A 55,964-nucleotide genomic window follows, 5' to 3' on the forward strand; every position below is an offset into this window, starting at 1 on the left:
ACCGACGAAGCCCAGCCGGGCGCCGCTCTCGCGGTCGGTCAGCGAGCCGAGGTAGCGCGTGGCCGGGGCGTCGCCGGCCTGCTCGGGCACCGGGCCGCTCACGTCGATCCGGCCGGGGAGCAGCCCTTCGAGCATCGCCTTCATCTGGACGTCGGTGGCGGTGGTGCTGAGCGTGTCGGACACCTGCACGTAGACGCCCGTGGCGGAGTCGGGCTCGTCGGTGATGATCGGCACCACGTTCGTCCAGTCGGCTCCGGCGCCCGAGACGAACAGCGACTCGAAGTCCGCGGCCCGCGGCGAGGCCAGCGCGAACAGGTCCTCGTGGGTGCGCACGGTCCAGCCGGCCGGGTGCTCGAAGCTGAGCGGCGCCGCCGGGGTGCTCTGGTAGCGGGTCCACGACTCGCCGCGCTGGCTGACCACCACCAGGACCACCAGGACGAGCGCCGCGAGGGCGGCGGTGATCGTGGCGGCGATGGCCGCCGGCCGGCCGGTGCGGCGCGCGCGGCCGGCGCGGCGGGCCGGGAAGGCCGCCGCTACGGGGACGTCCTCGGGCAGCCCGCCGCCGATCGCCTCGCGCAGCGCGGCGACGAACGCCGAGCAGCTCGGGTAGCGCCGCTCGGGCGACTTGGCCAGCGCCCTGGCCATGACGTCGTCGACCTCGGGCGGCAGCTCCGGCCGCATCTGCGACAGCGGCGTGGGCTGCTCGGCCAGGTGCGCCCAGAGCAGCGCGATGTCGTTGTCGCGCTGGAAGGGCAGCCTCCCGGCCAGCGCCTCGTAGACGACGCAGGCCAGGGCGTACTGGTCGGCCCGGCCGTCGATGTGCTCCTTGTTGATCTGCTCGGGCGACATGTAGCGGGGCGTGCCGATGAACTGGTCGGTCTGCGTCAGCCCCGAGATGGACGTGCGGTGCTTGGTGATGCCGAAGTCGGTGAGGTAGACGTGGTCGCCGGCCAGCAGGATGTTGGCCGGTTTGACGTCGCGGTGGATCAGGTCGTGCGCGTGGGCGGCGTCGAGCGCGGCGGCCACCTGGGCGAAGATCTGGTTGGCCTGGCCGAGCGGCAGCGGGCCGCGGTCGTAGATGAGACGGCGCAGGTCGAGCCCGTCGACGTAGCGCATCGCGATGTAGAGGACGCCGTCGGCGTCGGTGTTGGCCTCGTAGATGGGGATGATGTTGGGGTGCTCGATGCTGGCGACCGTCCTGGACTCCAGGATGAACCGCTGCCGGAAGCGGTCGTCGACGCTGAGCACCGGGTTGAGGATCTTCAGGGCGACGCGGCGGCTGAGCCGGGGGTCGAGCGCCAGGTAGACGACGGCCATGCCGCCCTTGCCGACGATGTCCTCGATGAAGTAACCGGCCACCTCCTGGCCGACGAGCGATCTGTCGTTCGCGTGCATCACGTCTCGCTGGGGTGACCGCAGTAGCCGCAGAACCGGTGGGCCGGGCCCAGCCGCATCCCGCACGCGGTGCAGTACGCGACCGAGCCCACCGGGGGCGCGCCGGGGGCGGCCGGCGCCGCGTCGGCGGCGGTGGGCGCCGGCTTCTGCTGCGGGATCACCGCGAACGGGTGGGAGCGGCGCACGACCACCGTCTGGCCGGCGTCCTCGTCGAGCGGCACGCCGACCGGCGACGGTTGCGTGGCAGGCGGTGGCGGCGCTGCCGGTTCCGGCTCCGCCGCGCGGCCCCGCCGCCAGAGCAGGAACGCCCCGAGAGCCGCCGCCACGAACAGCACCGCGGCGGCCACGATGAACGGCCACAGCGACGTCGACCCGCCGGCCGGCGCGACGGCCCGCCGGGCGCCCAGGTCCGCGGGGCCGCCGCGCTTGGCCAGCGACTCCTTCAGCAGCGCGGCGGCGACCACGTTGCCCGGGTAGAGCTCCAGGACCCGCTGGAAGCCGGGCGCGGCCTCGGTGTAGTACTTGGTGTGGTAGCGGGTCAGCGCGGCCTCGAACGCCGCGTCGATAGCCCCCCGGCGGGGGGCGATCCCGGCCTTGGCCAGGGCGCCGGTGACCTCACGGATGCCGATCATCCTGGCGTCCTTGCCGCCGCCGATGAGCATGCCGACGACGTGGCCGTCCTTGTCGCCGATGACAGGAGCGCCGCGCATGCCGCGGTCGGCCAGCCCGCCCAGCTTGACGGGCTCGTCCACCTTCTTCTCGGGGTCGGCGAACGGCCTGCCGGTCTCGCCCGACCCGCCGCCCCTGCCCAGGTGGGCGATCTCCACCGTGTAGGGCACGTCGGGTCCGGGCCGGCCGAGGAACCCGGCCACTCCGGCCGGCGCGCCCTCCGCCTCGGGCACCTTGTCGGCGAGCGGCGCGGTGGGCAGCCCGACGCTGCCGACGACGCGGCTCGACGTCATGAGCACGGCCGGGCTGTCGGGCCGCGGCCCCGCTCTGACCAGGTCGGCCTTGAGCCCCTTGGGGTCGGCGGGCGAGACGTTGGGGAACACCGTGATGTCGGTGGTGACGTCGATGATGCAGGTGGCCCGCGACGACAGGGGCGGATAGCACTGCTTGAGGTGCCGGTCGAGCACGTCGTCCTTGAGCGAGTGGCGCTCGAAGTCGGCCGGGATCTTCACGTCGTGGTGCTCGGCGAAGATCCTGTTGGCGGCGTGGACCGCGACGTCCCGCTCGCTCCTGACGACCCCGGTGAGGGTGACGATCGCGCCTTCGGGGCTCACCACGGTGCCCGTGCCGACGCCGATGGGCACGTCGTAGGAGCGCTCCACGTGGACCAGGTCGCCGATGTGGTCGAGGAGGGTGATGTCGACGCGCGCCTTGGCCTCGACGCGCACCACGGCGGGGGTCACCAGGTCGGTGATGCCGCTCGGGTGCTCGTGCGCCACCACGGGCAGGGCGACCAGGGTCAGGGCGAGCGCCGCTCCGCCGGCCAGAGCTGTGAGACGCGCCATCGCCGCTCCCGGTTTCGCAAGGGATATCACAAGGGTCCCAATCACGTGGCGTAAGTCAAGAGACGGTAATGTAGACAAGCGCTTGCTCAACTGCCTAACGTACGCAGATGGGGTACGCGATCGGCGTCGACGTCGGCGGCACCTTCACGGACGTGGTCCTGCGCCACCCTTCGGGCGCGGTCACCGTGGCCAAGTGTCTGAGCACCCACGACGACCCCATCGCGGGGATCGTGGCGGGCGTTACGCGGGTGCTCGGCGGCCTCGACCCGGCACTCGTCACCCGGGTCGTGCACGCGACCACGCTGGCCACCAACGCGGTGCTCGAACGCCGCGGCGTGCGGGTCGCCTTCGTCACCACCCGCGGGTTCCGGTCGATCGTCCCGCTGGGCCGCCACGCCCGGGTCGAGGAGGAGCGCTACGACCTGCGCTTCACGCCGCCGCCCCCGCCGGTGGACCCCGCCGACTGCTTCGAGGTGGTCGAACGGGTCTCGGCGCGCGGCGAGGTCCTGACCCCCCTCGACCTGCCGTCGGTACGGCGGGCGGCCCGCGAGATCGCCCGGCGCGGCATCACCTCGGCGGCCGTCTGCCTGCTGCACTCCTACGCCAACCCCGCGCACGAACGCCGGGTGGCGGCGGTCCTGCGCGCGTCGGTGCCGGACGTCGTCGTCTCGTCGGAGGTGTGGCCGGAGATCCGCGAGTACGAGCGGGCCACCACGACCATCATGTCCGCCTACGTCGGACCGCTCATGGCCGCGTACCTGTCACGGCTGCGCGACCGGCTCGCCGAGCTGGGGGTGCGGGCTCCGGTGCACGTCATGGAGTCCGGCGGCGGCGTCGTCTCGGCCGAGCTGGCCGCCCGCCGGGCGGTGGCGACGATCGAGTCGGGGCCCGCCGCGGGGGTGCTGGCGGCGGCGGGCATCGGCCTGCCGGACGTGATCTCGTTCGACATGGGCGGCACCACGGCCAAGGCGTGCGTGGTGCGCGGCGGCCGGCCGGAGATCACCCACGAGTTCCACGTGGGCGGCAAGGGCAGCTTCGGCGGCCGCCGGGCCGGGACGGGGGTGCCGATCAGGACGCCCGCCATCGACCTGGCGGAGGTGGGCGCGGGCGGCGGCAGCATCGCCTGGCTGGACGCGGCCGGGACGCTGCGGGTGGGCCCGCGCTCGGCCGGCTCCTCCCCCGGGCCGGCCTGCTACGGCCTCGGCGGCGCCGAGCCGACCGTCACCGACGCGAACCTCGTGCTCGGCTACCTCGGCTCGGCGTCCCTGCCGCTGTCGCCGCCGCTCGCCGAGAAGGCCCTGGACCGGCTGGCCGGGCCGCTCGGCGTCCCACGGGCGGAGGCGGCGCTCGCCGTGCACACGATCGTCAGCGCCGCGATGGCCTCTGCCGTGCACGTGGTGACGGTGCAGCGCGGGATCGACCCGCGGGGGTTCGCGCTGGTGGCGTTCGGCGGGGCGGGACCGATGCACGCGGCGCGGGTGGCCGGACGGTTCGGCATCGGGCGGGTCGTGGTGCCGGCGTACTGCGGAGTCGCGTCGGCGGCGGGGCTGCTGACGGGGGCGCTGTCGGCCGACCGGGTGCTGTCACGGCTCGGCGCCGCCGACCCGGCCGGGCTCCTGGACGCGCTGGCGCGGGAGGCGGCCGGCGACCTGGGGGTGTCACCGGACGACACCGGGGTGCGGGTGGAGCGGTCGGTGGACGTCCGGTTCCGCGGGCAGGCGCACGAGCTGACCGTGCCGTGGAGCGCCTCCCCGGACGTCCTGCGGGGGCGGTTCTTCGCCCGGTACGCCCAGGTGTACGGGATCGAGCAGCGGGGCGAGGTGGAGCTCGTCGGCTACCGCGTCCGCGTCACCCTGCCACCACCCGCGAGCCCCCCGGAACCACCGGCGGCCCGGCAGCCGGGCACCGCGGGACCGGACCCGCGCGCGGCGGACCCGCGCGCGGCGGGCACCCGAGCGGACCCACGGACGGACACACGGACGGGCACGCGGGCGGACACGCGGACCGGCACACGGACGGGCACACGGACCGGCACGCGGGCGGCGTACTTCCCGGAGCTGGGCGGCTACACCGACGTCCCGCTGCACACGCGCGCCACCCTGGCGGCCCTGCCCGGCGTCCTGCCCGGCCCGGCCGTCGTCGAGGACCCGGAGTCCACGATCGTCGTGCCGCCCGGCTGGACCGCCGCGCCCGGCCCGGCGGGCGCCGTCCACCTGCTGCGCGAGGAGGCCGCCGGTGCGTGACCCGCTGACCGCCGAGGTGCTGCGCAACGCGCTCCTGGTCGCCGCGGAGGAGGCCGGCATCGTCGTGGTCCGCTCGGCCTACTCCACGTTCATCGTCGAGGGCTCCGACGCCTCCGCCGCCATCCTGGACGCGCGCGGGCGGCTGGTCGCGCAGTCCGTGGCGACCACGCTCATGAACAGCATGGCGCTGCGCGCCGCCCTGCCCGAGCTGCTGGCGGACGTGCCGCCCGGCACGATGCGGCCCGGCGAGGTGTACGTGCTCAACGACGCCTACCGCGGCGGCGTGCACACCAACGACCTGCTGGTCTACCGGCCCGTGTTCGTCGGCGGCGCCCCGGCGTACTTCACCGCCACCATGATCCACGTATCGGATCTGGGCGGGCTGTCCGCGGGCGGCATGGCGCCGCTGGCCACGGATGTCTTCCTCGAAGGGCTCCAGCTCCCGCCGGTCCGCCTGGCCACCGCCGCCGGGCTGGAACCCGCCGTCGAGGCGATCCTGCGCGCCAACAGCCGCACCCCGGACAAGGTCATGGGCGACGTGCGGGCGCTGGTCGCCGGGACGGCCGTGGCCGCCGCCCGGCTGGGCGCGCTCCTCGGCGAGTACGGCGAGGCGGGCCTGGCCGCCGGGATCGAGGACTACCTCGACCACACCGAGGCGATGACCCGGGCCGCGCTGGCCGAGCTGCCCCGGGGCCGGTTCGAGGCGGCGTACCCGATCGACGACGACGGCATCACGCCGGGCGTCGCGCACCACGTGCGGGTCGCGGTGACGGTCGGCGACGGCGGCGTGGTGGTGGACTTCGCCGGGACCGGCCCGCAGGTGCCGGCGGCGATCAACGCCTCGGCGTCCCAGTCGCTGGCGGCGGCCGTGTTCGCGGTGCGCTGCTTCCTCGACCCGGCGCTGCCCATGAACGACGGCTGCCTGCGCGCCCTCGACGTGCGACTGCCGGAGGGGTCGCTGCTCGACGCCCGCTCCCCCCACCCGTGCGGCGGCCGGTACGTGCCCATCTACGCGGCCATGGAGGCCGTCTTCCAGGCGTTGTCGGACGCCGTGCCGGAGCGGGCCATCGCGGCCAGCGGCATCCTGCAGCCGTTCTCGATCGCCGCCGTGGGCGCGCCGTACTGGATCCACCTGGCCTACGACTTCGGCGGCGTGGGGGCGCGGCGCGGGCTCGACGGGCCGGACGCGACGGGCGTGCACTTCGGCGTCGGCCGCAACTCGGTCCCGCAGGCCGAGCCGGTGGAGAGCCGATGCCCGCTCGTGGTGGAGTCGGTCGGGACGATCCCCGACTCTGGCGGCCCCGGCCGGTGGCGGGGCGGGCTCGGCTCGCGCACGGTCTACCGGTTCCTGGCCGACTGCCACGTCACCACGCGGGGCGACCGGCTGCGCCTGGCTCCGCCGGGCCGCGACGGCGGGCTGCCGGGGCGGGTGGGCGGCTTCCTGCGACGTGACCGGGACGGGCGGCTGGAACGGCTCGCGTCCAAGGTGAACAACGTCCGCTTCGCGGCGGGTGAGGGGTTCGTGGTGGAGACGACGGGCGGCGGCGGCATCGGCCCGCCCGGGGAGCGCGATCTCGGGGCGGTGGCGGCCGACCTCGCGGCGGGCCGCGTCACCCGGCGAGGCGCGGAGGAGGACTACGGCGTCCGGGTGGCAGAGGACGGCTCGCTCAGCCGCGACGGCTGAGCAGGACGGCCGGGTCGAAGCTGACGGGATATGGCTTCTGGAGAGCCGCGACGGTGCCGGCCTTGTGCGCGACCGGCGGCCCGTAGGCCTTGCCGTCGAGCTCGTAGACGTAGACGGTGGGGCCTTCGTCCATCTCGACCCGCCAGTACACAGGGATGCCCGCCTCCGCATAGGCTCCTGTCTTGAAGCCTCGGTCACGCCCCTGAGTGCTGGGGCTGACCACCTCCACAGCGAGGTGGACATCGCGAGGCGCGAACATCAGGGGCACCGCCTCCGTTCGCTCAGCCGGCACGACGACCAGGTCGGGGATGTAGTAGTCCACATCGCTCACCCGCAGGTTGACGGTCCCCAAAGGCTCCAGCTCCAGCGGAGCCGCGTCTTCCAGAATGCGCTCAAGCCGGCGGATCGCACGCTGGTGCAGGGGGGCGGGGGAAGGGCTCACCAGAAGGCTCCCGTTGAAGAGCTCATAGCGGTTCCCGTCGTCCGGGAACTTGAGCAGGTCGTCGACAGTGAAGGGTGGCACGCCGGGAAGGACCGTGCGCCCGGTGGTCGGTTCGGTCGTCGCCATCGCGGTCACCTGCTCATTGTCGCGGATCTCGCCTTCGCCCACATGCTACTTCCCCGTTCTCCATGACCGTCAGTCACGGACTAGCCACTCCTCGGCGCCACGGCGCACGGCCGCGTGGACGGCGCGGGCGAGACGGGCGCCCCACGTCGAGCGGGGCCCGGCGAACGGCTCCTGGGGCCCGTCCGCGCGCACCGCGACGCAGACGGCGTCCGAGGCGGTGCCCGTGCCCGGATAGCCGACCTCCATCAGCGCCTGGGTCTTGGCCTCCGTCACCGTCATGACGGCGTTGACGAGGGCCGCGTCGGTCATCGCGACCGGTAAGGCGGCGACGATGTTGATGGTGCCGGGCCGGGGCGGCGCCGACAGCATGGGGTGGAGCTCCGGGTCGGCGGCGCCCTCGGGGGCGGCGGCCCAGGTGGGGACGCGCAGGCCGACCGTCGCCACCGCCCTCGCCCCGTGGTCCTCCGCCGTGACATGGCGGCCGACCTCGGCGGCCGTCATCATGCCCACGCCCGGCCCGGCGGGCGCCAGGGACGCGAGGTGGTCGGCCGGGTCCATCCGCGCGTAGCCGGCCACGACCTGGGCGTTCAGCACCCAGGCGCGCGGCCCGATGCCGCCGCCGAGGATCGCCGAGGAGATCATCCGCCAGCCGGGCCCGAACTCCCACAGCAGCGCCCCGAGCCGCGCGCCGTCCTCGACGCGATGGGTGAGCTTCACGGTCCTCCCCTGACGAGCTGGACGACGGGCCGTCCGCCGGGCCCCGGCTCGATCGTGACATGGGCGCCGAAGTGGGCGCCGACGAGGGACTCGGTGAGCACCTGGCCGGGTTCGCCGGCGGCCACGGCCCGGCCTCCGGCGAGCAGGAGCAGCCGGTCGGCGTACAGGCCGGCGACGGTCAGGTCGTGCAGGGTGGTGACGACGGTGAGCCCGTCGGCGAGCCGCAGCCGGTCGACGAGTTCGAGCACCTGCTGCTGGTGGCCGAGGTCGAGGGCGGTGGTCGGCTCGTCGAGGAGCAGCACGGGCGCCTGCTGGGTCAGCGCCCTGGCCAGCACGGCCCGCTGGCGCTCGCCGCCGGACAGCTCGCCGGCGCGGCGCGCCGCCAGGCCGGTCAGGTCGAGCCGGTCGAGCACGGAGGCGGTGATCTCCTTGTCGCGGCGGCTCTCCCGGCCGAGATAGGGGATGTACGGCGTGCGGCCCAGCAGGGCGTACTCGAAGACGGTCATGTCGGGCGGCAGGGCGGGGGTCTGCGGAGCGTACGCCACGAGACGGGCCCGCTCGCGCGGCCGGAGGGCGGCGCCCGGCCGGCCGTCGAGCGTGATCTCGCCCCGGTGGGCGACGAGGCCCATGAGGGCCTTGACGAGGGTGGACTTGCCGGCGCCGTTCGGGCCGATGACGGCCAGCCACTCGCCGCGCGGCACCCGCAGCCCGACCTCGGTGAGCACCTCGCGCCCGCCCAGGCGCACCGACAGGGCGGTGATCTCGATCATGTGGCGGCCTGCCGGGTCATCCGCAGCACGGCGACGAAGAACGGCGCGCCCACGAACATCGTCACGACGCCGATGGGCAGCTCGGCCGGGGCGATGACGGTGCGCGCGATGAGGTCGGCGACGACGAGGAACGCCGCGCCGGCGACCAGCGACAGCGGCAGCACCCGCCGGTACGAGCCACCGGCCAGCCGCCTGACCACGTGCGGCACGACGATGCCGACGAACCCGATCAGGCCGCTCACCGCGACGGCCGCGGCCGTCGCCAGCGACGCGGCGAGCAGGACGGCGAACCGCACCCGGCCGGCACGCACGCCGAGGCTGGTGGCCTCCTCGTCGCCCACGGACAGCACGTCGAGCATCCGCCCGTGCAGGAGCAGCAGGACGGAGGAGACGGCGGCGTACGGCAGGACGAGCCAGAACTGGGCCCAGCCGCCGCCCACGTCGCCGAGGATCCAGGCGTAGATGCGCTGCAGTTCCTCGACCTTGAACTGCTGCACGAACGTCTGGATCGCGGTCAGGAACGAGGTCACGGCCACCCCTGCGAGGACGAGCGTCGCCGTGCCGCCCGCCCGGCCGGCGGTGTTGCCCAGCGCGTACGCCAGGAGCACCCCGCCGACGGCCCCGGCGAACGCGGCCACCGGGATGGTGGCGGCCGGAGCCGGCAGCAGCACGATCGTCACCGTGGCCGCCAGGCCGGCACCGGCGGCGGCGCCCAGCAGGTAGGGGTCGGCCAGCGGGTTGCGGAACACCCCCTGGTAGCCGGCCCCCGCCACGGCCAGCAGCCCGCCGACCACGGCCGCCACCAGCACCCGGGGCAGCCGGATCTCGTACAGCAGGCCCTGCTCGACCGGAGCCAGGCCCGAGTCGGCGTGCACGAGCGGCAGCCAGTCGACGACCTGGAGCACCACCTGCCGGGGCGAGATGTCCGCGGCGCCGCCGAGCAGGCCGGCCACCATGGAGACGGCCAGCAGCGCCAGCGCCCCGGCCACCCACAGCGGCCCGGCCACCGACCGCCGCGTGAGCGGGTCCGGGACGCCCCTGGACGGTTGCCGGTCCACCGGCCGGGGCGCCACCTCGGGCACGGGGTCGGGCACTAGGAGCCGGACGCCTTGGCGACGGCCGCGCCGATCGACTCGGCGAGGTCCACGACGCGCGGCCCCCAGCGGGAGGCGACGTCGTCGTCGAGCTGCACCACCTGGTCGTTCTTGATGGCCGACAGGTTCTTCCACCCGGGCCGCTTGACCAGGGTGTCCTTGCTCTGCCCGCAGCACTTGACGTCGGCCAGGAAGATCAGGTCGGGGTCGGCCTGGGCGACGAACTCCGCCGACAGCTTGGGGTAGCCGCCGGCCGCGTCGGGCGCCTTGTCGGCGATGTTGGTCAGCCCGAACAGGCCGTAGACCTGGCCGATGAACGTGCCGGACGTCGCCGCGTACGGCGTCTGGTCCAGCTCGTGGTAGTAGGTGAGCTTGCCGTCCTTGGGCGCGGCGGCGGCCAGCTCGGCCAGCTTCGCCTTCATCCCGGCCACGAGCTCGTCGGCCTTGGCCCGGTTGCCGGTGGCCGCCCCGAGGTCGGCGATCTCGTCGTAGGCGTCCTCCAGCTTGGCCGGGGCCGGCTCCTGCAGGACGGGCACGTTGAGCTTGCCCAGCTCTCCGACGACCTTGTCGATGTCGTCGGAGACGATGACCAGGTCGGGCTTGTGGGCGACGATGGCCTCGACGTTCGGCTTGAAGCCGGACAGGGCGGTCTTGGGGGCCTGCGGCGGGTGGTTGGACTGGTCGTCCACGGCGATGACCTGCGGGCCGGCGCCGATCGCGAACAGGGTCTCGGTGTGGGTGGCCGAGAGCGAGACGATCCGCTCGGGCTTCTTGGTCAGGGTGACCTTGCCGTTGGCGGCCTCGACGGTGACCGGGAACCCGGCCTGCGAGGCGGCGGAAGCGGCGGGGGCGGGGGACGAGGGCGCCGAGGAGGAGCCGCTCTGGCCGCAACCGGCCAGCACGGCGAGCGTTCCCAGCAGCGCGCCCGCGAAGGCCATGCGTACGGGCCTCACGAGAAGTCCTTTCACACTGTCGGAACCGAGAGACCCGCATGTCGTGACGGATCACCCTTTTCCACGAGGGTTGACGTCGGCGCAGCGGCAGGCGACCTGGCTATGACAGTTGCGGGACAGCGCCGGATTCGCACCGGACTTCGCTGCAGCACTGCGCGTCGGACAAACGCTATCAATGCCCCGAACGCGCCCGGCGTCAAGGGGCGGCTCATCCGGAACGCAGCTGGTTCTCCGCGTCGGCGATGATCCGCTGCAGCCGCAGGCCGCGGGCGGCGTCGAGGGGGTGGCCGCCGCCCTGCCTGACGGTGCGGGCGAACTCCTCGGCGACGGTGGCCAGCGCGTCGTCGCCGGACGGCCGGAGCACGGCGCTGCCGCCGCGGCCGTAGACCGCGAACGACGACGGCGGCGTGTCGCCCGGGACGGTCATGCACAGCGACGCCTCGCTGACGGCTCCACCCTCGTGGTCGAGCAGCAGCCCGGTCCAGCCGAGCGGGTGGCCGTGCGCGCGCACCCCGGTGACGGGGCCGAGTGCGGCGTCGAGCAGGTCGACCACGTGCGGTCCCACGTCGAGCAGCGCGCCGCGCTCCAGCCGCCACGGCGTGGCGAACGGGTGGTCGCCCAGCAGCACGCCCGAGATGTTGGCGGCGTGGCCGCCGAACGGCTCGATCTCGGCGCAGCGGGCCAGGAACTCCCGGGTGCCGGCGGCGTAACGCAGGGTCAGCACCATCTGCGAGGCCACCCCGGCCTCGGCGACGGCGGCGGCCAGCCGCTCGGCGTTCGCCAGGGAGTCGGCGAGCGGCTTCTCCAGCAGCAGCGCCTTGCCCGCCCGCGCCGCGCGGACGCCGATCTCCGCCTGTACGGCGGGCGGCACGCAGAACGCCACGGCCTCGCAGGCGTCGAACAGCTCCTCGACCCGCTCGAAGACGGGCGCGCCGAGCCGGGCGGCGGCCTCGGGGCGGCGGGCCCAGACCCCGGCCAGCCGGGTGTGCGGGCCGGCGGCCAGCATGGGGGCGTGCGCCAGCTCCGCCCACGGTCCCGCTCCAACCAGTCCCACCGCCACAGGCTCCACGTGCCCCCCTTGGTTCGTCACCGTCAGGGAAAGCTTGCGGCTTGTGGGACGAATGACGCAAATGTGGCGCTACCCGGCCGGGTCACGCCACCGCGTGCCGGTCACCACTCCACCGGCAACCCGGCCAGGCCGCGGCCGACGATCGAGCGGCGGAAGGCGATCGGCGCGCCCGGCGTCAGCCGCAGGCCGGGCAGGCGGCGGCCGAGCACCTCGAGGGCGGTGCGCAGTTGCAGCCGGCCGAGCGCAGCGCCGACGCAGAAGTGGATGCCGTAACCGAACACCAGGTGCGCGTCGGCGTTCGGCCGGTCGATCACGAACCGCTCCGGGTCGGGGAAGACGCTCTCGTCATGGGCGGCGGAGTCGGTGGACAGCAGCACCAGCGAGCCCGCCGGGATCGTCACGCCGTGCAGGGTGACGTCGGTGACGGCGTACCGGAAGGAGCCGAGGGAGGCCCCGTCGATCCGCATGCACTCCTCGGCCGCGTTCGCGACGAGGGCGGGCTCGACCGGCCACGCCCGCTCGCGCAGCAGCCGCAGGACGGCGTTGCCGAGCTGGTTGGGCACGGTGTCGTTGCCGCCGAGCAGGATCGTGGAGATCAGCTCCACCACCTCGCGATGGGTCAGCTCGGCGCCGATGAGCGAGGTCATCAGCGAGACGAAGTCGTCACGCGGCTCCTTGGCGCGGGCGGCGACCAGCCGGTCCACGTAGTCGAGGTAGCCGAGGAAGCCGTCGGCCAGTTCCCGCTGCCGCTCGGGCGGCTGCGGCGCCAGGAAGAGCTGGAACCACTCCTTGACGCGCGCCTGCACGAACTCCTCGTCCGCCTCGGGCACGCCGATGAAGCGGGCGGTCAGCTTGATCGACGGCTCGTGCCCGATGTCGCGGACGAAGTCGGCCGCGCCGCGCGGCTCGATCCGGTCGAGCAGGTCCTCGTTGAGCCGCCGGAAGCGCCCCTCCATCGCCGCGACGGCCCGCGGCGTGAAGGCCCGGGACACCGAGCGCCGCAGCCGGGTGTGGTCGGGCGGGTCCACGTTGGCGACGAAGCTCGACAGGAACGAGCCGTGCTCGCCCAGCCTGTCGCGCGTCTCCCGGCTGAGACTGCGGGAGACCGTGAGCGACCCCTTCGAGGAGAAGCGCCGCGGGTCGCCGTAGGCCGCGCGCACGTCGGCGTAGCGGGTCAGCACGTACGCGCCGAGATGCTCGCTGCGGAAGACCGGCCGCTCCCTGCGCAGCCGGGCCAGGAAGGGGTACGGGGCGGCGACGTGCCAGTCGGCGCCGACGTCGAAGTCCTCGGTCATGACAGGACCCTCCGGGGGTTGGCCACGAGCATCTGGTGGATCTGCTCCTCGGTGACGCCGCGCCTGCGCAGCTCGGGCAGCACGTCGCGGGAGACGTGCAGCAGGTGGTAGCGGGGGTGGCGGCGGCGCACCACCTCGGCGTCGAACCGGTCGTTGAAGCAGTAGGAGTCGTGTCCCAGCACCATCCGGCCGGCGTGCCCGCGCGCGCACATCTCGGCCACGACCGCCACCCGGTCCTCGAACGGGCTGATCGTGTCGATGCCGAAGCGGTCCATGCCGAGGTAGGAGCCGCCCGCCACGAGCTCCTCCAGGTAGGCGACGTCGGTGGAGTCGCCCGCGTGCCCGATGACGACCCTGGTCAGGTCCACGCCGAGCGAGGCGAGCAGCCGCTGCTGCTCCAGGCCGCCCCGGGTGCCGCTGTGCGAGTGGGTGGTGATGGGCGCGCCGGTCTCCAGGTGGGCCTCGGCGACGGCCCGGAAGACGCGCTCGCAGCCCGGCGTCATGCCCGCGCGGTCGGTGGCGCACTTGAGCATGGCGGCCTTCACCCCGGTCCGGCCGATGCCCTCGGCGATGTCGCGGACGAAGAACTCCGCGAGCCTGTCGGGCCCGCCGAACAGCGAGCCGGGGCCCCGGTTGGCGAAGTACGGCGGGAGCGCGTCGTAGGTGTACAGACCGGTGGCGGCCACGATGTTCACGCTGGTCAGCTCGGCCACCCGCTGCACCGCCGGCACGTACCTGCCGAGCCCGACGACGGTGAGGTCCACGATGGTGTCGACGCCCTCGGCCTTCAGCGCCTCCAGCTTGGCCGCGGCCTCCCTGGCCCTGGCCTCCGGGTCCCAGCCCTCCGGGATGTCGGGCCAGTTCCACAGGATCTCCGGGCTCAGGCCGAAGACGTGCTCGTGCATGAGCGTCGCGCCCAGGTCGGCGACGTGCCCTCTCACGGTCTCGGGCACGGGAACCTCGGGTGCTCGAACGGCTCGTTGACCCGCAGGCCGAGCCCGTCGGTCTGCCGGTACGGGGCGCCGGTGTAGAGGGCGTCGGCGTCGAAGTAGGTCACGGTGAACGACAGGCGCGGCGTGTCGCGGCGGTTGGCGGGCGCGCCGTGCACGGTCAGCGCGTGGTGCGCGGTGGCGTCCCCGGCCTCGAGGTCGAGCGGCGGCGACAGTTCCAGCTCCGTCAGCCACGGGTGCTGGCTGAGCTGGCCGTCGCCGGCTCGGGTGAAGCTGCGCCCGAGCAGCCCGTGGCGGTGCGAGCCGCTGTAGAAGCGCAGCGCGCCCATGTCCGCCGGCACGCGGGCCAGCGCCAGCCAGACCGTCAGCATGGCCGAGCGGTCCATCGGCATCCACGGGAAGTCCTGGTGGAACTCCGTCGCGCCGTGCTCTCCGGGCTCCTTCACCAGCAGGTTCGTCACCTGGACGCGCACCGCCCGGACGCCGCCCAGCAGCCGGGCGGCGTTGCCGCCCATGCGGGGGTGCAGGGCGAGCGCGCGGAACGCCGCGTCGGTCTCGGCGACGTCGCGTGACTGGCCGAACGCCTGGTCGACCAGCGTGGCACGGGCCCGTTCGCGCGCGCTCAGATGCCCGGCCGCCCGCTCGCGCAGCGCGGTCACGGCCTCGGGCGCGACCAGCGCGGGCAGGCGGGCCCAGCCGTGGTCGTGGAAGAAGGCCGCCTCGTCGTCGGTGACCTCGCGCACCGGGATGTCCATGGCGCCAGTGTGGCATCTCAACCAAGCGCTTGGTAAGCCTACCGGCGTACACTTCGCCCAGACGCCTGGTCGAGCGAGGAGGTCCGCGGTGCGGCGGTTCAGGTTCGGCGCGGTGGTGCGGCACGCGGAGTCCGGCAAGGAGTGGGCCGAGAAGGCCCGGCGGCTGGAGGCCACCGGCTTCGACGTGCTGCTGGTGCCCGACCACCTCGTCGGCGCCCGGTTCGCGCCCGTGGCGGCGCTGACCGCGGCGGCCTGCGCGACGAGCCGGCTACGGGTGGGGACGCTGGTGTTCGCCAACGACTTCCGGCACCCGGCCGTGCTCGCCAAGGAGGCGGCCACGCTCGACCTGCTGTCCGGCGGCCGGCTGGAGGTCGGCATCGGCACCGGCTGGATGGCCGCCGACTACGCCGCGGCGGGGCTGCGGCTGGACCCGCCGGGGGCTCGGGTGGCCCGGCTGGCCGAGGCGCTGGCCGTGCTGAAGGGACTCTGGGGCGACGGGCCGTTCACCTTCGACGGCGACCACTACCGCGTCCGCGACCTGGCCCAGCGCCCCAGGCCGGCGCAGCGGCCGCATCCCCCGCTGCTGCTGGGGGCGGGCGGGCCCCGGCTGCTGCGCCTGGCGGCGCGCGAGGCGGACATCGTGCACCTGACGCTGCGCACGAGGCCGGACGGGAGCGGCCCCGACGAGCGCGACGGCGGCGAGGAGGCGTTCCTCGGCAAGCTGCGCACGGTGAGGGAGGCGGCCGGCGACCGCCACGGCGGGCCGGAGCTGGGGACGAGCGTCATGCAGGCCGGCGAGCCGAAGGCCGGCGCGACGTGGAGCGCCGCCGACGTCTCCCGCCTGGCGGGCACCCCGCAGGTGCTGCCGGGCACCCGCCGCGACATGCTGGACCGGCTGCGCCACTGGCGCGACGAGCACGGCGTCTCCTACTTCGTCCTGCACGACGAACGCGACCTCGACACCTTCACCCCGCTCGTCGAGGAGCTCGCCACCCCCTGATCCGCCCGCCCGTCGAGGAGCTCGCCACCCTCTGATCCGCCCGCCCGTCGAGGAGCTCGCCACCCCTGATCCGCCACCCCTGATCCGCCACGCCGGCCGGGCGTGCCGGATGATATGGGGATGGATGAGATGTTGCTCCTCAGGCACGGCGAGACCGAATGGAGCCGTACCGGCCGGCACACCGGGCGCACCGACGTCCCGCTGACCGCCCGCGGCGAGGAGCAGGCGCGCGCCTTGGCGCCGCTCGTCAAGGGCGTCGCGTTCGACCTGGTGCTCACCTCGCCCGCGCAGCGCGCCCGCCGCACGGCGGAGCTGGCCGGGATACCGGAGCCCGAGGTGGACGCCGACCTGTGGGAATGGGACTACGGCGGCTACGAGGGCGTCACCACGCCCGACATCCGCCGGACCCGTCCCGGCTGGTACCTGTGGCGCGACGGTGTGACGCCGGGCGACGAGCAGCACCCCGGCGAGTCGGCGGCCCAGGTGGGGGCGCGCGCCGACCGGGTGATCGCCCGCGCCCGCGCGGCCGGCGGGCGGGTCGTCCTGGTCGCGCACGGCCACCTGCTGCGCGTCGTCGCGGCCCGCTGGCTCGGGCTCGCGCCGGTGGACGGGCGGTTGTTCAAGCTGGAGACGGGCACCTACTCGCGGCTCGGCTTCGAGCACGGCGAGCCGGTCATCCTCACCTGGAACGCCCCCGTCAACGACTCCTGACGTCCGCCTCGACGTCGCGCGGGGCCATGCGGCTGCCGGGAAAGGGGGCGAGCAGGGTCTCGCGCCACGGCCCGTCGAGGAAGTCGCGGGCCCTGACGTCCCAGGCGAGCAGCCGGTCGTCGGGCTCGACCTCGTCGTCCAGCCCGAGCGCGGCGTCACGGGCGCGCCGGGTGGCCAGGTGGTCGTCCAGGGAGACCGCCCACAGGGTGACCGCCTCGGTGTCGCAGTACAGCACCTCGTACAGCCCGGCCAGCCGGTGGCCGTGCCCGGCGAGGACGGGCGCGCGCTCGGCGCGCACCGCCTCCAGGTAGGCCGCGGCGGCGCCGGGCCGCACCCGCGCGCTCTCGAAGACGTAGAACTCGGCCGGCGCCACCTCGGCCGGCGCCGGGGTGCCGCGCACGGCGCCGAGCGGCCGGGAGAACGCCGAGAAGCGCAGGTCGTCGATGTCCGACAGGAAGAGCCGGTCGTCCACGCCCCGGTAGATGTCCATCATCTGCCGCCAGCCCCCGTCCCAGCCGCCGTGGCACTCCCACAGGGTGACGACCTTGAACTGCGGGTGGCCGGTGATGCCGACGGCGTAGAACGCGCCGGCCAGGTCGATGTCGCGGGACCGGATCGACATGCCGGAGGTCAGCGCGGGCGTCTCGCGGGTCTCGTCCTCGCGCTTGTAGCGGGTCAGCCAGGTCAGGTACTCCAGGGGGCGCCGGGAGTTCATCGGCCGGAAGTCGACCTCTTCGAGAAGGAATATCCCGCGCCGCACCGCGCCTCCCTCAACCAAGCGATTGCTCGGATTGGCAGCGTAGCACAGCGGTCAGCAGAGCGACTCGGCCGGCTGCGGCCCCCGTCCGGTCAGCCATTCCAGCACGCGGCGGTGCCCGGAGGCGGCGTCCTCGAAGTGGCCCCAGTGCCAGTAGCGCGGCTGGTCGCGCACGCCCGTCACCCAGGTGCGGTAGGAGACCGACCCGCTGGAGCCGCCCGCGCCCGCGGGGGCGACGCCGTAGGTGCGGATCACGACCTTGCCGCCCGGCGCGAACAGCACGTCGTCGGCGATCGGATAGAGAGTCATCTGGTCGAGCATGAGCCGATCATGCCGACCCGGCGATGCGGGGCGATTACGCCTCCGGCGCGCCCCCGTTAAGGGGACGCGCCGGAGGTTAACGCGCTGTTACACCATCAGGCCGTCGAACTCCCCGTCCTTGACCCCGAGCACCAGGGCCCGGATCTCGTCGCGGGTGTAGATCAGGGCGGGACCGTCGGGGAAGCGGGAGTTGCGCACCGCCACCCCGCCGTCAGGAAGCTCGGCGAGCTCCACGCAGTTGCCCTGCGAGTTGCTGTAGCGGCTCTTGCGCCAGGCGACCTGCTTGAGGTCGGTCGCGGGCATGCCGTTGTAGGTCTGCTTCATCTACATCTTTCTGAGAAGACCGCCGATGAGCTCGACGGTGCCCCCGGGCGTGGTGCTCTCCACGCATAACTGCTCCATGGCCGTGAGGTATGGATCGACGTCCTCACGCTTGTCCAGGTACAGGGCACCCCAGAGCTGCTCGACATAGACAACGTCCGACAGGTCGGACTCCGGAAACCGCAAGATGCTGAACGCGCCCCCTTCAGCGGCGTGCATGCCGAACCTGAAGGGCATCACCTGCAGGGTGATGTTGGGCAGGGCAGCGACTTCCAGCAGGTGCTGGAGCTGCCGGTACATGACCTCTCGCCCGCCGATGGTCCGCTTGAGCGTCGCCTCGTCGATGACCGCCCACAGGCGCGGGCCGTCCTTCTGGGTGAGGCGCTCCTGACGCTGCATGCGCAGATGCACGCGGCGCTCGATCTCCTCGGGAGCGTCATCGGGATTGCCGAGCTGGAACACCGCTCGCGCGTAGTCCGCCGTCTGCAGCAGGCCGGGCACGAACTGCACCTCATAGGTGCGGATCAGGCTCGCGGCCTCCTCCAACCCCACGTACGTGCTGAACCACGACGGCAGCACGGCGGAATACTTGTGCCACCACCCGGGGGTGTTGGCCTCGCGGACCATCTCCAGGAGGGCTCGGCGCTCGGCGTCGTCACTGACGCCGTACAGGGTGAGCAGGTCCTCCACGTCGCGTGTCTTGAACCCGACACGACCGAGCTCCATACGACTGATCTTGGACTCGGACGCCCGGATGTGGAATCCGGCCTGGTCGCGGGTGAGACGCTTGGCCTCACGCAGACGCCTGAGACTGGCGCCGAGCATGATGCGCCGAACGGTCGAACCAGAACCGGGCGGATCGAGGGACACGCGCTGCTCCTTGGTTGTTTCCTTAACTCATAGTCTGTCACTTCACGGCCGAAAGATCATGGGCCGCGGCCAAGATCCCCTTTCCCGCCACTTTTGACCTTTTGAGGAGAACCGTAGCGCCTGCACGCATCCTCTGCACGTGCATTCGCTCTTGCACCTGCACGAGAGTGTGCCGCAGAATGATCTAGTGCAATCCACCCTGGCGCCCGGCCAATGGACCACGTTCGACTGGTGGCCCCCTCTCGGCTGGTGGCCGGAGGCGGCACGAGACCTGCTGGTCCCGGGCCCGTCCGCGAGCGCCACGTTCGCCCTCCCCCCGACGCCCGCGTCCGTGCACGCCGCCCGCAGCTTCACCGCCGGCGCCCTGACCGCCTGGAAGCTGGCGGAGCTGGCCGAGAACATGGAGCTCGTGATCTCCGAGCTCGCCACCAACGCCCTGCGGCACGGCCTGCACGCGGCCGAGCCGGGCTGGCGGCCCTCCGTGCACCTGTCGCTCGTGCGCCGGGGCTCCCTGGTCACCTGCGCCTTCACCGACCCCGCCTCGGCGGTCCCGGCACTGCGCTATCCGGGGCCGCTCGACCCCGGCGGGCTCGGCCTGCACATCGTCGACTCGCTCAGCCTCCGCTGGGGCTGGTCGGCGCTCGCTCCCCGGGGGAAGATCGTCTGGGCAGTCCTCTCCTGAGGGTCGGTGATCTGCACTACCGTGGATGGTCATGGCTCACGGTGAGTCCCCCGCGCGACCCCATGAGAGTGCTGACCGATGGATGATCACCTGCTCGGCTGGCTGCGGACACTTGACGAAGACAGGCTCGGACGGATCCTCGCCAACCGGCCTGACGCCATCGCGGCGCCGTGGCCGCGGCGGCTCGACACGCTCGCCCAGCGGCTGAGCAGCGGTTTCGCCGTGACCGAAGCGCTGCGCGGACTCCCGTTGCCCTGTCTGGAGCTGGCGCAGGCGTGCCTGGTCGTGCGGCCCGCCACCCCCGAACGGGTGGCGGGGCTGCTCGGTGCGTCGCTCGACGAGGTGACCCCGTGGCTGGACCGGCTCTGCGACCACGCGCTGGCCTGGCCGGACGCCCACGGCGTGATCCATCTGGCGGAGGCCGTGTCGCGCTGCTGGTCGGCGCCGCTCGGCCTCGGCGAGCCGCTCGACCGCCATCTCAACTCCTGGACGGTCAGCGACGACATGGTGCGCACGCTGGCCCGGGGGCTCGGCATCCCGTCGCAGGGCAACAAGCGCCGCGTCATCGCCCGGGCCGGCGAGGTGCTCGCCGACCCCGCCCACCTGGCCGCGCTGCTGCGCCACGCCCCGGAGGGCACGCGCGAGCTGCTCGACCTGTTCGCCTGGGACGGCCCCGTCCGCGACGTCGACGGCGGCAGGTTCGTCATCGCCGGCACCCCCGAGCGGTGGAGCGCCGACCACGGGCTGCTCTACCGGCCGAGCTGGCACGTCGCCGAGATGCCCCGCGAGGTCGCCCTGGCGCTGCGCGGGCCCGGCTACCACGCGCCCTTCACGCCGGAGCCGCCCGAGGTCGCGACGATCCCGGTCGACCCCGAGGAGGTCGACCACCTGATGACGCTGGCGGCCCCGCACGCGGTCGAACGGTGCGCGGCGCTGCTCGACAACACCTCCAAGACGCCGCTGCCCCTGCTCAAGACCGGCGGCGTGGGCGTGCGCGAGGTGCGCCGCGTGGCCAAGGAGACCGGCTGCGACGAGGACGAGACGCGGCTGCTGCTGGAGATCTGCGCGGTGGCCCGCCTGCTCGCCTGGGACGAGGAGTCGGGCGGCATGGTGCCGACCGAGCGCTTCGACCGGTGGCGGCTCGACGAGGGCTCGGCCCGGCTGCGCGTGCTGCTGTCGGCGTGGTGGCGGATGGAGCGTTCGTCGCTGCGCCGCGTCGACGGCAGGTACGGCACGGTGCTCGGCGACGACCGGGGCGGCGCCGACGTGGCCCGCGTCCGCCGGGCCGTGCTGACAGTACTCGCGCACCTGCCGTCCGGCACGGCGCTGTCCAGCGACGGCGCCGACCGCGACAGCCTGGTGCGCCACGTCCACTGGCACGCCCCGATGCTGGACCCGGCCCTGCTCGCCGAGTGCGCACCGGCCGTGCTGGAGGAGGCGCGGCTGCTGGGGCTGCTCGCCAACGACGCGCTCACCGATCTCGGCCGGGCGCTGGCCGATCTGGCCGACCGGGCGGGCGACGAGAGCGACGACTCCGTGCCGGTGGTGGAGCACGACCCGATGCTGACGGAGGCGTCCACCCGGGCGCTGGCCAGCGTCAGGCGCAGCGCGCTGTTCGGCCCCGACCTGACCGCCGTGGTGACCGGGCCGCCGTCGGCCGAGCTGGCGGCGCTGCTCGACCGGGTGGCCGAGCGCGAGTCACGGGGCGCGGCGTCGGTGTGGCGGTTCACCCCCGAGAGCGTGCGCGGCGCCCTCGACCTCGGCCACGAGGCGGGCGAGCTGCTGAAGGAGCTGGCCGCGGTCGGCACGATCCCGCAGGCCCTCGACTACCTCGTCCGTGACGTGGCCCGGCGGCACGGCGAGGTGACCGTGCGCACCGTCGGCTGCGTCGTACAGGCGTCCGACCCGGGGCTGCTCGCCGAGATCGCCGGGCACCGGCGGCTGGCCCGGCTGGGCCTGCGGCTGCTCGCGCCCACGGTGCTGGTCAGCGCGGCGGGCGCCGAGCGCACGCTGGCCGCGCTGCGCGAGAACGGCTTCTCCCCGGTGGCCGTGGCCGACACCGGGGAGATCGCGATCCGGCGCACCCGGTCCGAGGAGCCGCGCGGCGGCGCGGGCGGCAGGCTCGTGCTGCTGCCGGGGGGCCAGGTGGCCGAGCTGGCCGAGACCGGGAACGTTCTGCCGCACCTGGTGGCCGAGCCGGCGCCCGACCCCTACGAGCACGCCCGCCGCCTGGTCGCCGCCGGTCAGGCAGCCGAGCAGGGCGGGCGCACCTGGGCCGTCATCGGGCGGATGGCCACCCGGCTGCCCACGGCCCAGCAGTCGCTGCTGGGCTTCGTCGTCGACCGCGGCGTGCGCGCCGGGATCACCCTGACGGGCGGTCTGACCGCCACCATCAGTCACGGCGAGCTGCGCGGCGGCGCGCTCGACGCGTGGTGCGAGGAGGCGGGCGACTACCTGGAGTTCCCGCTGGCGGAGATCGTCGAGGTCAGGGGAGCTTACTAGCCTTCTTCAGGTTGGCCACCAGCTCCTCCAGGGAGGCCGCGTAGCCCTGGTAGCTGAACGGCGCCTCGGCGCGCCACGGGTAGAGCTGTCCGGCCTTGACCGCCGGCAGCTTGGCGAAGGTCGGCTTCTTCATCATCTCCTCGGGGGTGAGCGACTGGGTCCGCGTGTCGTAGAGGATGACGTCGGCCTCGTAGGTGTCGGCGTTCTCCCAGCTCAGCGACTGGAAGAAGCCGCCCTCGTCCACCTTGGAGGGCTTGATGACGTTCAGGCCGTTCTGGGTGAAGTGGGTGATGTCGGGGTACTCGGGCGGGTTGACCACCCACATCGTGTCGGGGCCTCCCGACATCATGAGGATCCTGAGGTCCTTGAACGACGCGAGCTCCTTGGTCGCGGCCTCGAACCTCGCCTTGGCCTCCGGCACGCCCTGCAGGCCGGCGCCGAGCGACCTGGCCAGCTCCTCGTACCTGCCGATCACGTCGGTGGCGCTCTTGCCGGTGAGCATGATGCCCACGGTCGGGGCGACCTGCTCGATCGTGGCCTTCGACTTCTCCGGGACGTACCAGAGCGTGTCCTTCACGTACATGTTGCTCACCAGCAGGTCGGGCTGGAGGGAGATGTACTTCTCCACGTTGAACTCGTCCCACACGTTGCCGAGGCCCTCGACCTTGGTGATGTCGACGTTGCCGACCTGGGGGTCCCTGCTGCCGTCCTTCAGCTTGTGCGGGCCGAACACCCCGATCGGGCGCACGCCGAAGTCCCACAGCGCGGCGGCGGAGCCGACCTGGGCCACCACCCTGGAGGGGGCCTTGGGCTGCTCCAGCTTCTTGCCGCGGTCGTCGGTGAACGTCCACGCCGTCCCGGCCGCCGCGCTCTGCGACGAGGTGGCGGCCGTGGTGGCGTCACCGCCGGTCCCGGATCCCGACCCGCACGCCGCCAGGGTGAGCGCCGCCGCCAGGCCCGCCGCCGCGCCGAGGAAGCCCCTGCGAGCCAGTACCGGTGCCGCCATGTCGATCTCCTAAGGTTAGGCTTGCCTTTATTGGTCTCGCATGAGATTAGCCTTACCTTACTTTGATGCTGACGAGAGGGGCCCAGGTGAGAGCGGACGCACAGGCCGTCGGCCGGCCGCCCGAGGTCGCCGGTGGGCCGGCTGCGCCGCGGCGCACCCGTCAGGCCGTGCTGGCCGCGGGGCTCGTCGCGGCGCTCGGCCTGCTCGTGCTGGCGGGACTGGCCAGCGTGGCGCTGGGCGCGCGGGCCGTGCCGCCGGCGACCGTCCTGGACGCCTTCCTCGCCCCCGACGGCTCCAACGACCACACCGTGGTCCGCCAGCTGCGGGTCCCGCGCACCCTGCTCGGCATCGGCGTGGGCGCGGCGCTGGGCCTGGCGGGTGCGCTCATGCAGAGCCTGACCCGCAACCCGCTGGCCGACCCGGGCCTGCTCGGCATCAACCAGGGGGCCGCGCTCGGCGTCACCGTGGCGCTCGGCCTGCTCGGGGTCTCCGACCCGGCCGGCTACGTGTGGTTCGCGTTCGCCGGTGCCGCGCTCACCTCCGTCGTCGTCTTCTCCCTGGGATCGGCGGGCCGGTCCGGCGCCGGGCCGGTCCGGCTGGCGCTCGCGGGTGTCGCCGTCGGCATGGCGCTCACCGCGGCGTCGTCGGCGATCCTGCGGATGGACGCGCAGACGTTCGACCGGATGCGGTTCTGGCTCACCGGGTCGCTGGCCGGGCAGGACGCGGGCACGCTGGTGCGGCTGGCGCCGTTCATGGCCGCCGGCCTCGCCGTGGGGCTGCTGCTCGGCAGGCCGCTCAACACGCTGTCGCTCGGCGACGACGCCGGCCGGGCGCTCGGGGTGGCGGTCACCCGGACCCGGGTGCTCGCCGCCGTCGCGGTGACCCTGCTGTGCGGGTCCGCCACGGCCGCCGCCGGGCCGCTGTGGTTCGTCGGGCTGGCCGTGCCGCACGCCGTACGGGCCGTGGTCGGGCCGGACCAGCGGTGGGTGCTGCCCTACTCCGCGCTCGTCGCGCCCGTGCTGCTGCTGACGGCCGACGTGGCCGGGCGGCTCGTGGCCCGGCCCGGCGAGGTGCAGGTGGGCATCATGTGCGCGCTGCTCGGCGCGCCCGTCTTCATCCTCATGGCCCGCCGCAGGAGGATCGCCGCGCTATGACCCGTCCCACCACCCGGCCGGGCGCCGGACCCGGCGCCGTCCGGCGGCGCGGCGCCGTCCGCGTCGGCCCCTGGTCCCTGCGCCCGGCGCCGCGCGCCCTGGTCGCCGGCCCGGCGCTCGTGCTCGTCGCCTTCGCCGTCGCCGTCGCCGCGATCTCGACCGGCGAGTTCACCGTGCCGGTGCCGGACGTCCTGGCGGCGCTGTTCGGCCAGGGCACGCCGGTGGCCGAGCTGATCGTCGGCAAGCTGCGCGCGCCGCGCGTGGTCACCGGCCTGCTGGTGGGCGCCGCGTTCGGGCTCAGCGGCGCGCTCTTCCAGAGCCTGACCCGCAACCCGCTCGGCAGTCCCGACTTCATCGGTTTCACCGCCGGCGCCTCCACCGGCGGCATCCTCGCCGTGGTGACCGGCGGCACCGCCGCGCAGATCGCCGGCGGCTCGATGGCCGGCTGCGTGGTGACGGCCGCCCTGGTGTACGGGCTGGCGTTCCGGCGGGGCGTGCAGGGCTACCGGCTGGTGCTCGTCGGCATCGGCGCCAACGCGCTGCTGAACTCCGTCAGCTTCTACCTGCTGACCCGGGCCAACATCAACGACGCCGCGACCGCCGGCGCGTGGCTGACCGGCAGCCTCGGCGGGCGCGGCTGGGACCACGCGGTCCCCGTGGCGCTGGCGCTGGCCGTCCTGCTGCCGATCTGCCTGTACGTGTCCCGGCCGATGCGCATGATCGAGATGGGCGACGACGCCGCCCGGTCGATGGGCATCAACGTCGAGGCGGTGCGGGCCGCCGCCATCACGGCCGGGGTGCTGCTGTGCGGCGTGGCCACGGCCGCCGCCGGGCCGGTGGTCTTCGTCGCGCTCGCCGCGCCGCAGCTCGCCCGACGGCTCACCCGCTCGCCCGGCGTCACGCTGACGGCGTCGGCCCTCGTCGGCGCCGTGCTGCTGACCCTGTCCGACCTGGTCGCCCAGCGGCTGATCGCGCCCCAGCAGCTTCCCGTCGGCGTGGTCACCGCCGCGATCGGCGGCGTCTACCTGGCCCTGCTCCTGCGAAAGGACCGCCACTGATGTCCCGTCCCGATCCCCGCGGGAGCCGCCTGTCAGGCAGCGGCCTGACCCTCGCCTACGACCAGCGCGTCGTGGCCGAGGACCTCGACGTGGTGATCCCCGACGAGTCGTTCACCGTGATCATCGGCCCGAACGCGTGCGGCAAGTCCACCCTCCTGCGCGCGCTGGCCCGCATGCTCAAGCCGAAGAAGGGCGCCGTGCACCTCGACGGCAGCGTCATCACCTCGCTGCCGTCGAAGGAGGTGGCGCGACGGCTCGGCCTGCTGCCCCAGTCCTCGATCGTGCCCGACGGCATCACCGTGACCGACCTGGTGGCCCGCGGCCGCTACCCGCACCAGCGGCTGATGCGGCAGTGGTCGCGCGCCGACGAGGCGGCGGTGGCGGAGGCGATGCGCGCCACCGACGTGGCCGGGCTGGGCGACCGGATCGTGGACGAACTGTCGGGCGGGCAGCGGCAGCGCGTCTGGCTGGCCATGGCGCTGGCCCAGGAGACCCCGATCCTGCTGCTGGACGAGCCGACGACGTTCCTCGACATCTCGCACCAGATCGAGGTGCTCGACCTGTGCGCCGACCTGCACGAGGCCGGCCGGACGATGGTGGCGGTGCTGCACGACCTCAACCAGGCGTGCCGCTACGCCACGCACCTCGTCGTCATGCGCCACGGGCGGATCGTCGCCGAGGGCGAGCCGTCCGCCGTCGTCACGCCGGAGCTGGTGGAGCACGTGTTCGAGCTGCGCTGCGAGATCATCCCCGACCCGCAGACGGGCACTCCGCTCATCGTCCCGGAGGCCCGCCGCCGCGTCTCAGCCGACGCCTGACACCCCTCCCCCACCTGCCCGCCCGCGACTGCCCGCACGAGCCCGACCCGCGCAGGTCCGGCTCGCGTGGATGCGAGTCGATTCGGGGCCGCTCCACCCGGGACCGGCCGTTCGGGGCCGGCCCGCGCGGGACCGGCCGATCGGGACTGGTCCGCCCGGGGCCGACCGTTCGTGCGCTGGTCCACGCGGGACCGGCGTTCGGGGCCGGTTCGCGCGGGCTGGTCAGAGGGTGCCGCAGCGGCGCACCGCGAGGAGGGCCAGGGCGCGGGTGGTCTCGCGCAGCTCGCGGAGATCCACCTGCTCGCGCGGCGCGTGCGCGAAGCGGACGTCGCCCGGCCCGTAGTGCAGCGTCGGGATGCCGCCCGCCGCGTACAGCCGCAGGTCGCTCCCGTACGGCGCGGCGGCCTCGCGCGGCGAGGTGCCGCAGACGTCGGCGACCGCCCGGTTCATCTCCCCCAGCAGCGGATGCCCCGCGGGCAGCCGGCCGCTGGCGAACTGCCCGCCCGGCCATGTCACGACGGGCGGATGGTCGCGCAGCCACGGGCTGGCCACGCCCAGCACCGCCTCCTCGAAGGCGGCCCGCGCCTCGGCCGGGTCCTCGTCCAGCCGGACCCCCATCCGCCCCTCGGCCACGAGCAGGTCGGGGACGCTGCTCGCCCAGTCGCCCGCCCGCACGGTGCCGATCTCGATCGGGTACGGCAGCACGTTGTCGCCGAACACGGTCGGCACGTCGCGGTTGCGCTCCTCCTCCAGCCGCCTGATCTCCTCGAAGACCGGCCAGAACACCTCGACGGCGTTGACCCCTTCCAGGCGGGCGCCGCCGTGCGCGGCCAGCCCCTCGATCTCCAGCCGGAACGTCAGCGCGCCCGCGTTGGCGGTGATGACGGCGCCGCTGGTCGGCTCGGTGATCACGGCCGCCTCCGCGGTGTGCCCCCGGGCCAGCGTGGCGAACGCGCCCAGCCCGCCGTCCTCCTCGCTGACCACGCAGTGCACGGCGAGCGGCCGGGCCAGCCGTACCCCGGAGCGCTTGATCGCGCGTGCCACGGCGAGGTTGGCGGCGAGGCCGGCCTTCATGTCGCAGGCGCCCCTGCCGTGCAGGATGTCGCCGGTGATCCGGGCGGCGAACGGGTCGCCGCCCGCCCATTTGGCCAGGTCGCCGACCGGCACGACGTCCACGTGGCCCTGCAGCGCCAGCGCGGGCACGCCCGCTCCCCCGGTCACCCCGACGACGCCGTAGGCCTCGGTGCGGGGCGCCTCGGTGGCGGGACAGTCGTCACGCCGGCGGAGGCCGTCAAGGTCGATCTTCCAGAGGTCCACGTCCAGGTCGGCCTCGGTGAGCAGGCGGGCCACGCGGTGCTGCAGCTCCGACTCGGCGTCGGTGCCGGTGACGCTGGGCACCCGCACCGTCTCGGCCAGCAGGGCAACGGTCTCGGCGTCGTCGACGGCGTCGAGGACCCTGGCTTCCACGTCGTGCATGAGGCAAGCCTCTCACGACGCGAACCTCTGCGGTGATCGGTGGTGATACCGGCCGGGAGTGGACAGGGCGAGCGTGTCCGGCAGGGCGACGGCGTCCCGGCGGATCGTAAACTTGACCCGTGGAACAGCCCAAGTTCGAGATTCAGATGCTGCACGACCGCGTGATGATCCGCCTGGAGCAGAAGGCCGAGGAGCGCCGCAGCGGCTCGGGGATCGTCATCCCGGCGACGGTCAAGCTGGCCAACCGGCTGGCGTGGGGCGAGGTCTGCGGCGTCGGCTCCAACGTGCGCTCGGTCAAGGTGGGCGACAAGGTGCTGCTCAACCCGGAGGACCAGTTCGAGGTGGAGCTGCACGCGCAGACCTATCTCGTCATGCGCGAGCGCGACCTGCACGCCGTGGCCACCCAGGAGACCGACCACGGCACCGGCCTCTACCTGTGATCAGACGAACCGCTGGGCGTACATGAGCAGGTCGATGCCGAGCGTCCGCATCCCGAAGTAGACGATCGCGGTCGCCGCGCACACCGTCACGACGAGCACGATGATCCGCACCGTCCAGCCCTGCCGCTTGTACCACTCGGTCCAGGCGTGCAGCATGCGCTTGCCGAACTCCAGCACCCGGTGCGCCCAGTGGAACTCGGTGGCCAGCACGGCGAGGCCGGCGAAGACCACGAGCCAGCCCGGCCCGGGGAACGGCACCATGATGAGCCCGCCGACCACCATGACGGCGCCGATGACGCCGATCACGATCTTGAGGGTGAGAGCCCCGGTGCGGGTGGATCGGATGCCGTCGAGCCAGCCGTGCAGGCCGCTGCGGCGCTGTGGCATGCCGGACCGCCCCGCGGCCTCGTCCTTGACCACGTCGGCGTCCCCGGTGTCGGAATCTTGGATCGGCACGGTACCCCCGGACGTTCGATGTGCCTCCCAAGGATAAGGCCCTTCCGCCCGACGCAGGCGGACAGAAGGGTCATGACTGCCAAACCCCGTCATAAGTAAAATCTGCCGCCCGGATCTGCAGGTACCTCCAGCGATCGGTTAATGTCTCCTATGCCCGAGGTCATGCTTCGCACCGTCACCGGCCCCGTCCGCGCCGCCTCCATCGACGGTGCCGTCCTCCCCCACGAGCACCTGCGCACCGACATGCGCTGGGCGGTCGGCATCGACTCCGACCCGCACCGCTGGCTCGACGAGGAGCACACCGTCACCGCAGAGCTGCACGAGGTGCGCCAGTCCGACCGGCTCAACCTGGTCGTCGACCTGACCTCCGTCGGCATGGGCCGCGACGCCGCCACCCTCGCCCGCGTCGCCGCGGCGAGCCGCGTACCGGTGATCGCCGGAACCGGACTGTTCGCCGAGCCGTTCACCGAGATCCGCGACGCGGACGTGGACGCGCTCACCGGGACGCTCATGCGGGAGATCACCGACGGCCTCGACGGCACCGGGGTGTTCCCCGGCGTGATCGGCGAGGTCGGCTGCTGGGGCGCCGTGCCGACGCCCGCGGAGGAGCGCGCGCTCGTCGCCGCGGCCCGCGCGTCGGTGGCCACCCGCCTGCCGGTCGCCACCTACGGCCGTGACGGCCTCGGCATGCTGGAGCTCCTGCTGGGCAGCGGCGTGCCGGGCGCGCGGGTGAGCGTCGGCTACGCGGGCTCGGACGTGCCCACCGCGCGGAAGATCGCCGAAGCGGGCGCGTACGTGAGCGTGACCGCGCTCGGCGCGGGCGTGGAACGGGCGGCCCGGATCGCGCTCGACCTCGTCGAGGAGGGCCATGCCGAGCGGCTGCTGCTCAGCACCGGCCTCAGCCGGATCGCCCAGACGGCCAAGTACGGCGGTCCCGGCTACGGGCTGCTGTTCCGCGAGCTGCTGCCCCGCCTGCGCGAGGCCGGCGCCGGCGAGGACGTCGTCCGGCTGATCACCCACGACAACCCGCTGCGCTGGCTGACCAGCGGCTACGCCTGACGCGTGCGGACCCCGTGAACGCGCGCATCGGCACGGTGTGGGTGGTCAGCGGGCCGCCGGGCGCGGGCAAGTCGACGGTCGCGGCCGAGCTGCTCGCCCGCCTGTCGCCGGTGCCCGCCCTGCTCGACAAGGACACCGTCTACGGCGACTTCGTCGCCGCGGTCCTCTCCGGGTACGGCAGGCCGTACGGCGAGCGTGAGGGCCCCTGGTACGACCGGCATGTCAAGCGTCACGAGTACGCCGGGCTGACCCGGCTGGCCCGGCAGATCCGCGGCCACGGGTGCCCCGTGCTGCTCGACGGGCCGTTCACCGGGCAGGTCCACTCGGCGGAGCGGTGGGCCGGGTGGGTGACGGAGCTCGGCGGCCCGCCGGTGCGCCTGCTGTGGGTGCGCTCGGACGGCGAGACGCTGCGCGAGCGGCTGCTGGCCCGCGGGCTCGGCAGGGACGCGGGCAAGCTGGCGGACTTCGACGCGTTCCTGCAGGCGGTCAAGGTGGACGAGCCGCCGGCCGTGCCCCACCTCGAGATCGACAACCGGCGCGGCGCCCCGCCACCGGACGCCCAGCTCACCGCGGCCGGCATCCTCCCGCACCCGGACGGCGGGTAGGCCCACCCGCACCCACGCCGGCGGATGGACCACGGCACGCCCACGGCGGCGGGCAGACCACCGCACGCTCACGGGGATCTGCCCATCACCGCATGCTCACGGCGATGGGCAGATCGCCGCGCGCTCACGGCGGCGGGTAGATCGCCGCGCGCTCACGGCGGCGGGTAGATCGCCGCGAACATGGCGGGCAGGCGCGGGACCAGGCGGGTGAAGCGCCCCTCCTCGTACGTCGCGCCCGGCTCGTTGGCGAGCTGCTGGGAGATGGGCCCCGCGATGAGGCTCGCCGCCAGGGCGAGCCCCTCTTCCCCCGCCGCGTCCGGATGCAGCTCCCCACGCGCGACCGCCGCCCGGATCAGGGCGGCGAAGTGCTCGTGGACGGCCAGCGCCGGCGCGTACGCCTCCGGCGAGGGCCGGTAGCCCGGCACCGGGCGCCAGAACAGGAGCTGGGCCGTCACCTGGTTGGCCATGATCCAGCGCGCCCCCGCCTCCAGGGAGGCGCCCATCGCGGCAAGGCCCGGCTCGTGCGGGGCCGCCGCCTGCCGTACCGCGTCGAGGTAGCCCTCCTGGCCGCGCCGGAACAGCGCGTCGTACACCGCGTGCCGCGAGGCCACGTACTTGTACAGCGACGGCGGCCGGACGCCGAGCCGCCGCGCGACGGCGGCCAGGCTCAGCCCGGCGACGCCCTCCTCCGCCATCACCTCCAGCGCGATGTCGAGGATCTCGGCGATCGTCTCGGCCCGGCGGCGTGCTCGGCGATCCGGAATGTCGGCCACGCCCTGTAGCTTAGGCTAAAAGCATTAGCCAAAGCTAGGGGAGGACAGGCGTGTCACGCGACATCATGCTCACCGGCCTGCGGCAGAACAACCTCAAGGGCATCTCGCTGCGGCTGCCCAAGGAGCGGCTCACCGTGTTCACCGGCGTGTCCGGATCCGGCAAGTCGTCGGTGGTGTTCGGCACGATCGCCGCCGAGTCGCAGCGGCAGCTCGCCGAGACGTTCGGCACGTTCGCCCGGCACCGGCTGACCAAGCACGAGCGGCCCCGCGCCGACCGGCTGACCGGCCTGACGGCCGCCGTCGTGGTGGACCAGCGGCAGGTCACCGGCAACGCCCGTTCCATCGTCGGCACGATGACCGAGATCCATCCCGTGCTGCGGGTGCTGTTCTCGCGCCGGGGCGAGCCGTCGGCGGGTCCGGCCACGGCCTACTCCTTCAACGACCCGCAGGGCATGTGCCCCGAGTGCGACGGCCTCGGCAAGAAGATCCAGGTGGACCTCGACCGCCTCCTCGACCGCGACCTGTCGCTCGCCCAGGGGGCGATCCGCATGTTCGCCGTAGGGGGCTACGCCCACCGGCTCTACGCCGACTCGGGGCTGTTCGACCCCCGCAAGCCGCTGCGCGACTTCACCGAGGAGGAGCTCCACCTGCTGCTGCACGGCGGCGGCTTCAAGATCGACCGAGGTGACCGGGTCAACGAGTACGAGGGCGTCGTCACCCGCTTCCACCGCCTCCACCTCAACCGTGACCTCGACCGGCTCGACAGGGCCGCCCGCGCCATGGTGCGCGAGGGCCCGTGCCCCGCCTGCCGCGGCCGCCGGCTGAACGCCGCCGCGCTGGCCTCGCGGATCGACGGGTTGAGCATCGCCGACCACTGCGCGATGGAGACGGCCGACCTCATCGGCGTGCTCGACCGGCTCGACGACCCGGTGGCCGAGGCGGCCGTGGCGTCGCTGCGCCGGATCGACGCGGTCGGGCTCGGCTACCTCAGCCTCGACCGGGAGACGCCGACGCTGTCCGGCGGCGAGGCCCAGCGGCTCAAGACCGTGCGCCACCTGGGCAGCGGCCTGACCGGCATGACGTACATCTTCGACGAGCCCAGCGTCGGCCTGCACCCCCGCGACGTGCACCGCCTCGGCGACCTGCTGCTGGAGCTGCGCGACGCGGGCAACACGGTGCTCGTCGTGGAGCACGACCGCGACGTGATCGCGATGGCCGACCATGTGGTCGACATGGGCCCGGGCGCGGGCGCGGACGGCGGGCGGGTGGTGTACGAGGGGAGCGTCGCCGGGCTGCGGCGGAGCGGCACCCGCACCGGCCGCATGCTCGCCCGGGCCACCCCGCTCGAGGACGTCGTACGAGCCCCCAGCGGGTGGCTGACCATCGCCGGGGCGTCGTCCTGCAACCTGAAGAACGTGACGGTCGGCGTCCCGCTCGGCGTGCTGACAGCCGTCACCGGTGTGGCCGGGTCCGGCAAGAGCACGCTGATGCGGCACGAACTGCCCGCCCGGCATCCCGCCACGGTCGTCGTCGACCAGTCGCCGATCGCCGCCTCGCCGCGCTCCACCCCCGCCACCTACCTCGACGTCATGGAGCCGCTGCGCCGGATGTTCGCCGAGGCGTCGGGCACCACGCCGGGCCTGTTCAGCTTCAACTCGGCCGGCGCCTGCCCGGCCTGCAAGGGGCGCGGCGAGATCAGGACCGACCTGGCGTTCATGGATCCCGTCACCCGGGTCTGCGACGTGTGCGGCGGCTCCCGCTACAGCGCCGAGGCGCTCTCCCACACCGTGGCCGGACGCACCATCGCCGACGTGCTCGCGATGACGGCCGACGAGGCCGCGGCCGCGTTCGACCTGCCGGGATTCGACCTGGCGGGCATCGCGCGGCTGGGCGAGCTGGGGCTCGGCCACCTGACCCTCGGCCGGTCGCTCAGCACGCTGTCGGGCGGCGAGCGCCAGCGGCTCAAGCTGGCCCACCGGCTGGGCGAGACCGGCACCGTGTACGTCTTCGACGAGCCGACCACCGGGCTGCACCCCGCCGACGTCGGCACGCTGCTGGCGCTGCTCGACCGGCTGGTGGACGCCGGCAACACGGTCATCGTGATCGCGCACGACCTCGACGTCGTCAAACACGCCGACTGGGTGATCGACCTCGGGCCGGAGGCGGGCCGGCACGGCGGCGAGGTCGTCTTCGAGGGCACGCCTGCCGAGCTGGCCCACGCCTCCACCTCTACGGCGACATACCTGGCCAGGTCGCTCACGCCCTGACGATCTCTAGTACTCCAGGCCGAAGGTGTGCGGTCCCAGGCCGAACCCGTCGCCCTTCGGCACCACGTATCCCTGCTCGATGAGCGTGGTCAGGCTGTGCCGTACGTCGTCCTCCCCCATCCCCGTCGCCCGGGCCAGCTCGCCGAGCTCCACGGGGTCACCGCCCACCGCCTGCGAGGCGACCGCCTCGTACACGTGGACGTCGACGTCCGACAGGGCCTGCACGTCGTGGTCGCGAGCCATCAGCGCTGCCTCGCTCCCTCGCGCAGCCGGCCCGGGTCCACGTCACGCTCGGGGTAGCGGCGCAGATACTCGCTCTCCAGCTCGTTCGTCCGCGACGTGTGCCGCGCCAGCGCGTCATCCGAGCCGTGCAGCAGGGTGTCGGTCCGGGTCGTGTGCAGTTGCCGCAGCTCACGCAGCAGGTCGTCGTCGTCCAGGTCTCTCGGATCAATGCCCATCGTCGTCATGGGAACCCCCCTACCCCGGAAGGAGCTCGACAATATCAGTCACATTTCCTGACATAAGGCATTGTCGGCCGAGGGAGACCGCCTTACCTTCCCGTTTATGGACCTCGAGCTCAGGCACCTCAGAATCGTCCGCGCGATCGCGGACGCGGGAAGTGTGAGCAAGGCCGCCGCTCTGCTGGGCCTGGCACAGCCGGCCCTGACCGCCCAGCTCAAGCGCATCGAGAGGGCCCTTGGCGGCACCCTGTTCGAGCGCGACCGGCACGGCGCCCGTCCGACCCGCCTCGGCGAGCTGGTCATCGCCAGGGCCCGGGTGCTCCTGCCCGCCGCACAGGAACTCCAGGACGAGGCCGCCCGCTTCGTCCACGCCCCCTCGCCGGGGTTCCGGATAGGCGCCACCCACGGGCCCATCCTCGGCAGCCTCGTCGACCGGCTCGCCACCGAACGCTCCGTCACCACGTACACGAGCTGGTCGGCGCACGAACTGATCACCCGGGTGGAGCTCGGCCGCCTCGACTTCGCGCTCATCGGCGCCTGCGGCGACAGCGGCGCCCCCGCCGGAACGCTGCCCTGGGAGACCGTCAGCGTCGACCCCGTGTTCGTGCTGGTCAGCGAGCAGCACCCGGCCGCCGCGGAGAAGGAGGTCGAACTCGCCGACCTCGCGCACGAACAGTGGGCGGTCACCCCCTGCGACGGCTGCTTCGCCGACTGCTTCGCCATCGCCTGCGCACGCGCCGGGTTCACGCCGGGCACCATCTACGAGACCGACGTGTCCACCTGCATCCACCTCGTCCAGGTCGGCCGGGCCGTCGCGCTCTGCCAGGCCACCCACCAGCCCGCGGCGGGACTCGTCATGCTGCCGCTGGCGGGCACGCCACTGCGCTGGCGGCACCTCCTCGGCCGCCACCCCACCGCCGCCGACGCCGCCTGGGTGCTCTCCCAGGCCCGCCAGGCCCACGCCGAAGCGGTACGGCGCAGCCTCCTCTACAGCGACTGGCTGGTCAGGAACACCGGCTTCGGCACCGTGTCATGACGCCCTTCCCCCACCACTTCCTCCACCCTTTCCCCGGCCACTCACCCCAGCACGAACTCCCACCCCGGCCGCCACCCGAACGGCGCGTCCACCAGCTCCTCCAGCGGCACCCCGTCGAGCAGGTGCTGCAACGCCCATCGATTGGCCGAGTGCGCGATCACCAGCACGGAACACCCCTCCCACTCCCACCGCACCTCCTCCAGGAACGCCGCCGTCGCACCCACCACGTCCCGGTAGCTCTGCCCGCCCGGCCACGGCGTGTCGATGTACCGGCGCCGCAGCTCAGCCACCTCACGCACCGGCCCCCGTTGTGAACCCCGTAGTCGCACTCCCTCAACCGCGCGTCGAGCCTGACCTCCTTGCCACCGCCGAACGCGATCTCCGCCGTCTGCACCGCACGCCGCAGATCCGAGGCGTACACCACGTCCACGTCGCGCCGCCGCCTTCCCAACTCGGCGGCCAACTCCCGCCCCCGCGGCGACAACTCCCCCGGCAGCCACCCCGTCGCGATCCCCGCCTCGTTGTCCACGGTGACGGAATGGGTCTCGTACACCAGCCGTACGCTCACCCCGGCGACGCTACCCCGCCATCCCGCGGCCGTAGGCGTCGAAGACCGGCTCGATCAACTCCCGCCGCCGTGGAATGATGTGCGAGGCAGCACGGCGGGACCCCATGCTCTAGCCTAGGCATGCGCGTGGGCATCGCCTCGCCCGTACAACTGAATCCAGGGGCGGTAGCTCAGCCGGTCAGAGCATCGGACTCATAATCCGTGGGTCGTGGGTTCAAGTCCCACCCGCCCTACTCTCTTCACCACCGCATCCCTCGCTTGAGCAGGGGTTTCGCGGGGCCGCGGGTTACGCGAACAGGCAGCCGGAAGCAGCGGAAAGCAGCCGTATGCCGCCGGTCGCGGTACATACGCGGAATGGATCTTGGGGCGTTTGCCCAGGTCGCACATAGCAAAAGACCCCGGGATGGCGTCCGGGGTCCGTTGCGTTCCGCGCGATCACTGCGACAGGGCTTCCAAGATCCGGCCGTTGGCGACGTCGCGCTGTCCGTCGATGCACTTGGCGTAGACCTTGAGCAGCACGTCCACCCCCGTGGCCGGCGCGCCCTGCGGCTTCCGGGGCATGGACGCCGGCGTTGAGCCAGAGCGACACGGCCGCGTGCCGCAGGTCGTACGGCCGGGCAGCCAGCGGAGATGCGACCTGGTCGGGGGTGAGCGCGAAGGTCCGTGCCTCCTTCCAGACCTTGGAGATGGTCGAGCCCGAGAAGACGGCACCGGTTCGCGTGCGGAACAGCCGGCCGTCTTCGGCCACGCCGTGCTGCTCGATGTGATGTCGGAGGATGGCCACCAGCTCCGGAGGGATCGGCACAACGCGGGTCGTCTTCACATCGCGGTGCTTCAGGCCCCGTTCGTCGTGCCTCTTGTCCCGCGTCATGATTTCTGGCAGAGGTCCATGCTTGTCCTCTGACCAAGGAGTCCGTGATGCCCCAACCCCCTGCGATCCCGGTTGATGAGAAGGTCCGGATCGTGCTGAGCATTCTGGCCGGAGAGATGACGGTGGCCCAGGCCGCCCGCCGTGCCAGAGTCTCGAACAGTCGATCGGCACCTGGAAGCGTCAGTTCATCGAGAACGGCCGCGCCGGCCTCGTAGCAAAGAACTCACGCACCCCCAACCACGAGGCCCAGCTCGAAGCCGAGATCGAGAAGCTGAAGACCACCCTCGGCGAAGCCCACGTCGAGCTGCGGGTGTGGAAGAAGTCGGCCGAGCACCGCCTGGCCCCTTCCAAAAGACCTCGAGGTGATCCGCACCGAAGCGGGGAGGCCGACCTCGAGGTTCTGCCGCCTGACCGGCATCGCCGAGGTCCAGGACTGGGCGGCGGAGCGGCGCGCAGCGTTCGCTCAGATCCCGACAGATCCGAACCAGGTCTGGCAGCTGGACTCCATCGAGTTCGAGACCAGCTCGGGCGGGACCTGGCGGGTCGCCGCTGCGCCGACTACCACGCGAAATGCGAGTTCGGCTGGCATCTGGCCACCACCCAGAACGCCGGTGACGCCATCGCTGCCCTCCGGCTGGCCCTCGATGAGGTCACCGCGTTGCTGGGCCGTCCGCTGAGCGATGTAGTGACCGATCCGGCCACCGGACAGATCCGGCCGGTCATGGTGGTCACCGACAACGGACCCGCGTTCAAGTCGATCGCATTCGCCCGCTTCTTCGCCGCCCATCCCGAGCTCAAACACGTCCGGACCCGCAAGAAGTCGCCCCACACCTACGGCGTACGGGCACGCGCCTTCGGCTCGCTCAAATACGAGCGGCTCTACCGCGAGGAGATCCCCGACGGTCCCACCCTCGCCCTGCACGCCCATGCCTACCGCGCCGAGTTCAATACCCAGCGCCCGCACGAGGGCATCGCCATGAACCGGCCGATCGAGGTCTACCTCGGTCAGGCCGACCCGACGACCCCCAGCTTTCCCCGCCCAGAAACCCTGCCACCTTCTTGATGCGGGACAGTTCAGCTTCGCTGACGCGCCGACGACGGCCGGAAAGCACACGTACGTCATCCAGCTGGTGGGGAACTCGACGATCGAGCCAGCGAAGACCACCCACGTGGTCGTCGTCTCCCAGCCCCTCGCGTAACCTCCCGACGGGGTGACGGCGATCCGAATCGCCGTCACCCCGTCGTCGGGCACGCCGAACCACGGACTCAGCCCGCTTGGGTCTTCCCGCCACGACGTGCACTTCGTAGTAGTCGCCGGGCGCGCGCCCTCCGGTCGGTGGTTAGTTCCCGGGGCGTCGTTGGGGACGGCCCAGCAGTCGGACACCGTGACGCCAGCCCGTTCGAGGGCGTCGCCCTGGACGCCTTCTCAGAGCGCGGCGGCGCGGGCCAGGGTGCCGGCGACCGATGCGGACAGCATGTCCTGCAAGGTTGAAGCGAGGTCCACGCGCGTCATGAAGGGGCTGGCGCGACCGTCCGCCACCGCAGCCCGCCGTGCCGTCAGCGCTGGCCATCATGCCTTACGCGCCTGGGCAAGATCATCTCGCGACGCGGTCCCGCAGGACGCCCCATCATCGCGCTGGATCATCGGGTTCGGCGGATGAGGTAGCGGACGTGGGGCGTTTCCAGCCACTCCTCGTCGAGTTCCCTGCCGGTGAGCCGGCCGATGGCCGTGAGGGCCGCCGTGATCATCTCCTCGGTGGGCGATCCCACGTCCACGGGAACGTCCCAATCGGTGGGCATCCGCAGACCCTCGGCGTACTCGTGCAGCAGGTCCAGGATCTCCTCCAACGGCGCGGAGAAGGTGAGCCGGCCATCGATCGCGTATTCCACGCGGTGCGCGCCATCACCGTGCCAGCCGATCGCGATGGCCCTGCCGCCGTCGCGTGAGAGTTCCGACAACCGAGGTTCTTCTGTGACGTCCATCCACTGGACCTGCACCGCCAGGGTCCAGGCGTCACAGGGGCCGACGAGGATGATCCCATCCTCGTCACCGGGCATCTCATCACCCTCGAAGCCAAGTCCGATGTCCTCCAGCGTGAGCTCCGTCGCGCCGGCTGGGTCGCCGCCGAGCCGCCGGGCGGTCTCCTCGACCGTCAGTCCTTCGGCCCAGACAGCGGCGAAGCCGTCCGCGATGTTCTCCCAGCGGGACTCGAGCAGGTCGTACAGGTGGGTGGGGTTCGACATGTCCCTCCGATCGAACGTGGTGTGCCGCTCCCCAGTCGCGGGGAGCGGCACACCAGACGGGCTGTCTCAGATCACGCTTACCCGGAAGGCGTCCTTGTGGAAGACGCGGTTCTGGGCTTCGAAGAGCTGTTTATGGTTTCCGGCGTTCTTGTTGTGCTCGATCAGCACGGGCCTGATGGAGAAGTTCCAGCTCTGCGAGTGGGGATCGTGGTCGTCCGCACGATATCCCGGCCCCTCCTTGGTGTTGTTGAACGGATACTCGTCACATTCCTTGCCCACCCTTTCGGCGGCGGTGTAGACGCGGTTGCAGATTTTGGTCTTCATGGTCTTGCTGCGGCCCCTCACGTACCCGCCGTCGGCCGCCGTCGCTGACGATCCGGCGTACGTAAGGGGGCGCGGGCTGAGGTGGCTGTTCTGGTCAGTGCTCGGTGAGGGTCGCGTAGGCGGTGGAGCGACGCAATTTCCACGGAAGCGGTGAACGAGTTCGACTCCTCGGCAGGTGTGGCGTCGTGAGACGAGAACGGCCATTCCTGCGTGTCGGGTCGAGGTGGTCGCCCGCGCGTGGTCGTAGGTCTCCGCATCGGCGGGGACGCCCTCGCGCACCTGCTGCAGGACGGGAGGGTCAGCTCGTCGGCGGCCCGTGTGAGAAAAGCCATCATGGGGTGAAATTCGGCGGGATGTCCGTACGATCAGGGAGGCAGTTTGGTTTGCCTTACCTAATCAAGAGGTTGTGATGAAGAGCGTCCGTCACCTCACTCCGCCCGCCACGGTACGACTGAAGCGCGTCGCGGCGATCCCGGAACGCGTCCGTCTGATGGAGCTGGGCTTCCTGCCTGGAACCGACATCCACGTCATGAGCCGTGGAGCGACCGGAGGCTTCCTGGTGGCGGTCGGCGACTCCCGGATCGCGATCGGCGACGGGACGGCCGGTGGGCTGGAAATCGTCGATGCGTAACAGGCCGCGGAGAGCGGGGGTCTCCGCCAGGCTGCTGGATCCGCCATGCTGTGCGGCCGACGCGGGTCAGGCCGTCGAGGGAACGCCGACCGTGGTCCTGGTCGGCAACCCCAATGTGGGCAAGTCGACGCTCTTCAACGCGCTGACCGGAGCCCGGCAGACGGTCGGGAACTGGCCGGGCAAAACCGTGCATCTGGCGTACGGCCTGTGCCACGTGCGCGCGGCCATGCCGGTCACCGTGGTCGATCTGCCGGGCACCTACAGCCTCGACCCGCGATCTCCGGACGAGGAGCTCACCAGGGACCTGCTGTGCGGCCTCCAGCACCGCCCCGACCTGGTCGTCATGGTCATGGACGCCGCCAACCTGGCGCGCAACCTGTACCTGCTCGCCCAGGTCCTGGAGGCCGGCCTGCCCGTGGTGATCGCGCTGACCATGGGGGATCTCGCCGTGGCACGCGGCCTGCGCGTCGATCCGGAGCGGCTGGCGGCCGAACTGGGGGTGCCGGTCGTGCCGGTGACCCCACGGCGGCGCACGGGGCTCGAAGACCTGGCGACCGCGGTCGCCTCCGCTCTGGAGAAGCCGGCCGTGCCCGCTCCTCCCCGCTTGGCGGCAGAGGTCGAGCAGGCGCTGGCGGCGCTGGCCCCGTTCTGCGCCGCGCTGCCGTACCCGGAGCGTCTGACGTCCACCACGGTGCTCGGCGGAGGGCGGCTTCCCGACCTGCCGCAGCCACTGCTGGACGAGGCGGTACGGCAGGCGGCCGGGCTGCTGCGGTCCGGGGCCGCAGATGCCGAGTACGGCGGCGTGGCCGCCCTGCTGGCCGAGGGACGTTACGCCTGGGCCCACCGGGTGCTGGCAGCTGTGGCCGATCGCCGGCAGGCCGGGCCGTCCTGGAGCGACCGGATCGACCGGATCATGACCTCGCGCCTTCTCGGCGTGCCGGCGTTCCTGGCCATGATGTGGATCGTCTTCGCCGCCACCACCTCGCTCGTCGCTCCCGTGCAGGACCTGCTGGGCGCCCTGTTCGACGGCCCCGTCTCCAGCGGTGCCCGCGGACTGCTGGACACGCTCGGCGCGCCCGCCTGGATGACCGGCCTGCTGGTCGACGGCCTGATCAGCGGGGTCGGCCAGCTGCTGACCTTCGTGCCGCTCATGGTCGTGATGTTCGTGCTGCTGACCCTGCTGGAGGACTCGGGGTACATGGCCAGGGCGGCGTTCGTCGCCGACCGGCTGATGCGGCTGCTCGGCCTGCCCGGGCGGGCGTTCCTGCCGATCATCGTGGGTTTCGGCTGCAACGTCCCGGCGCTGTCGGCCACCCGGATACTCGGCCAGCCAGGACAGCGCCTGCTGCTGGGGCTGCTCCTGCCGTACGTGAGCTGCACCGCCAGACTGACCGTCTACGTGCTGGTGGCCACGGTCTTCTTCGGCCGGGCGGGCGGCACCGTCGTCTTCGGCATGTACCTGCTGTCCATCACCCTGGTGGTGCTGGTCGGCCTGCTGCTGCGCCGTACGCTCTTCCGCGATCTGGCGGAGGAGTCGTTGCTGCTGGAGTTGCCGCCGTACCGGATGCCGTCCGCGCGCGTGGTGGCCAGGCACACCTGGCGCAAGCTGTCCGGCTTCCTGCGGACGGCGAGCACGGTCATCGTCGGGACGGTCACCGCGGTGTGGCTGCTGGCGGCGATCCCGGTCGGCGGGGCGGCCGGATTCGGCGAAGCCCCGATCGAGGACAGCGCCTTCGGCGTGGCCTCCGCCGCCGTGGCGCCTGTCTTCGCTCCGGCGGGGTTCGGGGACTGGCACGCGGTGGCGGCGCTGGCGACCGGATTCGTGGCCAAGGAGGCGGTCGTCTCCACGATGGCGCAGACCTACGGCGGCACCACGCCGGAGGACGTGACCAGGCCGGGCGCCCTCGGACCGGCGCTGCTGGAGACGTTCGAGCGTTCGTCCGGCGGCCACCCGGGCGCGGCCGCCCTGGCGTTCCTGGTGTTCCTGCTGGCCTACACCCCGTGCATGGCGACCCTGGCGACGCAGTGGCGGGAGATCGGCGGCCGGCTCACCCTGCTCGGCGTCGTCATGCAGCTCTCGGTGGCCTGGCTGCTGGCCCTGGCCGTCTTCCAGCTCGCCCGGATCGTCCTGTGACGCCGCCCGGCGCGCTCCGGCGGGTCCTGGCCGAGATCACCGCCGCGCGCGGCACCGCGCACCTGGGCGAGATCGCCCGGCGCGTCGGGGTCAGTCTCGAAGAGGCGCGGTCCATGGTGGACTACTGGGTCGGTCAGGGCCGGCTGTCCAGGGACGAGATCGGGGGCGGCTGCCCGCCGCAGGGGTGCGGCGGCTGCCCGGGTGCCGTCACCTGCACGATCCCCGGCGACGGCGACGGTCCTACGCTCCTGGCGATCACGGCAACGCCCCGGCCCGCCAGATCCACGGAAGGCTCAGGTTCAGCGCCGAGGCGAGCAGCACCCACGCGAGCATGGCTCGGATGAGTCCTTCCGGCCGTGGAGGAGCTCGTCCTGGCCGGGACGGTCGAGGCTCCTCCTCACGATGGCCGCCTCAGCGACCGGTCAGGAGCTGGGGCCCGGCTTCTGCGCCTCCGATGCGGGCTCGAGGCGGGCGGTGAAGGCTGACGGCGGCGGAAGCGGTCACGACGGCGGCGAGGCCGACGACGATCAGTGGGGAGGCGGTCGGTGGGGAGGCGGTCAGTGGGGGGCGGGCTTTCTGCGGGTGCGGCGGTCGGGTACGGGGGCGCGACCGGCGGCGTGGTCGGCGAACGCGTCGGCGGCCTTGGCGCCGTCGCCGTCGCGCAGCAGCAGGACCAGGCGCCCGTGCTCGTCGGCCATCGCCCGCCAGTCGCCCTCGAAGAGGGGGTCGGCGATGGCGCGCAGCGCGCGCAGGTTCGGCTCCAGGACCTCCCACATGCGGGTCAGGAACGGGTTTCCGGCGATCTGGACGACCCGGGTGTGGAAGGCGATGTCGATGTCACGGAACCTGCCGACGTCGTTGACCTCCACCGCCTGACGCATCTGGGCGACGAGCGCCTCCAGTTCGGCGAGGTGTTCGTCGGTGACGCGCTCGGCGGCCATCGTGGCGGCCAGCCGTTCGAGCGGCTCGCGTACCTGGCGGGCGTGTTCGGCGTCCTCGGTGGAGATCTCGACGACGAAGTTGCCGCGCCGCGGGACATGCACGAGCAGGCCCTCCCGCGCGAGTTGCTTGACGGCTTCGCGAACCGGCGCTTGACTCACCCCGAGACGGCGTGCGATCTCCGACTCCACCACGCGGTCGTTCGGTGCGAGCTCGCCCTCGACGATGGCCTGGCGGAGGAGCTCGTACACCCGATCGGAGATCAGGGTGGGGCGAACCGAGTCCTTGCTCGTGGCCAGCCTGGAGGCGAAGTCACTCACTTGCCGTGTCGATGCCATGAATTCCCCATCGTGCGCCGTCGCGTCCCCCTGCTCATGATAATTGATCATCGCCTAGCAGGTATCGATTGTGACTCTTCCAGCCGTGCGGCCAGCCACGCCAGCTTGACCACCTCGTGGTCGGGTCCGCCGCCCTCGTGGTCGTTGAACGGGTAGACGCGGATCTGCTTGCCGGTCGCCGGCATCGCGCGGCGCGCTCCGTAATGGTTGAACGCCGCGTAGACGGTGGACGGCGGGCAGATGCGGTCCATCAGCCCGACGGAGAAGAGCGCCGGGGCCGTGGCCCGCCGGGCGAGGGTGGCGCCGTCGAAGTAGGACAGCGTGCGCATCACGGTGGCGGCGTGCTCGCGGTGCAGCTTCACGTACCTGGTGATCTCCGCGTAGGGCGGCTGGTCGGTGAACGTGGCGGCGCGCGGGAAGTGACAGAGGAACGGCACGTCGGGCAGGACGGCGAGCAGGTCGGGGACGAGACCGGCCACGGCGAGGGCGATGCCGCCGCCCTGGCTGGTGCCGGTCACGGCGACTCTGGACGGGTCCACCGCCGGATGCGCGCGCACCGCCGCCACCGCGCGCACCGCGTCGGTGTACAGGCGGCGGTAGTAGTAGCGCTCAGGGTCGAGCACGCCGCGGGTGAGGAAACCGGGCGCCGCGACGTCGCCGGTCGCGGTGTCGGGGTCGGGGGTGTCACGCCCCTGGCCGCGGGAGTCCATGACGAAGTGCGCGTAGCCGGCGCACGCCCAGAGCCGTTTCTCGTGGGGCACGCCGCGCCCGCTGCCGTATCCGAGGTACTCCACGACGGCGGGGAGGGGGCCTGTCCTGGTGGCGGGCAGGTGCAGCCATCCTCGGACGGGGTGGCCGCCGAAGCCGGCGAAGGTGACGTCGAAGGTGTCGATCGTCGCCAGCCCGTTCGCCACCGGGTCGGCCTTCGTCCGCAGGTCGAAGCCGTCGTTGTCGGCGAGCGTCTTCGCCCAGAACGCGTCGAGATCGGGCGGCTCCGGCAGGACCGGCACGTACTGCTCGAGCTGCTCCTGGGGGAGGTCGAAATGGGCCATCGTCAACCAATCATCGTTTATCGATCGTCAACCGTCGCATCGAAGCAGGGGCCCCGATCGTTGTCAACCCGGGCTGCCAGGCCGTAGACGCGTTCGGCGGTGGTGCGCAGCACCCGCAGGAGTTCGCCGTCATCCACCCCGCGGAGACCTCGCCGCGCCAGCCGCAGCGACGCGGCCCGCGATCCCCGGCTCAGGCAGATCGGCCAGTCGGAGCCGACCATGCACCGGTCGGGGCCGAACGCGTCCACCACGTGGGCGACCAGGTCCGCCACCTGCTCCCCGGGCACGCCGTGCTGCTGAGTGAGCAGACCGGAGATCTTCATGATCACGTTGGGCACGCGGGCCGCCCGGCGCACCTGCTCACGCCACTCGCCCGGGCCGGCGGTCCGCAGGCTGGGAGGGTTGCCGAGGTGGTCAACGACCACGGTCAGTCCGGGATGCCGGGCCGCGACCCCGGCCGCCACCGGGACGGCGGCGTGGTGCAGGTTGAGTTCGAGAGCGACACCGCGTGCGGCCATGGCGGGAACGAGTGCCCGCGCGGAGGCCGGTGTGGCGTCCCAGGACGCGCCGCCGAGCCGCATCCCGTTCGGGCGCGTCTCCGCCAGGAGCTCGGTGAAGCGTGACGGGCCGAGGTCCGCGCAGGAGTTCAGGTTGCCCACGTGACCGAGAAGCAGATCCGGGTGACGCAGGCGCAGGTCGTGCAGGAGGACGTTCTCGCCGTGGTCGCCGCGGGAGGCCTCGACCAGGATCGCGCCGGTCAGCTCCAGGCCCGCGCCCGACTCGGCCAGGTCGGCGGCGGTGAACGTCCGGTGGTGCAGCGAACCCGGCTGGATCCATGGATATCCGCCATCCACATCCCATAGGTGGACATGACAGTCGATCACATCGTCTCCAGGCGTTTGTCCAGTATTGACACACCGATTCGGGCTCATGAAGATTCTAATCATCGGCTATCGATGAACGATTGGTGTTCGCCATGCACATCTCACACCCGCCGGCGCTGCGGGCGAGCCGCTCCCTCACCACCCCGCCCCGGTGGGCCGAACTGCAACGGGAGCTGTTCGCCGTCCAGGACAAGGCGTGGCGGATCTTCGCCGACCGCTACACCGAAGGCGACGGGCGGCTGGTGTTCCGCGACACGCTGGGGCAGGGCCTCGACGGCCGCGACGGCGTGGACGACTTCTACGAGGCGTTCTTCAACTGGCCGACCCTCTACCTGCTCGGCGGCAGCGCGGACGTGCTCGCCGCGGCGCGCCGGCACTGGCGTGGAGTCACCGGCCAGCTGACCGAGATGGGCATGCTGGTGGACGGCTTCGAGCGTGGCTACGACTGGTTCCACCAGGGCGAGGGGCTGCTGCTGTTCTACGGGCTCTGCCTCGCCACCCCGGACGACGGTGAGCTCGGGGAGCTCGCCGCCCGCTTCGCCGATCTCTACCTGCCCGGAGGGCCCAACTACGATCCCGAACACCGGATCATCCGCGCACCGCACAACGGCGCCGCGGGGCCGCGCTGGGGCTTCAGCGACGGCGACGTCTACTTCCCGTGGAGCCTGGCGCTGCGCCCCTACGGCCTGCCGCTCGACTGGATCGACGAGGCCGCGCCGTTCGACGACCTGGCCGCCGATCCGGAGCGGGCACGGGCCTACGGCAGGGTCATGTGGGACCGCATGGGACGCGGCGACACGATCGTCAACCTGGCCGCGACCAGCCTCGTCACCAACGCCCACCTCCTCGGCGGCGCACCTCGCCACGCCGCGTGGGTGGTCGAGTACGTGGACGCCTGGCGCGACCGCATGGCCGGCCGCGACGTCGTGCCCGACAACGCCGGGACGCACGGGATCGTCGGCGAGCACCTGGACGGCCGCTGGTACGGCGGGCACTACGGCTGGTCGTGGCCGCACGGCCTGCCGCCGGTGGGCACCGCCGCGATCGTCGGCGCCACCAACGCGATGTTGCTGACCGGCGACCGCTCCTACCTGGAACTGGCGCGCAACCCGCTGGACGTGGTGCTCCGCCACGCGGCGCCCATGCGGCCGCGCGAGGTGTCCACGATCACCAAACGCTGGCGGCCCCACCTGCGTGGGCTGGAGGGCGAGCCGACGCTCCTGGCCCCGATGCGCCGCGACGACTCCGGCTGGTTCGACCACAACGTGATGCCGACCCAGCTGCCCGTGGCCCTGTGGCAGTTCAGCCGGGACGCCGCCGACCGGGAGCGCGTCGACCGGCTGCGCGAGGGGGCGAGCTGGGACTGGACGGCGGTGCACACCCAGCGCACCAAGGAGGAGTCGGGCCACGAGGAGCCCTGGTACGAGTACCTCTCCGGCCGCAACCCCGGCTTCCCCGAGCGCATGCTGAGCAGCGCCATCGACTCGTGCGCCGAGCGGGTCGAGTCGATCGTCAACGACCCGGTGGATCCGGCCGTCGGCCCGGACGCGTTCGGCATCCACGACTGGCAGGACCGCAACCCGGTCGTCACGGAGGCGCTGCTGCAGCTGACCACCGGCTCCCCGCAGGTGCTCTACAACGGCGGCCTGGCCCAGATGCACGTGCGCTACTTCGACGCCGACCGCCGCCGGCCCGGGCTGCCCCCGGACGTGGCCGCGCTCGTCTCCAGCATCGATCCCGCCGGCACCGTGGTCGAACTGGTCAACCTCGGCGCCGCGCCGTGCTCGCTCGTGGTGCAGGCGGGCGCGTTCGCCGAGCACCGCCTTCACACGGTACGCGCCGACGACGAGGCGCCCCGGCCGGTCGAGGGACCGTACGTCGGCGTGCGGCTGCCGGGGGCGACGCAGGTGCGGCTGACGCTGACCATGACACTGCGCGCCGGGACGCCCACCTACGCGGCCCCGCCGTGGGAGGTCGCGCGATGACGATCGCCCTGCCCAGGCTGGGCCTCGGCACCGCCCCCATCGGCAACCTCTTCCGCGAGGTGAGCGAGCGGGACGCGGCCGCCACCGTGGCCGCCGCCGCCCGCGAGGGCCTGACGTACTTCGACACCGCCCCCCGCTACGGCCACGGCCTGGCCGAGGACCGGCTGGGCCGGGCCATCGAGGCCGAGGGCGTCACCGCGCCGGTGATCTCGACCAAGGCCGGCTGGCTGCTGAGGCCCGGGGAGCGGGTCGTGACCGACTGGACCGAGCGCGGCCTGCGCGAGTCGCTGGAGTCGAGCCTGCGACGGCTGCGCCGCCCGGCGGTCGACATCCTGTACCTGCACGACCCGGACGACTTCCCGGACGAGGTCCGCCGGACCGGCTATCCGGCGGCGCGCCGGATCCGTGAGGAAGGTCTGGCGGGGGCCGTCGGCTTCGGCATGAACCACTGCGAGCCGCTGGCGGCGTACGTGGCGGAGTTCGACGTGGACGTGGTCCTCGTTGCCGGGCGGTTCTCGCTGCTCGACCACGAGGCGCTGGCGACGCTGCTGCCGCTGTGCCTGAGCACCGGCACCACGGTGGTGGTGGGCGGCGTGTTCAACACCGGGCTGCTGGCCGACCCGCAGCCGGGCGCCATGTTCCACTATCGCCGGGCGCCCGCGGACGTGCTCGCGCGTGCGCAGCGGTGCCGTGCGGTCTGCGCCGAGTTCGGGGTCCCGCTCGCCGCGGCGGCGCTCCAGTTCCCCTACCTGCATCCGGCCGTGGGCTCCGTCGTGGTGGGGTGCCGGTCGGCCGACGAGGTGAGCCGGAACGCCGAGGCCGCGCGGACGGAGATCCCGCCGGAACTGTGGCACCGCCTCGCCGAGGAGGGCTTCGTCCCGCCGGAACTGCTGGAGACGTGACCTGGCCGGGAGACCCGCCGGTCCCCGGCGGGTCTCCCGGGCCGGTCAGCCCGCGTCGCGGCTGGCGAGGGACTCCTCCAGGCCGGCCCCGGTCAGCGGGTAGTAGTCCGACAGCCGCCCGCCCTCGTCCAACCGGCGACGGGCGAACTCCTCGCGGTCCTGGTGCAGCAGGGAGTCCTCGGCCAGCTCGACGGCGCTGCGCTGCGGCACGACGACCGCGCCGTCCTCGTCGGCGACGATGAGGTCCCCGGGCGTCACCAGCGCGCCGCCCACCCCGACGGGGACGTTGAAGGCCGAGGGGAACAGCTCCGTCTGGGAGGCGTAGTGCGGCGTCACCCCCGTGCACCAGATGGGCACGCCTAGGGCGCGCACCCGCGCGGCGTCGCGAATCCGGCCGTCCACCACGATGCCCGCGCCGCCGCGCAGCTTGAAGTAGCGGACCAGCATGTCGCCGAGGCAGCCGGTGAAGTGGCTGGCCTGGGCCGAGACGACGAGCACGTCACCCGGCCTGATGGACTCCAGCACCGCCCACAGCGCGGTCCTGCGTTCGGCGTCCTCCTGCTCACCGCCGGAGAAGACGTCCTCGCGCTGCGGCAGGAACTGCAGCGTCACCGCTCCCCCGGTGATCCGCACGTCCGGCTCCCGGTGCAGCGGCACGGGTCCGTCGATGAACGTGCGGGTGATGCCCATCTGGTGCAGCTTGGCGCAGGCGGTGGCCGCGCTCACGTCGGCGAGCGCCTCGACCATGCGCGCCGTCGGCCGGACGAAGGGCGAGGACTGCGCCGGCCCCAGCATCGTCTCGTAGGTCTCCGTGCCGTGCCCGTTCGTGTTCATGCGATGCCCTCACCCAACAACGTCGACAATTATCGCCTATCGATGGTAGATGTAACTGCCGACCGGCGAGGGCTGTCAACCGTGAGAGGAGACGCCAGTGTCAGGCAGGTCCGAGGAGGGGTCCGCGTGGTTCCCGGCGGCGCGTTTCGGATTGTTCGTCCACTTCGGGTTGTACAGCCTGGCCGCCCGGCACGAGTGGGTGCGCAGCCGCGAGGCGATGACCGACGCCGACTACGACCGCTATCTCGAGCGGTTCGACCCCGACCTGTTCGACGCCGCGGCGCTGGCCAGGGCGGCGCGCGAGGCCGGGATGCGCTACGCGGTGCTGACCGCCAAGCACCACGACGGCTTCTGCCTGTTCGACTCGAAGCTCACCGACTACACCTCCGCCCGCGTGACCGGACGGGACCTAGTCGCGGAGTTCGCCGAGGCCATGCGGGCGGAGGGACTGCGGGTGGGCCTGTACTACTCGCTGCTGGACTGGCGCCACCCCGACTTCACCGTCGACCGGTACCACCCGCTGCGTGACGGCGTGCGCCCGGAGGAGGCCGCCGGGCGCGACATGGCCCGCTACCGCGCGTACATGCGCGGGCAGGTGCGCGAGCTACTCACCGGCTACGGCCCCGTCGACCTGCTCTTCTTCGACTTCACCTACCCCGCCAAGGGACCCGCCGAGTGGGGCGCGGAGGAGCTCATGGCGATGGTCCGCGACCTGCGGCCGGGGATCGTCGTCAACGACCGTCTCGGCATCCCGGGCGACTACGTCACGCCCGAGCAGTACCAGCCCGACCGGCCGCTCACCCGCGACGGCGCCGAGGTCATGTGGGAGGCGTGCCACACGCTCAACGGCTCGTGGGGCTACGACCGCGACAATCACGACTACAAGAGTCCGGACCTGCTGGTGCGCATGCTCGTGCAGTCGGTCGCCTGTGGCGGCAACCTGCTGCTGAACGTCGGGCCCACGGGACGGGGGGCGCTGGACCCGCGGGCGGCGCAGACCCTGCGCGCGATCGGGGCGTGGATGTCCCCGCACGCCCGAGCCGTGCACGGCGCCGGGCCGAGCGCGTTCGAGCCGCCGCCGAACTGCCTCTACACCCAGCGGGGAGACCGCCTCTACCTCCATCTGCTCGCCTGGCCGCTCAGGCACGTCCACCTGCCCGGCCTGGCCGGACGCGTACGGTACGCGCAACTGCTCCACGACGGCTCGGAGGTGCGATTCGACGAGCTGGACGGCGCCGGGCACGAGCACAACAACCTCGCCCCGCCGGGCCGGCCTCCGGGGACGCTCACCCTGACGCTGCCCGTCGTCCGGCCGGAGGTGCTGCTTCCGGTCGTCGAGCTCGTGCTGCGCGACGAGAGCCGCTGACCTCACCGGACGGCCCGCACGAAATGCCCCTTGTACAAGTGAGGTGGGCGAAATACTATCCCTATCGATAGGCGATTAACGATCTCCTTCTGGCAGAACTCCGTAAGGCGGCGGTCCCCCGGACCACCGGCCCCTCCCCGGACGGGGACTCGCGGAGCGTCTCGCCGATGGACGACCCGAGCCGGTGGGGGCCAGGCCCGGTGGGTCCCGGGAACCACACTCGATCAAGGAACGAAGAAGAGGCACATGAACAGGTGGCGATTGCTGGCGGCCGCGGCGACGACCCTCGCAGTAACGGCGACGTCGGCGTGCGGTGGCGGCGGCAACTCAGGCGGCGAATCCGGGAAGACCACGCTGCGCATGATCGTCAACATCACCCCCAACCTCACGGAACAGTTCTGGAACAAGCTGTTCGACCGCTACGAGGCCAAGAACCCGGGCGTGACGGTGCAACTGGAGCTCACCGGCACGATCCAGGCCGAGGCCAAGCTGCGGCAGGACCTGGCCGCGGGCGACCCGCCCGACATCGCGCAGCACGTGGTGCCCACCCCCGAGACGGCCGAGCTCTTCGTCGACCTGTCCGGCGAGCCGTGGGCGGCCAAGACCCCCCTGTTCCAGGACTACGCCATCGGCGGCAAGCACTATGTCGTCGGTGTCGGCGAGCAGATCCAGTCGCTGGTCTTCTACAACAAGAAGGCGTTCGCCGAGGCCGGCCTGGACGCCACCAAGATCCGCACCATCGCCCAGTTCGAGGACGCGATGGGCAGGCTCAAGAAGGCCGGCTACGTCCCCCTGCAGACGGCCGGCCAGTGGGTCACCGGGGCGCAGTTCTCCATGCTCGCCGACGCCGGTGTGCTCACCGCCGATCCCGAGTGGACGGTCAAGCGGAAGAGCGGCCGGACCACGTTCGCCGGCAGCGGCTACATGCGCTACTACGAGCTCTACAGGTCATGGCTCGACAAGGGGTTCCTCGACAAGAGCTCGCTCGGGCTCCAGTACCCCGACGGCCAGGCCGCGTTCCTCCGCGGCGACTCGGCGATGTACATCATGGGCTCGTACTTCGTGCCGGCGGCGGACGAGGCGGGCAAGAGCGACGACATCGGCGTCTTCCCCGTGCCGTCGGACGGCGCCCACCCGCCCGGCCAGTTCGGCAACATGGCGCAGCCGTACACCGTGGTCGGGCAGTCCGACAACCGGGAGGCGGCGATCGATCTGGTCGAGTGGCTGGTGACCGACGCGGAGGCCATCAAGATCCAGCTCGCGGCCGACGGCAACCTGCGCAAGGGGTTCGCCTACGACGTCTCCAGTCTCGGGGACGGCGTGCAGACGATCCTCGACCAGGCTCCGTTCGTGATCGTCAAGCAGGGCGAACGCCAGCCGGTCCAGGGCTACCCCGAGGAGCTGAACACGCGGATTCAGTCCCTGTTCACCGGCTCCTCCGCCGGTGACGTCGCGGCGAAGCTGGATCAGTGGTGGGACTCGCAGGGCTGAACACGGACTCCGTGCGGCTGCCCGCACCGAGTCCCGAAGCCGACCGCAGGGCGCCGAGCAGCCGGCGCCGCCGCCTCCGCGACGCGGCGACGAGCGCGGGCATGCTCGCCCCCGCCGTCGTGGTGTACACGGTGATGACCGTCGTCCCCGTCATTGTGGCCCTGTACCTCAGCCTCACCGACTGGAACGGCTTCTCGTCGGCGACGTTCGTCGGCCTGGAGAACTACGCGCGCCTGTTCGACGATCCGGACACCACGCGAGCCGGGCTGGTCACCGCGATCGTGGCCGTCTTCGGGGCCGTGGGCATGCTCGGGCTGGGCCTCGTCTACGCCCTGCAGCTCAAGGAGCGAAGCTGGTCCAACTCGTTCTTCCGGACGCTCGCGTACTACCCGCACGTGATCAGCGCGCTCATCCTGGGCTTCCTGTGGAGTGCCATCCTCGGCACCAACGGCGCGATCAACGCCACCCTCCGCGATCTCGGGATCGGTCCCGTCGGCTTCCTCTTCGACGAGAACCTCGCGGTGATCACCCTGGTGGGCGTCATCGTGTGGGCGGGATTCGGCTTCAACGTGGTGTTGTTCGTCGCCGGCCTGCAGACCGTGCCGCGCGAGCTCGTCGAGGCCGCCCAGATCGACGGCGCGTCACGTCGGCAGATCAACCGGAGGATCGTCATCCCGATGATCTCACCGGTGGTGACCGTGGCCATGGTGCTCAACCTTGTCGGACTGATCAAGGTGTACGACATCGTCGTCAGCCTCACCGACGGTGGTCCGGCCGGGTCCACCGAGACCATCGCCTACCTGATCCTCAACCGGTCGTTCGCCGGCACGGACGTCGGGTTCGCCACCGCCCAGGCCGTGGGGCTCATGGTGGTGTCCGCGGCGCTCTCGGTCGTCGTCACCGCCCTGCGCAACCGGCAGGACCGGGCCGCGGCGAGCTAAGCACCCTCAGGAGCCCCCATGACCCTCAACCTCTCCCCCGGCGCCGCGCGCACCGCCCCACCGGCGCCGGCGAAGCCGCCCACGGCCGGGCGCGGGCGCCCGTCGCCGATCCGCATCGCGCTCCTGACGCTGCTGTTCGCCGTCATGACGGTGCCGGTCTACCTGCTGCTGGTCAACAGCTTCAAGTCGCAGCAGGACATCCAGAGCAGCCCGTTCGCCCTGCCGTTCGCCAGGGTCTCGCTGGAGTACCTCGAAGCCGCGATCCACAGCCCGCAGTACAACGTGCTGCGCAGTTACGGCTTCACGCTCCTGCTGGTCGTGGCCGTCGACGTCCTGTGCATCCTGTTCGCCGGGCCGGCCGCGTACGTGATCGCGCGCAGCCTCAAGCGGCGCACGCAGATCCTGTTGCTCTTCTTCCTGGCCGGCACCTTCATCCCCTCCGCGGCCCTCATCGTGCCGCTGATCCACGTGCTGCGCGCCATCGGGCTGGGCAACACCGTGACCGGGCTGATCCTGCACGACGTCGCCATGACGCTCCCGGTGAGCATCTTCCTGTTCGTCGGCTTCATCCGCACCGTCCCCAGGGACATCGACCACGCCGCCGCGATCGACGGAGCCGGTCGGCTGCGGACGTACTGGCAGGTCATCTTCCCCCTGACCCGCCCGGCCGTCATCACGGTGCTGATCCTGAACTCGATCGGGATCTGGAACGACTTCATCAGCCCGCAGATCCTGCTGAGCCCGGGGTCCGGCACCTACACGGTGACCACCGCCATCTACGCCGGCATCAGCCAGTACTCGACCGACATGACCAAGGTCTTCCCCAACCTCCTCCTCGCCGTGGCACCGGTGATCATCTTCTTCGTCTACATGCAGCGTCACATCATCAGCGGTCTGACGGTCGGCGCGCTCAAGGGGTGAGCCGCCGGCCCGTCCCCATGGCTCGTCCCGGTCCCCCCAACCCGGAAAGGCGGGAATCGTCTCCATGAAACGACGGCTGCGAGCCACACTGGTGGCTTGCCTTCTCCTCGCGGCAACGCCCGCCGTGGCGCAGGCCGAGACCGCGCCACGGCCGCCCGGAGCGGCGCTCTACGTCGCACCTGACGGGAAGGACTCCAACAACGGGACGCGAGGCCGGCCCCTTCGCACGCTCGAAGGAGCCAGGGACGCGATCAGGAAACTGAAGGCCCGCCACGGCCTGCCTGCCCGGGGGGTGACCGTCTACCTGCGGGAAGGGACCTACGAACGTACCGCGTCGTTCACGCTCGACCAGCAGGACTCGGGCACGGCGAAAGCGCCGGTCGTCTACCGCTCCTACCCCGGCGAGACGGCACGGCTCACCGGGGGGCGGGAGCTGGACCACGACAGGTTCGCCCCGGTGACCGACGACGCCGTGCTGCGGCGCATCGTCGACGAGCCGGCGCGCGGCAAGGTCCGCCAGATCGACCTGGCGGCCCTGGGCATCACCGACTACGGGCAGCGCAGCCGCCACGGTTACTGGAAGGCCAACGACGTCAGCCTCGTCCCCCCGATGGAGCTGTACGTGGCGGGCCAGGGCATGACCCTCGCCCGGTGGCCCAACGCGGGCACGGTGCAGATGGGCGAGATCGTCGACGCCGGACCCACCGTGAAGGACCCCGACCTGCAGGAACGCGGAGGGACGTTCCGCTACTCCTACGACCGGCCCCGGTACTGGACCGAAGCCGAGGACATCTGGCTGGACGGCATCTTCGGTCAGAGCTGGGAGTGGTCCTACAACAAGGTCGCTTCGATCGACACCCAGGCCAAGAGGATCACCCTGCGGTACGGCGAGATGTCCGGTCTCATGAAGTCCTGGTATCCGGACTTCCACTTCGCCGAGAACCTCCTGGAGGAGCTCGACGCCCCGGGCGAGTACTACATCGACCGCGAGAAGGGCGTGCTGTACCTCGTGCCCAACGCCGCCTTCCGGAGCAGGCAGGGCGATGTCACCGTCACCATGCTCAAGGAGCCGATGCTCCGCGTCACCAACGCCTCCCACGTCTCCTTCCAGGAGCTGGTGATGGAGTACGGGCGGAGCCTGCCCGCCGTCATCCTCGGCGGCAACGACGTCACCATCGAACGGAGCGACATCCAGAACTTCGCCGACGGCGGCGTGTACATCAACTCGGCGGGCCGCTACGTCTACGACGGCATCCCGGACAAGAGGAAGGGCCGCAACCACGCCGTCGTGTCCACCACCATCCGGCACGTCGGGGGCGTGGGCGTCGTCCTCAACGGCGGCGACGACAAGACCCTGAAGCCCGGCGGCAACCGCGTGGAGAACTCCCACATCCACGACTTCGCCTACTACCACAAGGCCTACAACCCCGGCGTGATGTTCGACGGCGTGGGGAACCAGGCGCGCGGCAACGAGATCCACGACGCGCCGCATCCCGGCATCATCGTCCACGGCAACGACCACCTGATCGAGTACAACGACATCTACGACATCTGCCAGGACTTCCAGGACCTCGGCGCCATCTACATGAACGCCGGCATGACGCCGCACGAGCGGGGCACCGTGATCCGGCGCAACTACTTCCACCACATCGGCGAGGGCCGGGGCGGCGTCGAGGGCATCTATCCCGACAACCTCACGATGGGCCTGACCATCGACGAGAACGTCTTCTACCGGATGGGCAACGACGCCATCAAGAGCGGCTCCGGTGACCACATCAAGGCCAGGAACAACATCTTCGTCGACACCCACGTCCCCTACGACAACTACGAGATGTGGATGGGCGACAAGCCCGGCAACACGGTGGACAAGCACTACATGCCGGCCTGGAGGAAGCTGTTCGACGAGAACAACGGGTTCGTCGGCACCCCGTACGCCGCGAAGTACCCCGAGCTGCTGACCTTCTTCGAGGAGAACCACTACTACCCCGCGAAGAACTTCTTCGAAAGGAACCTCGTCTGGAATCCCCAGGTCAGCAGGTCCGCCGGCGTGAACGAGCACGGCGCGCGCGACGTCAAGAACCTGCTCAACTACGCCGGCAACTGGGTCGCGGACCGCGACCCCGGATTCGCCGACTGGAAGGCGGGCGACTTCTCCCTGACGGCGGACGCCGAGGTCTTCAGGCGCATCCCCGGCTTCCAGGCCGTCCCGTTCGACCGGATCGGCACCCAGGGCAAGGTCGGGCTGCCGCACGGGCCCGGCGAGATCCGCCTGACGGCCCTCCACCTTCCCGACGACCAGCTCACCGTCCCGTTGGGCAGGACCGTGTCCTTCCCCGCCGAGGCGGTGCCGTGGAACGCGACGAACCGGGCGGTGACGTACACGAGCGGCGACACCTCGGTCGCCACCGTCGCCGCCGACGGATCGGTCACCGCGCTGGCGCCGGGCAGGACGACCGTCTCGGTCACGTCGAACGCCGATCCGAAGATCACCGACGTGGCCACCGTCACCGTGACCGAAGGTGACGGCGTCATGCACGCCACCGACTTCGAGTCGGGCGGCAACGGCTGGCCCGTCGACCCCAACCGCGGCATCGTGGACGACGGCTCCGGCAACCACTGGTACCGGATCGTCAACGGCGCCAACGCGCTGCTCGACCGCGCCTTCACCGACTACGCGCTGGCCTACCGGCTGAAGACCCCCGCGCAGGTGCCCGACGGCGCGGTCCTGATCATGTACGACCGCCACAGCCCGGCCGGCA

The 55,964-nt window shown here is 72.3% G+C and carries 54 protein-coding genes, 1 tRNA gene, 1 pseudogene and 1 riboswitch (2 of these 57 only partly in view); of the genes and pseudogenes, 26 read left to right on the forward strand and 30 right to left on the reverse strand.

The genetic code is table 11. The annotated features are described in order from the left end of the window. Together CXR44_RS02865 and CXR44_RS02870 are read right to left on the reverse strand one after the other, a co-directional pair. Positions 1-1,395, reverse strand: the 5' portion of a protein-coding gene (locus tag CXR44_RS02865; protein WP_101783233.1) for a serine/threonine-protein kinase. 111 nt of this gene lie to the left of the window's left edge; the window shows 1,395 of its 1,506 coding nt (coding positions 1-1,395); the start codon lies at positions 1,393-1,395; its stop codon lies beyond the left edge, outside the window. Further along, positions 1,395-2,909, reverse strand: coding sequence for a zinc ribbon domain-containing protein (locus CXR44_RS02870; protein WP_101783234.1), 1,515 nt, complete (start codon positions 2,907-2,909; stop codon positions 1,395-1,397). The genes CXR44_RS02865 and CXR44_RS02870 overlap by 1 nt, the downstream gene beginning before the upstream one ends. Before the next feature lie 107 nt (positions 2,910-3,016). On the opposite strand from CXR44_RS02870, the gene CXR44_RS02875 reads away from it, so the two are divergent. Both CXR44_RS02875 and CXR44_RS02880 read left to right on the forward strand, forming a co-directional pair. Continuing rightward, the gene (locus CXR44_RS02875; RefSeq protein WP_101783235.1) at positions 3,017-5,152 is read left to right on the forward strand and encodes a hydantoinase/oxoprolinase family protein; all 2,136 of its coding nucleotides are present in this window, start codon (positions 3,017-3,019) and stop codon (positions 5,150-5,152) included. Continuing rightward, positions 5,145-6,836, forward strand: coding sequence for a hydantoinase B/oxoprolinase family protein (locus CXR44_RS02880; protein ID WP_101783236.1), 1,692 nt, complete (start codon positions 5,145-5,147; stop codon positions 6,834-6,836). Before CXR44_RS02875 ends, CXR44_RS02880 begins: the two co-directional genes overlap by 8 nt. Here CXR44_RS02880 and CXR44_RS02885 read toward each other — a convergent pair. From CXR44_RS02885 to CXR44_RS02925, 9 genes are all read right to left on the reverse strand, one after another. Then, positions 6,820-7,446: a Uma2 family endonuclease gene (locus tag CXR44_RS02885; protein ID WP_101783237.1), complete on the reverse strand. Its 627-nt coding sequence runs from the start codon at positions 7,444-7,446 to the stop codon at positions 6,820-6,822. The genes CXR44_RS02880 and CXR44_RS02885 overlap by 17 nt on opposite strands. A gap of 27 nt (positions 7,447-7,473) precedes the next feature. Next, positions 7,474-8,121: an adenosylcobinamide amidohydrolase gene (locus CXR44_RS02890; protein WP_101783238.1), complete on the reverse strand. Its 648-nt coding sequence runs from the start codon at positions 8,119-8,121 to the stop codon at positions 7,474-7,476. After that, complete coding sequence (locus CXR44_RS02895; RefSeq protein WP_101783239.1) at positions 8,118-8,891, reverse strand: ABC transporter ATP-binding protein; 774 nt, start codon at positions 8,889-8,891, stop codon at positions 8,118-8,120. The genes CXR44_RS02890 and CXR44_RS02895 overlap by 4 nt, the downstream gene beginning before the upstream one ends. After that, a complete protein-coding gene (locus CXR44_RS02900) occupies positions 8,888-9,898 on the reverse strand; it encodes a FecCD family ABC transporter permease (protein WP_281260241.1) in 1,011 nt (336 codons plus the stop codon). The genes CXR44_RS02895 and CXR44_RS02900 overlap by 4 nt, the downstream gene beginning before the upstream one ends. 86 nt (positions 9,899-9,984) lie before the next feature. Continuing rightward, positions 9,985-10,938: an ABC transporter substrate-binding protein gene (locus CXR44_RS02905; protein ID WP_101783240.1), complete on the reverse strand. Its 954-nt coding sequence runs from the start codon at positions 10,936-10,938 to the stop codon at positions 9,985-9,987. 69 nt (positions 10,939-11,007) lie between these two features. Further along, positions 11,008-11,130, reverse strand: a riboswitch (cobalamin riboswitch). Between the two features lie 16 nt (positions 11,131-11,146). Then, the gene (locus tag CXR44_RS02910) at positions 11,147-11,992 is read right to left on the reverse strand and encodes a Gfo/Idh/MocA family protein (RefSeq protein WP_245898777.1); all 846 of its coding nucleotides are present in this window, start codon (positions 11,990-11,992) and stop codon (positions 11,147-11,149) included. A 116-nt stretch (positions 11,993-12,108) separates the two neighbouring features. After that, positions 12,109-13,302 (reverse strand): cytochrome P450, encoded by a 1,194-nt coding sequence (locus CXR44_RS02915; protein ID WP_101783242.1) that lies wholly within the window; start codon positions 13,300-13,302, stop codon positions 12,109-12,111. Next, positions 13,299-14,255 (reverse strand): phosphotriesterase family protein, encoded by a 957-nt coding sequence (locus CXR44_RS02920; RefSeq protein WP_245898779.1) that lies wholly within the window; start codon positions 14,253-14,255, stop codon positions 13,299-13,301. Before CXR44_RS02920 ends, CXR44_RS02915 begins: the two co-directional genes overlap by 4 nt. Then, positions 14,240-15,007 carry a phytanoyl-CoA dioxygenase family protein gene (locus CXR44_RS02925; protein ID WP_101783243.1) on the reverse strand — a complete coding sequence of 256 codons (768 nt, stop codon included), beginning with the start codon at positions 15,005-15,007 and terminating at the stop codon, positions 14,240-14,242. The genes CXR44_RS02920 and CXR44_RS02925 overlap by 16 nt, the downstream gene beginning before the upstream one ends. Before the next feature lie 88 nt (positions 15,008-15,095). Here CXR44_RS02925 and CXR44_RS02930 point away from each other — a divergent pair, with 88 nt between their 5' ends. Next, positions 15,096-16,007, forward strand: coding sequence for a TIGR03621 family F420-dependent LLM class oxidoreductase (locus CXR44_RS02930; RefSeq protein ID WP_245898781.1), 912 nt, complete (start codon positions 15,096-15,098; stop codon positions 16,005-16,007). A 120-nt stretch (positions 16,008-16,127) separates the two neighbouring features. Further along, on the forward strand, positions 16,128-16,718 hold the full coding sequence (locus CXR44_RS02935) for a histidine phosphatase family protein (protein WP_101783245.1): 591 nt from the start codon (positions 16,128-16,130) through the stop codon (positions 16,716-16,718). Here CXR44_RS02935 and CXR44_RS02940 read toward each other — a convergent pair. From CXR44_RS02940 to CXR44_RS02955, 4 genes are all read right to left on the reverse strand, one after another. Further along, positions 16,705-17,478: a hypothetical protein gene (locus tag CXR44_RS02940; protein ID WP_101783246.1), complete on the reverse strand. Its 774-nt coding sequence runs from the start codon at positions 17,476-17,478 to the stop codon at positions 16,705-16,707. The genes CXR44_RS02935 and CXR44_RS02940 overlap by 14 nt on opposite strands. A gap of 51 nt (positions 17,479-17,529) precedes the next feature. Beyond that, positions 17,530-17,796: a hypothetical protein gene (locus CXR44_RS02945; protein WP_101783247.1), complete on the reverse strand. Its 267-nt coding sequence runs from the start codon at positions 17,794-17,796 to the stop codon at positions 17,530-17,532. Positions 17,797-17,883: 87 nt separating this feature from the next. After that, entirely contained in the window at positions 17,884-18,120 is a 237-nt protein-coding gene (locus CXR44_RS02950; RefSeq protein ID WP_101783248.1) for a DUF397 domain-containing protein, read from the reverse strand. Beyond that, positions 18,121-18,942 carry a helix-turn-helix domain-containing protein gene (locus CXR44_RS02955; protein ID WP_101783506.1) on the reverse strand — a complete coding sequence of 274 codons (822 nt, stop codon included), beginning with the start codon at positions 18,940-18,942 and terminating at the stop codon, positions 18,121-18,123. A 232-nt stretch (positions 18,943-19,174) separates the two neighbouring features. Here CXR44_RS02955 and CXR44_RS02960 point away from each other — a divergent pair, with 232 nt between their 5' ends. Both CXR44_RS02960 and CXR44_RS02965 read left to right on the forward strand, forming a co-directional pair. Then, positions 19,175-19,669, forward strand: a complete 495-nt coding sequence (locus CXR44_RS02960) for an ATP-binding protein (RefSeq protein WP_101783249.1) — start codon at positions 19,175-19,177, stop codon at positions 19,667-19,669. A gap of 78 nt (positions 19,670-19,747) precedes the next feature. Further along, positions 19,748-22,171, forward strand: coding sequence for a helicase-associated domain-containing protein (locus tag CXR44_RS02965; protein WP_101783250.1), 2,424 nt, complete (start codon positions 19,748-19,750; stop codon positions 22,169-22,171). Here CXR44_RS02965 and CXR44_RS02970 read toward each other — a convergent pair. Next, positions 22,155-23,177: an ABC transporter substrate-binding protein gene (locus tag CXR44_RS02970; RefSeq protein WP_101783251.1), complete on the reverse strand. Its 1,023-nt coding sequence runs from the start codon at positions 23,175-23,177 to the stop codon at positions 22,155-22,157. The two genes, CXR44_RS02965 and CXR44_RS02970, sit on opposite strands and share 17 nt — an antisense overlap. A gap of 86 nt (positions 23,178-23,263) precedes the next feature. On the opposite strand from CXR44_RS02970, the gene CXR44_RS02975 reads away from it, so the two are divergent. The 3 genes from CXR44_RS02975 to CXR44_RS02985 are packed head-to-tail and all read left to right on the forward strand — an operon-like array spanning position 23,264 to position 26,207. Then, complete coding sequence (locus CXR44_RS02975; protein ID WP_245898783.1) at positions 23,264-24,331, forward strand: FecCD family ABC transporter permease; 1,068 nt, start codon at positions 23,264-23,266, stop codon at positions 24,329-24,331. Next, a complete protein-coding gene (locus CXR44_RS02980) occupies positions 24,328-25,389 on the forward strand; it encodes a FecCD family ABC transporter permease (protein WP_101783253.1) in 1,062 nt (353 codons plus the stop codon). Before CXR44_RS02975 ends, CXR44_RS02980 begins: the two co-directional genes overlap by 4 nt. Then, positions 25,389-26,207: an ABC transporter ATP-binding protein gene (locus tag CXR44_RS02985; protein ID WP_101783254.1), complete on the forward strand. Its 819-nt coding sequence runs from the start codon at positions 25,389-25,391 to the stop codon at positions 26,205-26,207. The genes CXR44_RS02980 and CXR44_RS02985 overlap by 1 nt, the downstream gene beginning before the upstream one ends. Before the next feature lie 222 nt (positions 26,208-26,429). Here the strand turns inward: CXR44_RS02985 and CXR44_RS02990 are convergent, their stop codons facing one another. After that, positions 26,430-27,683, reverse strand: a complete 1,254-nt coding sequence (locus CXR44_RS02990; RefSeq protein WP_101783255.1) for an ArgE/DapE family deacylase — start codon at positions 27,681-27,683, stop codon at positions 26,430-26,432. Positions 27,684-27,802: 119 nt separating this feature from the next. Between CXR44_RS02990 and CXR44_RS02995 the strand changes: the two genes are divergently transcribed. Next, complete coding sequence (locus CXR44_RS02995; protein ID WP_101783256.1) at positions 27,803-28,123, forward strand: GroES family chaperonin; 321 nt, start codon at positions 27,803-27,805, stop codon at positions 28,121-28,123. On the opposite strand, the gene CXR44_RS03000 is transcribed toward CXR44_RS02995, so the two are convergent. Next, a complete protein-coding gene (locus CXR44_RS03000; protein ID WP_101783257.1) occupies positions 28,124-28,579 on the reverse strand; it encodes a TIGR02611 family protein in 456 nt (151 codons plus the stop codon). Between the two features lie 162 nt (positions 28,580-28,741). On the opposite strand from CXR44_RS03000, the gene CXR44_RS03005 reads away from it, so the two are divergent. Both CXR44_RS03005 and CXR44_RS03010 read left to right on the forward strand, forming a co-directional pair. After that, the gene (locus CXR44_RS03005; RefSeq protein ID WP_245898784.1) at positions 28,742-29,638 is read left to right on the forward strand and encodes a phosphotriesterase family protein; all 897 of its coding nucleotides are present in this window, start codon (positions 28,742-28,744) and stop codon (positions 29,636-29,638) included. A 14-nt stretch (positions 29,639-29,652) separates the two neighbouring features. Continuing rightward, on the forward strand, positions 29,653-30,243 hold the full coding sequence (locus CXR44_RS03010; RefSeq protein ID WP_245898785.1) for a P-loop nucleotide/nucleoside kinase family protein: 591 nt from the start codon (positions 29,653-29,655) through the stop codon (positions 30,241-30,243). A gap of 152 nt (positions 30,244-30,395) precedes the next feature. Here the strand turns inward: CXR44_RS03010 and CXR44_RS03015 are convergent, their stop codons facing one another. Continuing rightward, entirely contained in the window at positions 30,396-31,016 is a 621-nt protein-coding gene (locus CXR44_RS03015) for a TetR/AcrR family transcriptional regulator (RefSeq protein WP_219601642.1), read from the reverse strand. A gap of 50 nt (positions 31,017-31,066) precedes the next feature. On the opposite strand from CXR44_RS03015, the gene CXR44_RS03020 reads away from it, so the two are divergent. After that, positions 31,067-33,283 (forward strand): excinuclease ABC subunit UvrA, encoded by a 2,217-nt coding sequence (locus CXR44_RS03020; RefSeq protein ID WP_342748522.1) that lies wholly within the window; start codon positions 31,067-31,069, stop codon positions 33,281-33,283. A gap of 6 nt (positions 33,284-33,289) precedes the next feature. Here CXR44_RS03020 and CXR44_RS03025 read toward each other — a convergent pair whose 3' ends face one another. Beyond that, positions 33,290-33,526, reverse strand: coding sequence for an IclR family transcriptional regulator (locus CXR44_RS03025; RefSeq protein WP_101783259.1), 237 nt, complete (start codon positions 33,524-33,526; stop codon positions 33,290-33,292). Beyond that, positions 33,526-33,741: a DUF6158 family protein gene (locus CXR44_RS03030; RefSeq protein WP_245898786.1), complete on the reverse strand. Its 216-nt coding sequence runs from the start codon at positions 33,739-33,741 to the stop codon at positions 33,526-33,528. Before CXR44_RS03030 ends, CXR44_RS03025 begins: the two co-directional genes overlap by 1 nt. Before the next feature lie 106 nt (positions 33,742-33,847). On the opposite strand from CXR44_RS03030, the gene CXR44_RS03035 reads away from it, so the two are divergent. Further along, positions 33,848-34,780, forward strand: coding sequence for a LysR family transcriptional regulator (locus CXR44_RS03035; protein ID WP_101783261.1), 933 nt, complete (start codon positions 33,848-33,850; stop codon positions 34,778-34,780). 41 nt (positions 34,781-34,821) lie between these two features. On the opposite strand, the gene CXR44_RS40550 is transcribed toward CXR44_RS03035, so the two are convergent. Further along, entirely contained in the window at positions 34,822-35,079 is a 258-nt protein-coding gene (locus CXR44_RS40550) for a histidine phosphatase family protein (RefSeq protein WP_245898787.1), read from the reverse strand. A gap of 17 nt (positions 35,080-35,096) precedes the next feature. Next, positions 35,097-35,348: pseudogene (locus CXR44_RS42080) on the reverse strand (histidine phosphatase family protein); the annotation flags it as partial. A gap of 159 nt (positions 35,349-35,507) precedes the next feature. Here CXR44_RS42080 and CXR44_RS03045 point away from each other — a divergent pair. Then, positions 35,508-35,581 (forward strand) — tRNA-Ile (locus tag CXR44_RS03045). A gap of 202 nt (positions 35,582-35,783) precedes the next feature. Here the strand turns inward: CXR44_RS03045 and CXR44_RS41550 are convergent. Further along, positions 35,784-35,909 (reverse strand): hypothetical protein, encoded by a 126-nt coding sequence (locus CXR44_RS41550; protein ID WP_281260235.1) that lies wholly within the window; start codon positions 35,907-35,909, stop codon positions 35,784-35,786. Positions 35,910-36,529: 620 nt separating this feature from the next. Here CXR44_RS41550 and CXR44_RS40010 point away from each other — a divergent pair. Further along, positions 36,530-37,282, forward strand: coding sequence for an integrase core domain-containing protein (locus tag CXR44_RS40010; protein WP_219601643.1), 753 nt, complete (start codon positions 36,530-36,532; stop codon positions 37,280-37,282). A gap of 578 nt (positions 37,283-37,860) precedes the next feature. On the opposite strand, the gene CXR44_RS03060 is transcribed toward CXR44_RS40010, so the two are convergent. Both CXR44_RS03060 and CXR44_RS42085 read right to left on the reverse strand, forming a co-directional pair. Then, positions 37,861-38,463: a hypothetical protein gene (locus tag CXR44_RS03060; protein WP_144069836.1), complete on the reverse strand. Its 603-nt coding sequence runs from the start codon at positions 38,461-38,463 to the stop codon at positions 37,861-37,863. Positions 38,464-38,529: 66 nt separating this feature from the next. Then, the gene (locus CXR44_RS42085; RefSeq protein ID WP_425437395.1) at positions 38,530-38,991 is read right to left on the reverse strand and encodes a NucA/NucB deoxyribonuclease domain-containing protein; all 462 of its coding nucleotides are present in this window, start codon (positions 38,989-38,991) and stop codon (positions 38,530-38,532) included. A gap of 205 nt (positions 38,992-39,196) precedes the next feature. Between CXR44_RS42085 and CXR44_RS03070 the strand changes: the two genes are divergently transcribed. The 3 genes from CXR44_RS03070 (at position 39,197) to CXR44_RS42090 (ending at position 41,896) form a co-directional block, all read left to right on the forward strand. Continuing rightward, positions 39,197-39,418, forward strand: coding sequence for a FeoA family protein (locus CXR44_RS03070; RefSeq protein WP_144069837.1), 222 nt, complete (start codon positions 39,197-39,199; stop codon positions 39,416-39,418). Positions 39,419-39,509: 91 nt separating this feature from the next. Further along, complete coding sequence (gene feoB / locus CXR44_RS03075; RefSeq protein WP_219601644.1) at positions 39,510-41,552, forward strand: ferrous iron transport protein B; 2,043 nt, start codon at positions 39,510-39,512, stop codon at positions 41,550-41,552. Then, a complete protein-coding gene (locus tag CXR44_RS42090; RefSeq protein WP_180903158.1) occupies positions 41,549-41,896 on the forward strand; it encodes a FeoC-like transcriptional regulator in 348 nt (115 codons plus the stop codon). Before feoB ends, CXR44_RS42090 begins: the two co-directional genes overlap by 4 nt. Positions 41,897-42,109: 213 nt before the next feature. On the opposite strand, the gene CXR44_RS03085 is transcribed toward CXR44_RS42090, so the two are convergent. From CXR44_RS03085 to CXR44_RS03095, 3 genes are read right to left on the reverse strand one after another with little or no spacing between them, the layout of a single operon-like run. Further along, positions 42,110-42,829 carry a GntR family transcriptional regulator gene (locus CXR44_RS03085; protein ID WP_101783268.1) on the reverse strand — a complete coding sequence of 240 codons (720 nt, stop codon included), beginning with the start codon at positions 42,827-42,829 and terminating at the stop codon, positions 42,110-42,112. Positions 42,830-42,876: 47 nt separating this feature from the next. After that, positions 42,877-43,881, reverse strand: coding sequence for an acetylxylan esterase (locus CXR44_RS03090; RefSeq protein ID WP_101783269.1), 1,005 nt, complete (start codon positions 43,879-43,881; stop codon positions 42,877-42,879). A 17-nt stretch (positions 43,882-43,898) separates the two neighbouring features. Next, positions 43,899-44,828 (reverse strand): amidohydrolase family protein, encoded by a 930-nt coding sequence (locus tag CXR44_RS03095; protein ID WP_101783270.1) that lies wholly within the window; start codon positions 44,826-44,828, stop codon positions 43,899-43,901. A gap of 29 nt (positions 44,829-44,857) precedes the next feature. Between CXR44_RS03095 and CXR44_RS03100 the strand changes: the two genes are divergently transcribed. Further along, positions 44,858-46,750 carry a DUF8034 domain-containing protein gene (locus CXR44_RS03100; protein WP_101783511.1) on the forward strand — a complete coding sequence of 631 codons (1,893 nt, stop codon included), beginning with the start codon at positions 44,858-44,860 and terminating at the stop codon, positions 46,748-46,750. Beyond that, a complete protein-coding gene (locus CXR44_RS03105; RefSeq protein ID WP_101783271.1) occupies positions 46,747-47,652 on the forward strand; it encodes an aldo/keto reductase in 906 nt (301 codons plus the stop codon). The genes CXR44_RS03100 and CXR44_RS03105 overlap by 4 nt, the downstream gene beginning before the upstream one ends. 45 nt (positions 47,653-47,697) lie before the next feature. Here the strand turns inward: CXR44_RS03105 and CXR44_RS03110 are convergent, their stop codons facing one another. Then, on the reverse strand, positions 47,698-48,486 hold the full coding sequence (locus CXR44_RS03110) for an RraA family protein (RefSeq protein ID WP_180903160.1): 789 nt from the start codon (positions 48,484-48,486) through the stop codon (positions 47,698-47,700). Positions 48,487-48,583: 97 nt separating this feature from the next. Between CXR44_RS03110 and CXR44_RS03115 the strand changes: the two genes are divergently transcribed. From CXR44_RS03115 to CXR44_RS03135, 5 genes are all read left to right on the forward strand, one after another. Continuing rightward, complete coding sequence (locus CXR44_RS03115) at positions 48,584-49,852, forward strand: alpha-L-fucosidase (RefSeq protein WP_101783272.1); 1,269 nt, start codon at positions 48,584-48,586, stop codon at positions 49,850-49,852. Positions 49,853-50,098: 246 nt separating this feature from the next. Further along, positions 50,099-51,343: an ABC transporter substrate-binding protein gene (locus CXR44_RS03120; protein ID WP_101783273.1), complete on the forward strand. Its 1,245-nt coding sequence runs from the start codon at positions 50,099-50,101 to the stop codon at positions 51,341-51,343. Continuing rightward, positions 51,325-52,284: a carbohydrate ABC transporter permease gene (locus CXR44_RS03125; RefSeq protein ID WP_219601645.1), complete on the forward strand. Its 960-nt coding sequence runs from the start codon at positions 51,325-51,327 to the stop codon at positions 52,282-52,284. The genes CXR44_RS03120 and CXR44_RS03125 overlap by 19 nt, the downstream gene beginning before the upstream one ends. An 18-nt stretch (positions 52,285-52,302) precedes the next feature. Further along, positions 52,303-53,205, forward strand: a complete 903-nt coding sequence (locus CXR44_RS03130) for a carbohydrate ABC transporter permease (RefSeq protein ID WP_101783275.1) — start codon at positions 52,303-52,305, stop codon at positions 53,203-53,205. A gap of 91 nt (positions 53,206-53,296) precedes the next feature. Then, positions 53,297-55,964 carry the 5' portion of an Ig-like domain-containing protein gene (locus tag CXR44_RS03135; RefSeq protein ID WP_219601646.1) on the forward strand. The gene runs 299 nt beyond the window's last position, so 2,668 of the gene's 2,967 nt are visible here — the first part of the coding sequence; it begins with the start codon at positions 53,297-53,299; its stop codon lies off the right edge, out of view.

This window comes from Nonomuraea indica (genome assembly GCF_002850745.1).
GTDB lineage: Bacteria > Actinomycetota > Actinomycetes > Streptosporangiales > Streptosporangiaceae > Nonomuraea > Nonomuraea indica.

Bases quoted from the DNA above. Each gene is read 5' to 3' on its own strand.
- CXR44_RS02870 (WP_101783234.1), bottom strand. From the start codon at position 2,909: ATGGCGCGTCTCACAGCTCTGGCCGGCGGAGCGGCGCTCGCCCTGACC.
- CXR44_RS02875 (WP_101783235.1), top strand. From the start codon at position 3,017: ATGGGGTACGCGATCGGCGTCGACGTCGGCGGCACCTTCACGGACGTG.
- CXR44_RS02895 (WP_101783239.1), bottom strand. From the start codon at position 8,891: ATGATCGAGATCACCGCCCTGTCGGTGCGCCTGGGCGGGCGCGAGGTG.
- CXR44_RS02915 (WP_101783242.1), bottom strand. From the start codon at position 13,302: ATGACCGAGGACTTCGACGTCGGCGCCGACTGGCACGTCGCCGCCCCG.
- CXR44_RS02925 (WP_101783243.1), bottom strand. From the start codon at position 15,007: ATGGACATCCCGGTGCGCGAGGTCACCGACGACGAGGCGGCCTTCTTC.
- CXR44_RS02935 (WP_101783245.1), top strand. From the start codon at position 16,128: ATGGATGAGATGTTGCTCCTCAGGCACGGCGAGACCGAATGGAGCCGT.
- CXR44_RS02945 (WP_101783247.1), bottom strand. From the start codon at position 17,796: ATGCTCGACCAGATGACTCTCTATCCGATCGCCGACGACGTGCTGTTC.
- CXR44_RS02950 (WP_101783248.1), bottom strand. From the start codon at position 18,120: ATGAAGCAGACCTACAACGGCATGCCCGCGACCGACCTCAAGCAGGTC.
- CXR44_RS02955 (WP_101783506.1), bottom strand. From the start codon at position 18,942: ATGCTCGGCGCCAGTCTCAGGCGTCTGCGTGAGGCCAAGCGTCTCACC.
- CXR44_RS02965 (WP_101783250.1), top strand. From the start codon at position 19,748: ATGGATGATCACCTGCTCGGCTGGCTGCGGACACTTGACGAAGACAGG.
- CXR44_RS02970 (WP_101783251.1), bottom strand. From the start codon at position 23,177: ATGGCGGCACCGGTACTGGCTCGCAGGGGCTTCCTCGGCGCGGCGGCG.
- CXR44_RS02980 (WP_101783253.1), top strand. From the start codon at position 24,328: ATGACCCGTCCCACCACCCGGCCGGGCGCCGGACCCGGCGCCGTCCGG.
- CXR44_RS02985 (WP_101783254.1), top strand. From the start codon at position 25,389: ATGTCCCGTCCCGATCCCCGCGGGAGCCGCCTGTCAGGCAGCGGCCTG.
- CXR44_RS02990 (WP_101783255.1), bottom strand. From the start codon at position 27,683: ATGCACGACGTGGAAGCCAGGGTCCTCGACGCCGTCGACGACGCCGAG.
- CXR44_RS03005 (WP_245898784.1), top strand. From the start codon at position 28,742: ATGCTTCGCACCGTCACCGGCCCCGTCCGCGCCGCCTCCATCGACGGT.
- CXR44_RS03025 (WP_101783259.1), bottom strand. From the start codon at position 33,526: ATGGCTCGCGACCACGACGTGCAGGCCCTGTCGGACGTCGACGTCCAC.
- CXR44_RS03030 (WP_245898786.1), bottom strand. From the start codon at position 33,741: ATGGGCATTGATCCGAGAGACCTGGACGACGACGACCTGCTGCGTGAG.
- CXR44_RS03035 (WP_101783261.1), top strand. From the start codon at position 33,848: ATGGACCTCGAGCTCAGGCACCTCAGAATCGTCCGCGCGATCGCGGAC.
- CXR44_RS41550 (WP_281260235.1), bottom strand. From the start codon at position 35,909: ATGCCCCGGAAGCCGCAGGGCGCGCCGGCCACGGGGGTGGACGTGCTG.
- CXR44_RS03060 (WP_144069836.1), bottom strand. From the start codon at position 38,463: ATGTCGAACCCCACCCACCTGTACGACCTGCTCGAGTCCCGCTGGGAG.
- CXR44_RS42085 (WP_425437395.1), bottom strand. From the start codon at position 38,991: ATGGCCGTTCTCGTCTCACGACGCCACACCTGCCGAGGAGTCGAACTC.
- CXR44_RS03070 (WP_144069837.1), top strand. From the start codon at position 39,197: ATGAAGAGCGTCCGTCACCTCACTCCGCCCGCCACGGTACGACTGAAG.
- CXR44_RS03085 (WP_101783268.1), bottom strand. From the start codon at position 42,829: ATGGCATCGACACGGCAAGTGAGTGACTTCGCCTCCAGGCTGGCCACG.
- CXR44_RS03090 (WP_101783269.1), bottom strand. From the start codon at position 43,881: ATGGCCCATTTCGACCTCCCCCAGGAGCAGCTCGAGCAGTACGTGCCG.
- CXR44_RS03095 (WP_101783270.1), bottom strand. From the start codon at position 44,828: ATGATTAGAATCTTCATGAGCCCGAATCGGTGTGTCAATACTGGACAA.
- CXR44_RS03100 (WP_101783511.1), top strand. From the start codon at position 44,858: ATGCACATCTCACACCCGCCGGCGCTGCGGGCGAGCCGCTCCCTCACC.
- CXR44_RS03105 (WP_101783271.1), top strand. From the start codon at position 46,747: ATGACGATCGCCCTGCCCAGGCTGGGCCTCGGCACCGCCCCCATCGGC.
- CXR44_RS03110 (WP_180903160.1), bottom strand. From the start codon at position 48,486: ATGAACACGAACGGGCACGGCACGGAGACCTACGAGACGATGCTGGGG.
- CXR44_RS03120 (WP_101783273.1), top strand. From the start codon at position 50,099: ATGAACAGGTGGCGATTGCTGGCGGCCGCGGCGACGACCCTCGCAGTA.
- CXR44_RS03130 (WP_101783275.1), top strand. From the start codon at position 52,303: ATGACCCTCAACCTCTCCCCCGGCGCCGCGCGCACCGCCCCACCGGCG.